Origin of the sequence: Kribbella lupini, assembly GCF_039529595.1 — a bacterium.
GTDB classification, from domain to species: Bacteria; Actinomycetota; Actinomycetes; order Propionibacteriales; family Kribbellaceae; genus Kribbella; species Kribbella lupini.
On the sequence record NZ_BAAANC010000001.1, the window covers coordinates 1635705 to 1693246 of the forward strand.

General features: G+C 70.6%; 50 protein-coding genes (1 of these 50 only partly in view). 31 read left to right on the plus strand and 19 right to left on the minus strand.

The window, feature by feature from the left end; genetic code table 11:
* The 3 genes from ABD235_RS07500 to ABD235_RS07510 all read left to right on the plus strand — a co-directional run.
* Positions 1-3306 (plus strand): toxin glutamine deamidase domain-containing protein (locus tag ABD235_RS07500; protein WP_344171350.1); only part of this gene is annotated, 3306 nt, incomplete at its 5' end.
* On the plus strand, positions 3306-3779 hold the full coding sequence (locus tag ABD235_RS07505; RefSeq protein ID WP_344171352.1) for a hypothetical protein: 474 nt from the start codon (positions 3306-3308) through the stop codon (positions 3777-3779). The genes ABD235_RS07500 and ABD235_RS07505, both read left to right, overlap by 1 nt.
* Before the next feature lie 25 nt (positions 3780-3804).
* The gene (locus ABD235_RS07510; protein ID WP_344171354.1) at positions 3805-4155 is read left to right on the plus strand and encodes a hypothetical protein; all 351 of its coding nucleotides are present in this window, start codon (positions 3805-3807) and stop codon (positions 4153-4155) included.
* A 78-nt stretch (positions 4156-4233) separates the two neighbouring features.
* On the opposite strand, the gene ABD235_RS07515 is transcribed toward ABD235_RS07510, so the two are convergent.
* Positions 4234-5124, minus strand: coding sequence for a hypothetical protein (locus ABD235_RS07515; protein ID WP_344171356.1), 891 nt, complete (start codon positions 5122-5124; stop codon positions 4234-4236).
* A 101-nt stretch (positions 5125-5225) separates the two neighbouring features.
* Between ABD235_RS07515 and eccCa the strand changes: the two genes are divergently transcribed.
* From eccCa to ABD235_RS07545, 6 genes are all read left to right on the plus strand, one after another.
* Positions 5226-9245, plus strand: a complete 4020-nt coding sequence (eccCa, locus tag ABD235_RS07520) for a type VII secretion protein EccCa (RefSeq protein ID WP_344171358.1) — start codon at positions 5226-5228, stop codon at positions 9243-9245.
* Position 9246: 1 nt separating this feature from the next.
* Entirely contained in the window at positions 9247-9663 is a 417-nt protein-coding gene (locus ABD235_RS07525) for a hypothetical protein (RefSeq protein ID WP_344171360.1), read from the plus strand.
* Complete coding sequence (locus ABD235_RS07530) at positions 9656-10702, plus strand: DUF6177 family protein (RefSeq protein ID WP_344171362.1); 1047 nt, start codon at positions 9656-9658, stop codon at positions 10700-10702. Before ABD235_RS07525 ends, ABD235_RS07530 begins: the two co-directional genes overlap by 8 nt.
* 52 nt (positions 10703-10754) lie before the next feature.
* Entirely contained in the window at positions 10755-12080 is a 1326-nt protein-coding gene (gene eccD / locus ABD235_RS07535) for a type VII secretion integral membrane protein EccD (protein ID WP_344171364.1), read from the plus strand.
* Positions 12081-12089: 9 nt separating this feature from the next.
* Positions 12090-13571 (plus strand): MinD/ParA family ATP-binding protein, encoded by a 1482-nt coding sequence (locus tag ABD235_RS07540; protein WP_344171366.1) that lies wholly within the window; start codon positions 12090-12092, stop codon positions 13569-13571.
* Positions 13572-13778: 207 nt separating this feature from the next.
* Positions 13779-14300 (plus strand): Rieske (2Fe-2S) protein, encoded by a 522-nt coding sequence (locus ABD235_RS07545; RefSeq protein ID WP_344171368.1) that lies wholly within the window; start codon positions 13779-13781, stop codon positions 14298-14300.
* A 180-nt stretch (positions 14301-14480) separates the two neighbouring features.
* On the opposite strand, the gene ABD235_RS07550 is transcribed toward ABD235_RS07545, so the two are convergent.
* From ABD235_RS07550 to ABD235_RS07560, 3 genes are all read right to left on the minus strand, one after another.
* Positions 14481-15710 (minus strand): S8 family peptidase, encoded by a 1230-nt coding sequence (locus ABD235_RS07550; RefSeq protein WP_344171370.1) that lies wholly within the window; start codon positions 15708-15710, stop codon positions 14481-14483.
* Positions 15711-15815: 105 nt separating this feature from the next.
* Positions 15816-17204 carry a S8 family peptidase gene (locus ABD235_RS07555; protein WP_344171372.1) on the minus strand — a complete coding sequence of 463 codons (1389 nt, stop codon included), beginning with the start codon at positions 17202-17204 and terminating at the stop codon, positions 15816-15818.
* A 138-nt stretch (positions 17205-17342) separates the two neighbouring features.
* Positions 17343-17753 carry a DUF6194 family protein gene (locus ABD235_RS07560; RefSeq protein ID WP_344171374.1) on the minus strand — a complete coding sequence of 137 codons (411 nt, stop codon included), beginning with the start codon at positions 17751-17753 and terminating at the stop codon, positions 17343-17345.
* 95 nt (positions 17754-17848) lie between these two features.
* Here ABD235_RS07560 and uvrC point away from each other — a divergent pair, with 95 nt between their 5' ends.
* From uvrC to ABD235_RS07575, 3 genes are read left to right on the plus strand one after another with little or no spacing between them, the layout of a single operon-like run.
* A complete protein-coding gene (gene uvrC, locus ABD235_RS07565) occupies positions 17849-19939 on the plus strand; it encodes an excinuclease ABC subunit UvrC (protein WP_344171376.1) in 2091 nt (696 codons plus the stop codon).
* 5 nt (positions 19940-19944) lie between these two features.
* Positions 19945-20811, plus strand: a complete 867-nt coding sequence (gene rapZ / locus ABD235_RS07570) for an RNase adapter RapZ (protein ID WP_344171378.1) — start codon at positions 19945-19947, stop codon at positions 20809-20811.
* Positions 20808-21749, plus strand: a complete 942-nt coding sequence (locus tag ABD235_RS07575; RefSeq protein WP_344171380.1) for a gluconeogenesis factor YvcK family protein — start codon at positions 20808-20810, stop codon at positions 21747-21749. Before rapZ ends, ABD235_RS07575 begins: the two co-directional genes overlap by 4 nt.
* 63 nt (positions 21750-21812) lie before the next feature.
* Here the strand turns inward: ABD235_RS07575 and ABD235_RS07580 are convergent, their stop codons facing one another.
* On the minus strand, positions 21813-22643 hold the full coding sequence (locus ABD235_RS07580) for a hypothetical protein (protein WP_344171382.1): 831 nt from the start codon (positions 22641-22643) through the stop codon (positions 21813-21815).
* Entirely contained in the window at positions 22640-23197 is a 558-nt protein-coding gene (locus tag ABD235_RS07585; RefSeq protein ID WP_344171383.1) for a SigE family RNA polymerase sigma factor, read from the minus strand. The genes ABD235_RS07580 and ABD235_RS07585 overlap by 4 nt, the downstream gene beginning before the upstream one ends.
* A 180-nt stretch (positions 23198-23377) precedes the next feature.
* Between ABD235_RS07585 and whiA the strand changes: the two genes are divergently transcribed.
* The 6 genes from whiA to ABD235_RS07615 all read left to right on the plus strand — a co-directional run bounded on the left by whiA (position 23378) and on the right by ABD235_RS07615 (position 28371).
* The gene (gene whiA, locus ABD235_RS07590; RefSeq protein ID WP_344171385.1) at positions 23378-24361 is read left to right on the plus strand and encodes a DNA-binding protein WhiA; all 984 of its coding nucleotides are present in this window, start codon (positions 23378-23380) and stop codon (positions 24359-24361) included.
* A gap of 301 nt (positions 24362-24662) precedes the next feature.
* On the plus strand, positions 24663-25667 hold the full coding sequence (gap, locus tag ABD235_RS07595) for a type I glyceraldehyde-3-phosphate dehydrogenase (protein ID WP_344171387.1): 1005 nt from the start codon (positions 24663-24665) through the stop codon (positions 25665-25667).
* Between the two features lie 83 nt (positions 25668-25750).
* Positions 25751-26953, plus strand: a complete 1203-nt coding sequence (locus ABD235_RS07600) for a phosphoglycerate kinase (RefSeq protein ID WP_344171389.1) — start codon at positions 25751-25753, stop codon at positions 26951-26953.
* 7 nt (positions 26954-26960) lie between these two features.
* A complete protein-coding gene (tpiA, locus tag ABD235_RS07605) occupies positions 26961-27770 on the plus strand; it encodes a triose-phosphate isomerase (RefSeq protein WP_344171391.1) in 810 nt (269 codons plus the stop codon).
* A complete protein-coding gene (gene secG / locus ABD235_RS07610) occupies positions 27767-28000 on the plus strand; it encodes a preprotein translocase subunit SecG (protein WP_077013974.1) in 234 nt (77 codons plus the stop codon). Before tpiA ends, secG begins: the two co-directional genes overlap by 4 nt.
* 11 nt (positions 28001-28011) lie before the next feature.
* Complete coding sequence (locus ABD235_RS07615) at positions 28012-28371, plus strand: RNA polymerase-binding protein RbpA (protein WP_344171396.1); 360 nt, start codon at positions 28012-28014, stop codon at positions 28369-28371.
* An 85-nt stretch (positions 28372-28456) separates the two neighbouring features.
* Here ABD235_RS07615 and ABD235_RS07620 read toward each other — a convergent pair whose 3' ends face one another.
* Positions 28457-29272 carry an isocitrate lyase/PEP mutase family protein gene (locus ABD235_RS07620; RefSeq protein ID WP_344171398.1) on the minus strand — a complete coding sequence of 272 codons (816 nt, stop codon included), beginning with the start codon at positions 29270-29272 and terminating at the stop codon, positions 28457-28459.
* A 134-nt stretch (positions 29273-29406) separates the two neighbouring features.
* On the opposite strand from ABD235_RS07620, the gene ABD235_RS07625 reads away from it, so the two are divergent.
* Positions 29407-30615: a CopD family protein gene (locus ABD235_RS07625; RefSeq protein WP_344171400.1), complete on the plus strand. Its 1209-nt coding sequence runs from the start codon at positions 29407-29409 to the stop codon at positions 30613-30615.
* A 55-nt stretch (positions 30616-30670) separates the two neighbouring features.
* On the opposite strand, the gene pgl is transcribed toward ABD235_RS07625, so the two are convergent.
* From pgl to tkt, 6 genes are read right to left on the minus strand one after another with little or no spacing between them, the layout of a single operon-like run.
* Positions 30671-31420: a 6-phosphogluconolactonase gene (gene pgl, locus ABD235_RS07630; RefSeq protein ID WP_344171402.1), complete on the minus strand. Its 750-nt coding sequence runs from the start codon at positions 31418-31420 to the stop codon at positions 30671-30673.
* On the minus strand, positions 31417-32664 hold the full coding sequence (locus ABD235_RS07635; RefSeq protein ID WP_344171404.1) for a glucose-6-phosphate dehydrogenase assembly protein OpcA: 1248 nt from the start codon (positions 32662-32664) through the stop codon (positions 31417-31419). Before ABD235_RS07635 ends, pgl begins: the two co-directional genes overlap by 4 nt.
* Positions 32661-34211, minus strand: coding sequence for a glucose-6-phosphate dehydrogenase (gene zwf / locus ABD235_RS07640; protein WP_344171406.1), 1551 nt, complete (start codon positions 34209-34211; stop codon positions 32661-32663). The genes ABD235_RS07635 and zwf overlap by 4 nt, the downstream gene beginning before the upstream one ends.
* On the minus strand, positions 34208-35839 hold the full coding sequence (locus tag ABD235_RS07645; protein WP_344171408.1) for a glucose-6-phosphate isomerase: 1632 nt from the start codon (positions 35837-35839) through the stop codon (positions 34208-34210). The genes zwf and ABD235_RS07645 overlap by 4 nt, the downstream gene beginning before the upstream one ends.
* Positions 35836-36945 carry a transaldolase gene (gene tal / locus ABD235_RS07650; protein ID WP_344171410.1) on the minus strand — a complete coding sequence of 370 codons (1110 nt, stop codon included), beginning with the start codon at positions 36943-36945 and terminating at the stop codon, positions 35836-35838. Before tal ends, ABD235_RS07645 begins: the two co-directional genes overlap by 4 nt.
* 28 nt (positions 36946-36973) lie before the next feature.
* Positions 36974-39151, minus strand: a complete 2178-nt coding sequence (tkt, locus tag ABD235_RS07655) for a transketolase (protein WP_344171412.1) — start codon at positions 39149-39151, stop codon at positions 36974-36976.
* 285 nt (positions 39152-39436) lie between these two features.
* On the opposite strand from tkt, the gene ABD235_RS07660 reads away from it, so the two are divergent.
* Positions 39437-40411, plus strand: a complete 975-nt coding sequence (locus ABD235_RS07660; protein WP_425553093.1) for a heme o synthase — start codon at positions 39437-39439, stop codon at positions 40409-40411.
* A 253-nt stretch (positions 40412-40664) separates the two neighbouring features.
* Positions 40665-41648 (plus strand): ScyD/ScyE family protein, encoded by a 984-nt coding sequence (locus ABD235_RS07665; protein ID WP_344171416.1) that lies wholly within the window; start codon positions 40665-40667, stop codon positions 41646-41648.
* A 68-nt stretch (positions 41649-41716) separates the two neighbouring features.
* Here ABD235_RS07665 and ABD235_RS07670 read toward each other — a convergent pair whose 3' ends face one another.
* From ABD235_RS07670 to ABD235_RS07680, 3 genes are read right to left on the minus strand one after another with little or no spacing between them, the layout of a single operon-like run.
* Positions 41717-42646 (minus strand): COX15/CtaA family protein, encoded by a 930-nt coding sequence (locus tag ABD235_RS07670; RefSeq protein ID WP_344173685.1) that lies wholly within the window; start codon positions 42644-42646, stop codon positions 41717-41719.
* Between the two features lie 27 nt (positions 42647-42673).
* Positions 42674-43474 carry an ABC transporter permease gene (locus ABD235_RS07675; RefSeq protein ID WP_344171418.1) on the minus strand — a complete coding sequence of 267 codons (801 nt, stop codon included), beginning with the start codon at positions 43472-43474 and terminating at the stop codon, positions 42674-42676.
* Complete coding sequence (locus tag ABD235_RS07680; protein WP_344171420.1) at positions 43471-44196, minus strand: ABC transporter ATP-binding protein; 726 nt, start codon at positions 44194-44196, stop codon at positions 43471-43473. Before ABD235_RS07680 ends, ABD235_RS07675 begins: the two co-directional genes overlap by 4 nt.
* Before the next feature lie 127 nt (positions 44197-44323).
* On the opposite strand from ABD235_RS07680, the gene ABD235_RS07685 reads away from it, so the two are divergent.
* The 10 genes from ABD235_RS07685 (at position 44324) to ABD235_RS07730 (ending at position 51953) form a co-directional block, all read left to right on the plus strand.
* The gene (locus ABD235_RS07685) at positions 44324-45049 is read left to right on the plus strand and encodes a helix-turn-helix transcriptional regulator (RefSeq protein ID WP_425553094.1); all 726 of its coding nucleotides are present in this window, start codon (positions 44324-44326) and stop codon (positions 45047-45049) included.
* On the plus strand, positions 45046-46458 hold the full coding sequence (gene sufB / locus ABD235_RS07690; protein ID WP_344171422.1) for a Fe-S cluster assembly protein SufB: 1413 nt from the start codon (positions 45046-45048) through the stop codon (positions 46456-46458). The genes ABD235_RS07685 and sufB overlap by 4 nt, the downstream gene beginning before the upstream one ends.
* Positions 46458-47648 (plus strand): Fe-S cluster assembly protein SufD, encoded by a 1191-nt coding sequence (gene sufD / locus ABD235_RS07695; RefSeq protein WP_344171424.1) that lies wholly within the window; start codon positions 46458-46460, stop codon positions 47646-47648. Before sufB ends, sufD begins: the two co-directional genes overlap by 1 nt.
* A 2-nt stretch (positions 47649-47650) precedes the next feature.
* The gene (locus tag ABD235_RS07700; RefSeq protein WP_344171426.1) at positions 47651-47986 is read left to right on the plus strand and encodes a non-heme iron oxygenase ferredoxin subunit; all 336 of its coding nucleotides are present in this window, start codon (positions 47651-47653) and stop codon (positions 47984-47986) included.
* 24 nt (positions 47987-48010) lie between these two features.
* On the plus strand, positions 48011-48775 hold the full coding sequence (gene sufC, locus ABD235_RS07705) for a Fe-S cluster assembly ATPase SufC (RefSeq protein ID WP_344171428.1): 765 nt from the start codon (positions 48011-48013) through the stop codon (positions 48773-48775).
* A complete protein-coding gene (locus ABD235_RS07710; RefSeq protein ID WP_344171430.1) occupies positions 48772-50028 on the plus strand; it encodes a cysteine desulfurase in 1257 nt (418 codons plus the stop codon). Before sufC ends, ABD235_RS07710 begins: the two co-directional genes overlap by 4 nt.
* 3 nt (positions 50029-50031) lie before the next feature.
* Entirely contained in the window at positions 50032-50490 is a 459-nt protein-coding gene (sufU, locus tag ABD235_RS07715) for a Fe-S cluster assembly sulfur transfer protein SufU (RefSeq protein WP_344171432.1), read from the plus strand.
* Entirely contained in the window at positions 50483-50869 is a 387-nt protein-coding gene (locus tag ABD235_RS07720; RefSeq protein WP_344171434.1) for a metal-sulfur cluster assembly factor, read from the plus strand. The genes sufU and ABD235_RS07720 overlap by 8 nt, the downstream gene beginning before the upstream one ends.
* A gap of 83 nt (positions 50870-50952) precedes the next feature.
* On the plus strand, positions 50953-51324 hold the full coding sequence (locus tag ABD235_RS07725; protein ID WP_184794762.1) for a cupin domain-containing protein: 372 nt from the start codon (positions 50953-50955) through the stop codon (positions 51322-51324).
* The gene (locus tag ABD235_RS07730; RefSeq protein ID WP_344171437.1) at positions 51321-51953 is read left to right on the plus strand and encodes an acVLRF1 family peptidyl-tRNA hydrolase; all 633 of its coding nucleotides are present in this window, start codon (positions 51321-51323) and stop codon (positions 51951-51953) included. Before ABD235_RS07725 ends, ABD235_RS07730 begins: the two co-directional genes overlap by 4 nt.
* On the opposite strand, the gene ABD235_RS07735 is transcribed toward ABD235_RS07730, so the two are convergent.
* The 3 genes in view from ABD235_RS07735 to ABD235_RS07745 are tightly spaced (at most 28 nt apart) and all read right to left on the minus strand, a layout consistent with a single transcriptional unit that may run on beyond the window.
* Positions 51938-52483, minus strand: a complete 546-nt coding sequence (locus tag ABD235_RS07735) for a hypothetical protein (protein WP_344171439.1) — start codon at positions 52481-52483, stop codon at positions 51938-51940. The two genes, ABD235_RS07730 and ABD235_RS07735, sit on opposite strands and share 16 nt — an antisense overlap.
* A complete protein-coding gene (locus ABD235_RS07740; RefSeq protein WP_344171441.1) occupies positions 52483-53025 on the minus strand; it encodes a hypothetical protein in 543 nt (180 codons plus the stop codon). The genes ABD235_RS07735 and ABD235_RS07740 overlap by 1 nt, the downstream gene beginning before the upstream one ends.
* A 28-nt stretch (positions 53026-53053) precedes the next feature.
* Positions 53054-57542 carry the 3' portion of a hypothetical protein gene (locus tag ABD235_RS07745; RefSeq protein ID WP_344171443.1) on the minus strand. 2732 nt of this gene lie beyond the right edge of the window, so only the last 4489 of its 7221 coding nucleotides appear in the window; the start codon falls outside the window, past its right edge — the gene reads right to left on this strand; the stop codon is at positions 53054-53056.

Consider the following 57542-nt stretch of genomic DNA (forward strand, 5'->3'; position numbering starts at 1 on the left):
AACGCGCCGCATCAGCCGAACGCGCCGCATCAGCCGAACGCGCCGCATCAGCCGAACGCGCCGCATCAGCCGAACGCGCCGCATCAGCCGAACGCGCCGCATCAGCCGAACGCGCCCCACCAGCCGAACGCGCCGCAGGCGCCGAACCAGCCGCCGCCGTTGCGGGTGGAGCCGCACGCACACGGCCGGCCCGGGCAGCAGCGGCACGACGTGGAGCCACGCCGGTACAGCCCGAAGGACCCGTTCGGCCGCGGGCTGCGCAAGCTGAAGGCCAAGATCGGCGACAACCCGCTGAAGAACGTCGGCGAGTGGATCAAGGAAGGCAACCCGCGGTTCCGCGACGGCCGTGGTCCACGCAGTGCCACCAACAACTGTGGTGACAACTCGCGGGCGTTCGCCGACAACCTGCAGGGTGGCGAGCCGCGCCTGGCGAACAACGACCTGCGCACCGGGACCACGCCGAACGGCAAGAAGGTCCCGGTCCCCGGTGAGCGTTCGGAGATGTACGAGTACACCGGGGTCCGGCCGGAGTCCATCCAGGTCCGGGACGCGCACGGCAACCCGGTCAACCCGAAGCAGGACCCCAAGGCCTACACCATGGGTGCCTACAAGCGGATCTACGACGACCTGCGCAACCAGCCGCCCGGCACCGTCGCCATCGTCGGCGGTACGTGGGCCCGGCGCGGCCCGGCCGGCGAGGTCAGCGGTCACTGGTTCAACGCGTTCGTCGACGACGCCGGCAAGGTGAAGTGGGCGGACATGCAGTCCGGCAAGATCACCGACGGCCCGCCGTACGCCGATCTGTTCGACGAGCTCGAGGTGATGACCCGTCGCCCGGGTGGCGACTGGCAGTCCCCGCTCGCCCCGAGCCTGAAGGTCGACGGCCCGCACTTCCAGCCGAACCCCTGGCCCGCCAACCACCCGCACCAGCCTCACTGGGTCCAGCCGGCCCAGCCGCACGTCCCGCCGATGCCGCAGCACCCGCCCATGCCGCAGCACCCACCGGCGCCGCACAACCCACAACAGCCACACCCGCAGCAGCCGATGCAGCCGCATCCGCAGCAGCCGGTCCAGCCACACCCGCAGCAGCCGCATGCGCCGCAGCAGCCGACGCATCCGCAGCAGCCGGTGCAGCCACACCCGCAGCAGCCCACGCATCCGCAGCAGCCGGTACAACCGCACCCGCAGCAGCCGCATGCACCGCAGCAGCCGACCCAGCCGCACCCGCAGCAGCAGCCGACGCATCCGCAGCAGTACCCGGCTCAGCAGCACCCGCAGCAACCGGTCCAGCCGCACGCGCCGCAGCAGCAGCATGCTCCGCAACAACACCCGGCTCAGCCGCAGCAACCAGTGCAGCCGCACGCGCCGCAGCAGCCGACGCATCCGCAGCAGCCGCATGCGCCGCAGCAGCCCACGCATCCGCAGCAGCCCACGCATCCGCAGCAGCCGGTACAACCGCACCCGCAGCAGCCGACCCAGCCGCACCCGCAGCAGCCGCATGCACCGCAGCAGCCGACGCAGCCGCACGCGCCGCAGCAGCCGCATGCTCCGCAACAACACCCAGCTCAGCCGCAGCAACCAGTGCAGCCGCACGCGCCGCAGCAGCACCCGGCTCAGCAGCACCCGCAGCACCCGCAGCAGCCGGTCCAGCCGCATGCGCCGCAGCACCCGGCTCAGCCGCAGCATGCGCCGGAGCCGCCTCAGGCTCGGCAGCCGGAGCAGCCGGCGAGCAGGCCGGATGGGCACCAGGAGCCGGCTCCGGCCAGGCAGCCTGAGCAGCCTGAGCGGCCCGCGACGCCGGAGCATCCGGGGGACCGGGTGCCAGGAGCGCACGACCGCACGCCTGGGGGCGACCGGCCGCGCGACCCGCGCGAAGACTTCATGGATCGGCGGGATCCGGCGACGCATGACCGTGCGCCGGAGCAGCCGCGCGATCCGCGGGAGGACTTCATGGATCGGCGGGATCCGGCGACGCATGACCGTGCGCCCGAGCGGCCGCGCGATCCGCGGGAAGACTTCATGCAGCGGCCAGGAGAGGGTCGGTCGATTCCGGAACGGTTGAACCCGGATGGTCCGCCGGCGCCGCGTGATCCGAACCGGATCGCCGACCGGCTGAACCCGGACGGTCCTCACACGCGGCCTGCTGATGCGCCGCCGCACGACCCGAATCGGATTGCCGACCGGCTGAATCCGGACGGTCCTCACACGCGGCCTGCTGATGCGCCGCCGCACGACCCGAACCGGATCGCCGACCGGCTGAACCCGGATGGTCCGCCGGCGCCGCGTGATCCGAACCGGATCGACAACACGTTGCACCCGGACGGTCCGCCTGCGCCGCGTGATCCGAACCGGATCGCCGACCGGCTGAATCCGGACGGTCCTCGTACGCGGCCTGCTGATGCGCCGCCGCATGATCCGAACCGGATCGCCGACCGGCTGAATCCGGATGGTCCGCCCGCGCCGCGTGATCCGAACCGGATCGACAACGCGCTACACCCGGACGGTCCGCCGGCGCCGCGTGATCCGAACCGGATCGCCGACCGGCTCAATCCCGAGCGGCCGGCTTCCGGGCGGGACCCGCGTGAGGACTTCGTGCAGCGCCCGGAGACTCCTCCGCACCACGGGGGACCGGATCGCCCGCCGCACGGCGATCAGCCGGGTACGCCTCACCACGGCGACCAGCCCGGCACGCCCACGCACGACTCTCCGCAGGTTCAGCCTCCGCGGGACGACGCGTGGGGAAGCAGTTCGCCGGGCGGTTCGTCGGCGGAGCCGGACTGGACGCCTACCGACCCGAAGTACGGGGTGAGTAAGAAGGAGGGCTTCGACCCGGCCTTCCACCACAAGGCGCTCGGCGACGACTTCGCGCCGGTGGTCAACGACGTGGACGGGTCGTTCGTGCCGAAGGAGCGGGCGATCGCCGACACGGTGGTGGAGCAGCGTGGCTGGCGCGTCGACGCGCGGACGGCGGACCACACCGTCGAGAACCAGAAGAACCCCGAGGCGATGACCCGCAAGGGGCCGGACGACGAGGGGGTCGTGACGGAGTACAAGACGCTGGAGGCCAAGGACGCCGAGGAGCCCAGCATCGCGGTGAAGTCGAACATCATGCGGGCCACCAAGCAGGTGCCCGAAGGCGGTGAGGTCGTGATCGACGGACGGAACATCGGCCTCAGTGAGGACGACGCGCTGCGCGGGTTCAAGCGGGCCGCCGGGCAGGCGAGGGCCGGCCGCGGGAAGATGGTCGACACCGTCCACATCATCGTGGCCGACGGCCGGATGATCACCTACGTGAAGGAGGCCTGATGCAGGACCGGGAGTACCTCTTCCTGCACACCAGCGAGTCGGTGCAGGCAGTCGCCGAGTGGATCCAGAAGCAGTTCGCGCTGGAGCCGATCCCGAACGGGAGCGACGACGAGGACGAGATCGGTCTGCGCGGGCCGGCCCGTACGGCGGACGCCACGGTCGGGTACGAGGTGCAGTACAACATCTACCCCGTCCACGAGCCGGAGCCGGACGAGGTGCAGGCGTTCGACGCCTACCCGGTCGAGATCGACCTCTGGCTCGGCCAGGACGGGGGCACCCAGGCGCAGGAGGCGCGGCTGCTGTTCGACCAGCTCGTCCAGGCGCGCCCCGACGTGCCGATGCTGCTCTGCCATGATCTGAGTGACCTGGTGGCGGCGTACCTGCCGGGTCAGGGCGTGCACGAGTTCCCGGACCACGTGACCGTCTACGCGCGCCATGCCGATGCCTGGCGCGGTTGGGTGGTGTCCGGATGACCCCGGCCCGAGGAGAGGACTGAGGATGGCGGAAGAGATCGACCCGGCGGTCCTGGCTCGCGCGCGGCAGGCGCTGGCCGAGTGGATGAACGCGCAGGAGGACGAGGAGGACGTCGACCAGCTGATCGACGCCGAGTCGCTGGAGGGGTGGCAGGTCTACCCGGTGGAGGAGTTCCTGGCCTTCAGCTCGCCGGGCGGCTTCACGAACCAGCTGTACCTGGTCGGCGAGGGCGTGGTGCGCCCGTTCTCGTACTCCAGCGAGACCCAGGAGTACGCCGTGGAGGCCACGCGCGCCGAGCGGGACGGGCTGGAGCCGCCGGAGCCGCCGGGTCCGGCGATCACGCTGGACGAGTGGAACGACTTCATCGGCCGGTGAGTCCGGTACGACGTCGGTGACGGGCTGGCGGCCGCGGAGCAGCTGGCCGACCGGCCGAGGAGGACGCGCTGACCGCCTTCAGCGGTTGAGGAACCGCCGCCAGGCCGGGGTCTTCAGCGCCTTCGGGAGCGTGACGGCGGGGGAGCGGTCCAGGTCGACCGGCAGCTCGGCGAGCAGTTCGCCGACCAGCCAGTAGACGCCGGGGGAGCAGGGGTCCGCCGCATCGGCGTGCTCCTTCGCGACCCAGCGGGCGAACTCGTCGACGCGGGCCTGCATGTCCTGCGTGCGGTCCACCGGGCAGACGACGAGCTGGTCGGTCGAGGGCAGCGCCAGCACGGATCCACGGCCTTTGCCGCCGTCGGGCAGGAGCTTCTCGTGGTCGACCAGCGCGAGGCCGATGGTCTGGTCGCCGGGGCGCGTGAAGCGCTGGTACGGCGTACCGGGCACCGCCTGCAGCACCAGGCCATCCAGCCAGTTCAGGGTGAGCTCGAGACCGGACGGACTGCCCGGCAGGTGCAGTCCGTGCATGACGCGGCGAACTTGCGTCAGCCGGTGCCAGTCCGGTCCGCTCTGGATGCCGAAGACGATCTCGAAGTACCGGCCGAACGGGACGCTCATGCCCGCCAGGACGCTGTCGTACGACGCCGTCCAGCCCTGCGGCCGCAGCGTGACCCGCTGGCGGTCGGCGACCGCGCCGTACAGGTGCTCGTCGGTGGCGACGCCGATCTCGGCGACGACGGCGCGCAGCCAGTCGTCGACGGTCCGCGGCCACAGGTGGTTCGGTTGCTGACGGCATCGATCGAAGAGCTCGGTCAGTCCGACCTCCGCACTGGAGACCAGACCCCCGCGACTCCAGCGCAGCTTGACGATCGGCCCGGCCGGGTCGAGCTCGGCGTCCGGCAGGAGTACCGGCAGCAGGTCGGCAACGAGGTCCAGCACCTGCCGCGGGTCGAACGGTGTCTCGGTCATCGGTGTGAGCCGCCCCTCCACTAGAGTCCGGTGCAGCATGCCATCTGAGGCGTTCATGTCGTGCAGTCGAGGGGCCGGTCGGGCCCAGCTGAGGAGAGACAGTGTCGACACGACTCGTGCACCGCCCGGCGCGGAGCACCCGGAGTATCGACACCGGGCAGCCGCGGGTGATCGAGACCCCGCCGCCCGGCGCGCGAGGCAAGGCCGGCGGGAACGCGATGCAGGCCCTGATGCCGGCCGTCGGTGTCCTCGGCTCGGTCGGGATGATGAGCACGATGCGGACCGGGACGTCCGCGGTGATCGGCGTCGGCGTTCTGGCGCTGACCGTGGTCGGCACGTTCGGGATGATGTTCTCCCAGCGCGGCCGGTCCGGCAAGGAGAGCCGGGACCAGCGCAACCGGTACCTGGACTACCTCGAGCGGCTGCGCGAGGAGTTCGGCAAGATGGAGCGGCAGAACCGCAAGACCGCGCTCGCGCTGAACCCGCCGGCCGACGCCCTGGTGGACTGCGTCCGCGACCCGGCCCGGTTGTGGGAACGCCGCCGTAGCGACCCCGACTTCCTGCTGGTCCGCTGCGCGACCGGGCGGATGCCTGTGGTCCCGGCGACGCTCGCGCAGAGCGGCTCGATGATGGACCCGCCGGACCCGTTCATGATGGCCGAGGCCGAGGCACTGGCCCGCAGGTTCGCGCTGATGCCGGACATGCCGCTGACGATCCCGCTGGACCTCGCGGGCAACGTCAGCATCGTCGGCGACCGCGACGGCGTCGTACGGATCGCGCGGGCCCTGATGCTGCAGGCGGCCGTGTTCCACGCGCCCGAGGATCTCGAGGTCGCCGCGAGCTTCCCGGCCAGCGCGCTCGACCAGTGGCAGTGGGTCGGCTGGCTCCCGCACACCGTCGACCCGGAGCGTCGCGAAGGCCCGCACCCGTTCCGCCGAGTGGCGGCGAAGCCGGGTGACCTGGCCGAGCTGATCCGCGAGGACATCGCCTCCCGCGTCACCCTGGCCAGCGAGGCCCGCCGCGGCTCGCTCGGCAGCGACCAGCGCCGGATGATCCAGCGGATGCTCGTCCTGCACGACACGTACGGCGACGTGGCGACCGAGGTCACCCCGGCGGACCCGACGCTTGGCATCGGCGAGCTGGGCGTGACCGTGCTCCACCTGGTCCAGGACCGGATGCAGGAGCCGAGCAACGTCGCCATCCGGATCACCGTCCAGGAAGGGCGCGTCCTGGTCGAGGACCTGCGCGGCGGTGGCTACCTGACCGCCGAGGGTCAGCTCGACGACACCCCACTGGCGACGGCGGAGGGCCTGGCGCGCTCGCTGGCCCCGCTGCGGCTGTCGGAGGAGTCGCTGGAGGAGGACGCGTCGCTGAAGACCGTCGACTTCATGGGGCTGCTGCAGATCCAGGACCCCGGTGACCTCGACCTGGAGCGGATGTGGGTCCCGCGGCACGAGCGGGCCTTCCTGCGCGTGCCGCTGGGCGTGGACAGCCACGGCCAGCCTGTCGTACTGGACCTGAAGGAGTCGGCCCAGCTGGGCATGGGGCCGCACGGCCTGTGCATCGGTGCGACCGGTTCCGGCAAGTCCGAGGTACTGCGGACGCTCGTGATGGGCCTGCTCGCGACGCACTCGCCGGAGGACCTGGCGATGGTGCTGATCGACTACAAGGGTGGTGCGACCTTCGCGCCGTTCGACGGCGTCCCGCACGTGGCCGGCATCATCACCAACCTGGTCGACGACCCGAGCCTCACCGAGCGGGCGTACGCCAGCCTTGCCGGTGAGGTGCAGCGCCGGCAGCAGATGCTCAAGGACGCCGGCAACGTCGCCAACATCACCGACTACCGCCTGCTGCGCCAGCAGCGGCCGGAGCTGCCGCCGTACCCGCACCTGTTCGTGCTGATCGACGAGTTCGGCGAGCTGCTCACCGCGCGGCCGGACTTCATCGACCTGTTCCTGTCGATCGGCCGGATCGGCCGGTCGATCGGTGTGCACCTGCTGCTGGCCAGCCAGCGGGTCGAGGGCGGCAAGCTGCGCGGCCTGGAGACCTACTTGTCCTACCGGCTCGGTCTGCGGACGTTCTCCGAGGAGGAGAGCCGCACGGTGCTCGACACCGAGGACGCGTTCCACCTGCCGCCGCTGCCTGGCTTCGGGTACCTGAAGGTCGACACCAGCGTGTACCAGCGGTTCCGCGCGGCGTACGTGTCCGGGCCGTACAAGGGCCGCGTGGTGCCCGAGGCGGAGAAGGCCAAGGACGGTCCCGCCGTCCGGCCGTACCTGGTCACGCCGTACCAGCAGCCCGACCTGGCCAAGCTCGCGGCCGAGGACGAGAAGAAGGACGACAAGGACGACTCGACCGAACGCACCACCGGACCGACGGTGCTCGGCGTGTTCGTCGACCAGGTGAAGCCGGCCGCGACGCCGGTGCCGCAGGTGTGGCTGCCGCCGCTGCCGAAGGTCTGCACGCTGGACCAGGTCGGCGGCCCGGTCGACATGACCGCGGCGCGTGGTCTCCAGTACGCCGTACCGGCGCCGCCGATGGCACCGGCGATCGGTGTGCTCGACGACCCGCGCAAGCAGAGCCAGAGCGTGTTCCGGCTCGACCTGACCCACACCGGTGGGCACTGCGCGCTGGTCGGCGGCCCGTCGTCGGGCAAGACGACGTTCCTGCGCACGCTGGTCACGTCGCTGGCGCACAGCTACACGCCGCAGGAGGTCGCGATCTACGCGATCGACCTGGCCGGTGGTGGTCTGCAGCCGCTGGCCGACCTGCCGCACGTGGGCGGCGTCGCGATCCGGACCGACCGGGAGAAGATCCGCCGGACGCTGGAAGAGGTCCGCGGCATGCTCGACCAGCGCGAGATCGTCTTCCGCGACCGGGGCATCGACACGATGGAACGGCTGCGCGCGATGCACGCCGCGGGCGAGGTGCCGGAGCTGCCGGTCGCCGACGTCGTGCTGGTGCTGGACAACTACGGCGCGATCAAGACCACGTTCGACGAGCTGGAGGAGCCGATCGCGGACCTCGTCCAGCGCGGCAGCAGCTACGGGATCCACATGGTCACCGCGATGCTGCGCTGGAGCGACGTCCGGATGGCGACCCAGACCTTGTTCGGCACGGTGCTGGAGCTGCGCCTGAACGACCCGTCGGACTCCAACATCGACCGCCGGCTGCAGGAGACGATGCGCAACGCCGGTCCGGGCCGGGTGCTCACCCCGCGCGGCAAGCTGTTCGGTCAGCTGGCGCTGCCGCGGACGGACAGCCTGCTGCAGGACGACGACCTCAGCGAGGCGATCCAGGGCCAGGCGCTGGCGCTGAGCTCGGCCTGGCAGGGTCCGGTCGCGCCGCGGGTCCGGGTGCTGCCGCACAAGCTGGAGCGGTCGACGATGCCCGGTCCGCAGCAGGAGCCGGTCCGGGTGCCGATCGGTCTGGACGAGACGGCGATGGCCCCGGTCCTGCTCGACCTGTTCGAGCGCGACGGCAACCTGGTGATCTTCGGCGACACCGCGTCCGGCAAGACCAACCTGCTCAAGCTGATCATGGAGCAGCTCACCGACCGGTACAGCTCGGACGAGGTCGTGTTCGCGGTGATGGACCCGCGGCGTGGTCTGCGCGGCTTCCTGCCGGACGCGTACCTGGGCGGCTACGCGACCAGCGGCCGGGTCGGCGCCGGTCTGGCCGCCGGTGTCGCCGGCGAGCTGGAGAAGCGGCTGCCGGACGACCTGAGCGACGCGGCGCCGCCGCCGGTCGACGGCCCGAAGGTGATCGTCGTCGCCGACGACTACGACCTGCTGACCAGCGGTGGGCAGGCGCCGATGGACCCGTTCCTGCCGTACATCGCCTCCGGCCGCGACATCAGCCTGCACTTCGTGATCGCCCGCCGGGCCGCCGGTGCGGGCCGCGCGCTGTACGAGCCGTTCCTGACCACGGTCATGGAGTCCGGCACCGCGGGCCTGGTGCTGTCGGGCGACAAGGCCGAGGGCGCGCTGTTCACCGGTGCCGCCCCGGGCAACTACCCGCCGGGCCGCGGGCTGTTCGTCCGGCGCGGTGAGCGGCCCTCTCTGATCCAGACCGCACTGGCGGACGGTACGACGTCCGCTGCCGACCAGAAGGCGGAGTGAAGTGAGCTACGACGTGGTGGCGCTGATCGACGGCAGGCCGTCGTACCAGGACGTGCTCGCCGGCATGATGGCCGCGGGACCGGACTGGCTGGTGCGTGAGGTCTCCGACGGCGCCGTACTGCAGCTGTGCACGCCGGACGGGACCCCGCTGGCCTCGTTGGAGGCGCCGATCCTGATCCAGGTGCCCGGTGAGGTCGAGCGGCTGCTCGGCGCCGAGCTGGCCGGTATCGAAACGCCGGTGTGGTGGATGGAGGTCCGGGCCAACCCGCAGGAGGGCGGTCCCGCGCTCGCCGACCGGTACGCCGAGAAGCTCGTCGAGCGCCTCGGCGGACGGGTGTGGAAGCCCGTGCCGCCGCCCTTCAACCCGCCCACCTCTGCCGTAACCGCGCAGAACGCTGCTGGAGGCCAGCATGCCTAACCCGGTCGAGCTCAGCCCGGCGATCGACGTCCGGACCGACAAGGTCGTCGTGATCATGCAGGACCGCCCGGTCGTCGGCATGTCCGCGTGGATGGTCGACGCGCTCGCCGCCGCGGAGGCGGACGGCCTCGGGCTGCAGCTGGTCACCCCGGCGACCACGCAGCTCACCTTCAACGCCCGGACCACGCTGTTCAGGGGCCGCGAGTCGCGCTGGGTGGTGACCGAGCCGAACGGCGAGGGCGCGTACGACGGGCAGGGCGGCTCGAAGCTGCAGTGGGACGGCCAGATGTTCTCGGCCGTCGCAGCCGGTGAGCAGGACAAGGTCGACATGAGCCCGACCTTCGCGGCGGTCGAGCTGGAGCTGCCCTGGCAGCTGATGATCACCGCCCGGTTCCGGTACCAGGCGCTGGAGACGACGGTGGTCGGCAAGGCCGCCGAGCAGCTGTTCAAGGACCTGACCGGCGCCGCGCCGGCGGGCTGGGGGACGGCCGAGCCGGTCACCCAGCCCTGGAACGTCAACCAGCTCACGGCGTACTGCCGCCGCCGGGCGCCGAAGCCGACCTGGCTGTCGCTCAGCGGCGGCAAGGACGGACTGAGCGCGGCCGGTGCCGTCGAGATCCACCGCCGCCCGGCCGGGCTGGAGGAGGTCATCACGATGGCCGTCTCCACGCCGGACGGCCTGCCGTCGCAGGACGCCGTGCGCAAGGTCGCGGAACGGCTGGCGAACTCGTTCACCCTGGTCTCGTTCTTCGCCCAGGGCGCGCGCGGCAACGGCAAGGACACCAACGCGATCCCGCACTGGACCGGCGTACCGGCTCCGATGGCGATGGCGGTCGGCAACGAGGCCCTGCAGGGCACCGGCGCGGAGAAGGCGCTCGACCTGACCGGCGTCGCCGACATCACCCCGGTGAAGATCGGCCCGTCCGGTACGCCGGCGGTCTGGTACCCGATCGGCGACGGCAAGAACCAGCTGGACTGGAACGTCTACAGCGCGCTGCTCGGCCGGCTGGTCCCGCCGGGTGCGCCGGTCGGCGCCTGAACCGTTCAGCAGTAGTAGCTCAGTAGTTGTGACGATCAGAGAGGTGTGACGGGTGGCTGCGGTCTACAGCCGGGTGACCATCATCGGCAGGCAGCGTCAGATGGACGCCGTACTGCCGGTCGACGAGCCGTTGGGCCGGTTGATGCCGGACCTGCTCCGGATGCTCGGCGAACCGGTCGATCCGTCGCCGCGGCGCCGGTACCTGACCACCCCGACCGGCCAGACGGTCTCGCTGGAGCTGACGCTGGGCTCGGCCCAGATCGGTGACGGCGCGGTGCTCCGGCTGGCCGCCGAGGGCGAGGTCCCGCCACCGCCGACCGTGTACGACGTGGCCGAGGAGGCGGTGGACGACCTCGAACGACGGGGGACCACCTTCCAGCGCAAGCACCGCCAGTGGGCCGCGGGCGCCGCGCTGATCTTCGCCCTGCTGGCCGGGGCGATCGCCCTGGTCCGGGCCACCGAGCCGGACGTCGCCGCCTTCGTGCTGCTGGTCGTCGCGATCATCACCGGTCTCGGCGGCGTCGTGCTGGGCCGGGCCGACCAGCGGGCGACCGCGATCACGCTGCTGGTGGTCACGCCGGTCCTGCTCGCCATCGTCGCCTGGTCGCTCGGGATGTCCGAGGACTGGTCGGTGCCGATGCGCGGCGGCATCGTCGCTCTCGCCCTGGGCGTCGGACCGCTGCTGTTCGCGATGGCCGGTCTGGCCGGTGGCGGTCTGGTCGGCGGCGGTACGGCGATGATCTTCGCGGTGATCTGGATCATCGGTGTCGGCGCCGGCGTCTCCGCGGACAAGCTGAGCGCACTGATCGCGGTGGTCGCGGTCCTGCTGCTCGGCGTACTGCCCCGGCTGGCGCTGTCACTGTCCGGGCTGACCGCGCTGGACGACGTACGGGCCCGTGGCAACGAGATCGCCCGCCCGGACGTCGAGGCGGCGCTGAACGCGGCGCACGTCGGCCTGGCGCTGTCCGCCACGGCGATCGCGCTCTGGTCGGCCGCCGCGGGGCTGGTGCTCGCGCTGCACGGTTCGGCCTGGACCGTGAGCATCGCGGCCCTGCTGGCGCTGCTGCTGTGCTCCCGGTCGCGGCTGTACCCGCTGGCCGCGGAGGTGCTCGGGCTGTTCGCCGCGGCCGGAGTGGTGATCGCCGCGCTGGTCCAGGATCTGTCCCAGCAGTCGGTGGGTGGCACACTGGTAGCAGTCGGACTACTCGTGGTGGTGGCCATGGTCGGAGGCTTCGGTCTCTCCTGGACGCCGCAGGACCACGTGCAGGTCCGGCTCGGTCAGGTCCTGGACCAGATCCAGGTGCTGGCTGTGGTGGCGCTGGTCCCGTTGGTGCTCGGAGCCTTCGGGGTGTTCAGCGATCTGCTCGATGTCTTCTGATCGGATGGTATGACCGGGCCGAACTGGCAGGCGGACATGATGGACCGCCTCGACAACAAGCCGGCGGCGGCCGGTCCACCGGCCGCGCCGCAGCAGCAGCCCACCCCTCACCAGGCGCAGGCGCCGGTGGAGCAGACGATGACGCCTCCGCCCGCGCCGACCGGCGGTGGGTGGGGTGCACCTGTGCCTCCGCAGCAGCAGGTCCCGCAGTACGAGCAGCAGCAGTACCCGCCGCAGCACCCTCAGCAGCAGCCTGGTCCGCCGCCTCAGCAGCAGTATCCGAACCCCCAGTACCAGCAGCAGTGGCAGCAACCGCCTCCTCCTCCGCAGCAGCAGCCGTACCAGCAGCAGGCGCCGTACTACCCGCCGCCACCGCAGCAGCAGTACGCACCGCCGCCCCCTCAGCAGCAATACGCGCCGCCGCCTCAACAGCAGCAGTACCAGCAGCCGCCGTACCCGCAGTACCAGCAGCCGCCGGTGCAGCAGTACGAGCAGCCGCCGTACCAGCCACAGCAGCAGCAGTACCCACCGCAGCAGCCCCAGGGCGACGGCAGCTGGAACACGCCGCAGCCGCAGGGGTCGAGCGGCTGGGACAACCCGATGCCCGACGGTGGTCCCGGACGCCAGGCGTACACGCCGCAGTACCAGGACCCGCTCGGCGGTGCGTTGCCGATGGCAACGAACACGGTCGGCCTGCAGCACGAGGAGAAGCCGGGCGGGTTCCTGCGCAAGGTCGGCCGGTTCGCGGCCGAGGCGGCCTTCATCGCCGGCGCTTCCGGCCGGATGCAGCGCGACGTCGAGAACATCGCGGTGATCCGCCGCCCGATCGGCATCGGCCGGATGATCGGCGTGCTCGGCCCGGTTCCGCAGAGCGGGACGTCGACGGTGACCGCGCTGCTGGCCGACACGATCGCCTCGCAGCGCAGCGACATCGTGCTGGCGGTCGACGCGTTCCCGCTCGAGGGCAAGCTGACCCACCGGCTCGACCAGGGCATCGCGAACACGCCGAACTCGCGGGTCCAGCTGGCCCGCGCCGAGTCGACCGCGGACGCGATCAGCGACGTGCTGGCGTCGCGGAACGTCGGCGGCGCGAACCAGATCCCGATCTCGCTGGTCGACTGCCCGGCCGGCCTGTTCGACGAGGCCACGGCGTACGTCGCCGGCTCGTCGCACGCGGTCGCCGTGGTGATCCCGTCGGCGCGGGAGGACGCGCCGGCCAGCATCGCCCAGCTCGACCAGCTCACCCCGGAGGGCCAGCAGATGCTGGTCCAGAAGGGCCTGGTGATCATCGCGGAGAACCGGCCGGACGACCCGGAACCGGTCCGCTGGCTGCAGTCGGCCGTCTCCGACCGCGGTCTCGGGTACGTCGTGCTCCCGTACGACGCGCACTTCCAGCACGCCTGGCCGCTGCGCCCGGAGATGCTCGAGCCGGCCACCCGGCGCGCGGCGCTGGAGATGGCCGCCCGGCTGGTCGAGCGCGCGACCCGTTGACAGCGCGCCGCACGGGTGGAAGGCGCGCCGGCCATCGAGCGCACGGCCTGCTGAAGGGTGCGCCCGCCGTTGAACAAGTTTTCCGCCGGACTTGAACCGATCCGCTGGTCCGGCCGTTCCTCCTGGTACGACCAGGTTTGGCCGGGTCGGGTAGAACAGCAGGTAGCAGAGCGTTCAACTACATCCAGCTCACGGAGGTCCAGATTCATGAGCGACGACAGAACGGCCAAGCTCGACCGGGTGATCGCAGACGTGCGGGACCGCCGATCGGTGCTGCGCGGTGCCGCCGTGGTGGGGCTGGCGGGCGTGAGCGTGCCGTTGCTCGCGGCGTGCGGTGACGACGGCGACGCCGGCGGTACGCCGAGCAGTACCCAGACCAGCTCCGCCCCCTCGGACGCGCCCTCCTCGGCACCGTCGTCGGCGCCGTCCGGCGCGGGCGGCCCGGTGCTCGGCCCGGTCTCGGACGTCCCGGTCGGCGGCGGCGCGGTGTTCAAGGACGCGAAGGTGGTCGTCACCCAGCCGACCGCCGGGCAGTACAAGGGCTTCACCGCGGTCTGCACCCACATGGGCTGCATCGTGGCGAAGGTCGAGAACGGCGAGATCGACTGCAACTGCCACGGCAGCAAGTTCAGCGCGACCGACGGCAGCGTGAAGAGCGGCCCGGCCACGGAGCCGCTCGCCGCGGTCACCGTCTCGGTGCAGGGCGGGAACATCGTCGGCTCGGCCTGACCTCCCGCCCACGCACCTTCGACTTTGTGCACCGGTCAGCCACGAATCACGCGTTCGGACGGCTGGCCGGTGCACAAAGTCGGAAGGGGTTGGCGCCGACGATCGACTTTGTGCACCGGTCGGCCGAGAACGCGGGGTTCGGCTGGTTGGCGGGTGCACAAAGTCGATCGGGCGACGCGGCTACTTCTGGGCTGCCGGGTCGACGGCGCCGACGTACAGCAGCTTGTTCGGCGAACCGGCGCCGGGCTCACCGACCTTGTCCGGCGTCGAGGCCCCGAGCAGCGCGGTCGCGACGTCGGCCGGCGTGGCGTCCGGGTGGTCGGCCAGGTACAGCGCGACCCCGCCGGCGACGTGCGGCGTGGCCATCGACGTACCGCTCATCGTGTCGGTCGCGTCCGGCCCCGTGATCCCGACCGACTCGACGTCCACGCCCGGCGCGAACAGGTCGACGCACTGGCCGAAGTTCGAGAACGACGCCTTCGCGTCGGCGTCGTCGGTCGCGCCGACGGTGATCGCCGACGGCTCCTTGGCCGGCGAGGTGCCGCAGGCGTCCGCGGTGTCGTTGCCGGCAGCAACGGCGTAGGTCACCCCGGAGTCGACCGACGCCTTCACCGCGGCGTCGAGCGCCGCGTCGGCGCCGCCGCCCAGGCTCATGTTGGCCACGGCCGGCTTCTTCGCGTTGGCGGTCACCCACTCGATCCCGGCCACCACGGACTCGGTCGAGCCGGAGCCCGCGCAGTCGAGCACGCGGACGCCGAACACCTTCGCGCCCTTGGCCAGACCGTAGGTCTCCCCGGCGATCGTGCCCGCGACGTGGCTGCCGTGCCCGGCGCAGTCGATGCCTTCCTTGCCGTCGCCGACGGTGTCGGTGCCGACCGAGGCGCGGCCGCCGAAGTCCTTGTGGTCGGGATAGATCCCGGTGTCGATCACGTAGACGTTCACGTTCTCCGCGGTCGACGAGCCGGTGTACTTCTTGTCCAGCGGCAGGTCGCGCTGGTCGGACCGGTCCAGGCCCCACGGCGGGTTGTCCTGGCTGGACTTCATCCGCTGGTTCTGCTGCACGAACGCGACCCGCTCGTCGCCGGCCAGCTTCTGCGCCTGGTCCTCACTCATCGCGGCGGAGAAGCCCTGGATCGACGCGCTGAACTGCTTGCGCACGGTCGCGTCGTACGACGCCGCCAGGCTCTGCGTGGTGGCCTTGGTCGCCGCGACCGACCGCTCGCCCTTGAGGACGACCAGGTAGCTCCCGGGAATCGCGGTGGCGCTGCCGGCGCCGCGGACGGTCGCGGCGCTCGGCTCGTCGGCGTTGCTCGCGACGCCGGTGGCGACCAGCCCCGACACGGCCAGCGCGGAAGCGGCGGCCGCACCGAGCACTGCTCTGGTACGACGGGATGGGGTGACTGGGGACATGGGCGGTATCTCCCTCTGCAAGTGCGTGTGGCCCGATGCCTCACGCTCGGTCCTGCCGTACACCCTGGGTGACAGACCGTGCTCGCCGCTCATCCCAACCGGTGATCAGTTCCGAGGTATGGGGCCATCCGCAACAGAACCGTCGGGGGACCGCAACGTGTGGCTCGGCGTGCCGACCGGGGTGGTGCTCGGGGTGACCACGGGCGTCTCGCTCGGCGTGGGCGTCGGTGTCGGGGTGGGGGTCGGTGTGGGAGTCGGCGTGACCGGGGGAGTGACGGGCGGGGTCACCGGGGTCGGCGGCACCAGGTAAAGCAGCTTGTTCGGCGAACCGGTCCCGGCGTCCTTCACCGCGTCCGAGGTCGCCGCGTCCAGCAGGGCCTTCGTCACCTGCTCGGGCGTCGCGGTCGGGTTGTCGGCCAGGTAGAGCGCGATCGCCCCCGCGACGTGCGGCGTGGCCATCGAGGTGCCGCTCTTGAGCTCGGTGGCCTCCGGCCCGGCGATGCCGACCGACTCGATGTCGACGCCGGGACCGAACAGGTCGACGCAGGCGCCGTAGTTGGAGAAGTTCGCCCGGGTGTCGCTGCGGTCCGTCGCGCCGACCGTGACCGCCGACGGCTCGCGGGACGGCGACACCCCGCAGGCGTCCGCGCTTTCGTTGCCAGCGGCAACGGCGTAGCTGATGCCGGAGGCCACCGACGCCTTGACCGCCGCGTCCAGGGCCGGGTCGCTGCCGCCGCCGAGGCTCATGTTCGCGACGGCGGGCTTGACCGCGTTCGCGGTGACCCAGTCGACGCCGGCCACCACGGACTCGGTCGTCCCGTTGCCCGAGCAGTCGAGGACCCGGACGCCGACGACCTTCGCCGCCTTCGCGACGCCGTACTTGGTCCCGGCGATGGTGCCCGCGACGTGGCTGCCGTGCCCGATGCAGTCGACGCCGTTCTGGCCGTCGCCGAGGGTGTCGGTGCCGACCGAGGCGCGGTCGCCGAAGTCCTTGTGCTCGGCGTAGATGCCGGTGTCGATCACGTACGCGTGCACCGTGCCGGCCGTCGTGTCGGACACGAACTTCTCGTCCAGCGGCAGCGTGCGCTGGTCGCTGCGGTCCAGACCCCACGGCGGATCGTCCTGGGTCGCCTTCAGCACCTGGTTCTGCTGGACGAAGCCGACGCGGGGATCGGCGGCGACCTGCTGGGCCTTCTCCTCGCTCATCGCCGCCGAGAAGCCACGGACCGACGCGTGGAACTCGCGGCGTACCGTCACGTCGTACGTCGAGGCGAGGCTGCGGTTCGTGGCCCGGGTCATGTCGGCCGACGGCGTCCCGCTGAGGACGACGATGTAGCTGCCGGGCACCGCTGTCGGTGAGTTCGCCTCCAGGATCAGCGGCGCGAAGCGGTCGGTCTCCGGGGCAACCCGTGCGGCCGCGGGCAGGGCCGAGGCGCAGACCAGGACTGCGGTGAGCGCGCCGGTCAGCGCGCGCGAGGTGGTGAACGGCTTCATCGGTGACTCCCTGACTCGGCACACAGCGGGTCACCGTCGACGCTAGATCCGCCCACCCGGACGGCGGCGCCACCGACCGGGAGCAGAGCGGAAGCCGTAACACGATCTCAGCCCGGCCGAGATTTCAGCTCTCGAGGATCAACGCCGCCGGAAGTTCTCGTACTTGCGGACGGCGAACCGGTAGGCCAGGTCGGTCAGCGGCTCGAGCTCCTTCAGCGTCGCCTCCGACGGCGAGACCACGCAGATCCAGTACTGCGGGGCGTAGACCGGGTGCGGCATCACGACGTCGAGCGCCGTGTGGTCGACGTCGTCCGGGACGGCCGGGAAGAGCTCGAGGTAGTCGGCCTTCGGCAGGCCGAGGTTGAGCCGCTCGACCCCTGGGCGGTCGAGGTTCGAGGCGGAGTCGTAGGCGTCGGAGGTGACGAGCGTGGCCCATGGCATCTGCCGTTCCGGCGGGAGATCGCCGGCCGGGTCGTAGATCCAGAAGGTGTCGCCGTTCGCGGTCAGGGTCCGGACGCCGGGCCGGTCGAGGTACTGGTCGAAGTTCATGCCTTCAAGCGTCTCATTGAAGCTGCAGTAGAGACTTTTGCGCGGTACCGGCAGGACCGGCGAGCGTTGTCGGCGGGGCGAACTAGGGTGGTGCGGTGGCTGATCCATCGTCCTACCGCCCCGCTCCGGGCTCCATCCCCGACTCGCCCGGGGTGTACCGCTTCAGCGACGCCGCCGGCCGGGTGATCTACGTCGGCAAGGCGAAGAACCTGCGCGCCCGGCTGTCGTCGTACTTCCAGGATCTGGCGAACCTGCACCCGCGGACCCAGTCGATGGTGACGACCGCGGCGAAGGTCGACTGGACGGTGGTCTCGACCGAGGTCGAGTCGCTGCAGCTGGAGTACTCCTGGATCAAGGAGTACGACCCGAGGTTCAACGTGAAGTACCGGGACGACAAGTCCTACCCGTGGCTGGCGATCACCCTCAACGAGGAGTACCCGCGGGTGATGGTCGGCCGGGGCCCGAAGAAGAAGGGCGTGCGGTACTTCGGCCCGTACAGCCACGCCTGGGCGATCCGGGAGACCGTCGACCTGCTGCTGCGGGTCTTCCCGATGCGCTCGTGCAGCAAGGGCGTCTTCAACCGGCACCGCCAGATCGGCCGGCCCTGCCTGCTCGGCTACATCGGCAAGTGCGCGGCGCCGTGCACCGGCCAGGTCAGCCAGGAGGAGCACCTCAAGATCGTCGAGGACTTCTCCGCGTTCCTGTCCGGGCAGACCGCGACGTACGTGCGGCGCTTGGAGAAGGAGATGAAGGCGGCCGCGGCCGAGCTGGAGTACGAGCGGGCCGCGAAGATCCGCGACGACCTGTCCGCGCTGGACAAGGCCCTGGCCAAGAACGCGGTGGTGCTCGGCGACGGCACCGACACCGACGTGGTCGCGCTCAGCGAGGACCCGCTCGAGGTCGCGGTCCAGATCTTCTACGTCCGCGGCGGCCGGATCCGCGGTCAGCGCGGGTTCATCGCCGACAAGGCCGACGGTACGGCCACCACCGGCGACCTGGTCTCGCGGTTCATCCAGCAGATGTACGCCACCGAGAGCGCCGACGCGATCCCGCGGGAGATCCTGGTGCCCGTCGTACCGGACGACGAGACGGCGCTGACCGACTGGCTGTCCGAGCGGCGCGGGTCCCGGGTCGCGATCCGGGTGCCGCAGCGCGGCGACAAGAAGGACCTGATGGAGACCGTCGCGCGCAACGCGCTGCAGACGCTCACCATGCACAAGACCAAGCGGGCCAGCGACCTGACCACCCGCAACCAGGCGCTCGAGGAGATCCAGACCGCGCTCGACCTGCCCGAGGCGCCGCTGCGGCTGGAGTGCTACGACGTCTCGAACCTGCAGGGCACCGAGGTGGTCGCCTCGATGGTGGTCTTCGAGGACGGCCTGCCGCGCAAGAGCGAGTACCGGCGGTTCGTGATCAAGGGCGTCGAGGGGCAGAACGACGTCGCCTCGATCGCCGAGGTGCTGACCCGGCGGTTCAAGCGGCTGCTGGACGAGCGGGCCACGCTCGGCGGGACCGCCGCGGGGGACGACTCGGGAGGCGACGCCGGTGATGGTTCGGCAGATGCGCCGCGCGCGTTCGGCGACGACGAGCGGGACGCGGCCGCAGCGCTGATCGACCCCGAGACCGGACGGGCGAAGAAGTTCTCGTACGCGCCGGGCCTGGTCGTCGTCGACGGTGGTCCACCACAGGTGGCGGCCGCGCGGCAGGCGATGGACGAGCTCGGCCTCGGCGACATCCCGGTCTGCGGCCTGGCCAAGCGGCTGGAGGAGGTCTGGCTGCCCGACGAGGAGGACCCGGTGATCTTCTCCCGGACCTCCGAGGGGCTCTACCTGCTCCAGCGGCTGCGCGACGAGGCGCACCGGTTCGCCATCACCCACCACCGCAACCGGCGGTCCAAGTCGATGGTGGAAAGCGTGCTGGACGACGTACCGGGTCTTGGCGAGGTCCGCCGCAAGACGCTGCTGCGGCACTTCGGTTCACTGCGCAAGCTCCGCGGCGCGACGATCGACGAGGTCGCCGAGCTGCCCGGGTTCGGCCGCCGTACGGCGGAGTCGGTGGTCCTTGCGGTGAACGCCGCGGCAACGAAGGCTGACTCCGGCCGGGCGCCATCGGTGAACACCGCCACAGGCGAGATACTGGACGACGACGGACCGGGGCCCGCCGGTCCGCCGAACGGGGAGAACTGAATCTGATGGACGAGTCCAACGGCAACCTGATCATCGTGTCCGGGATGTCCGGCGCCGGCCGGAGCTCGGTCGCGGACGTGCTGGAGGACCTCGGCTGGTTCGTCGTCGACAACCTGCCGCCGATGTTCCTGACCACGATCGTCGAGCAGGTGGTCGGCACCGGGGCGTCGCCGCGGCTGGCCGTCGTGGTCGACGTCCGGACCGGGATGTTCTTCGACGAGCTCGGCTCGGCGCTGGAGGACCTGCGGACCAAGGGGTACCGCCCGCAGGTGCTGTTCCTGGAGGCCTCCGACGACGTGATCGTGCGCCGCCAGGAGAGCGTCCGGCGCCCGCACCCGCTGCAGGGCGAGGGCCGGCTGCTGACCGGGATCCAGCGCGAGCGCGCGCTGCTCGGCGACATCCGGGCCGGCGCCGACCTGGTCATCGACACCTCCAACCTGAACATCCACCAGCTCGCCGCGAAGGTCGTGAACGCCTTCGGCGACGAGGAGAACGCCGAGCTGCGGGCCACCGTGGTCTCGTTCGGATTCAAGTACGGCATCCCGGTCGACGCCGACGTGGTGGCCGACATGCGGTTCGTCCCGAACCCGTACTGGCAGCCCGACCTGCGGCCGATGACCGGGCAGGACAAACCTGTGTCAGACTTCGTCCTCGGTCATCCGCTGGCCCAGCAGTTCCTGCAGAACTACGTGGACGTGCTGGACACCCTGCGGACCGGTTATCTGAACGAGGGCAAACGGTTCGTCACGGTCGCGATCGGCTGCACCGGTGGGAAGCACCGGAGCGTCGCGATGGCCGAGGAGATCGGGCGCCGGCTGCGGGAGAAGGGGTCACCGACGTTGGTGGTGCACAGAGATCTGGGGCGGGAGTGACGAGGACTCCCCGAGTCGTCGCACTGGGTGGCGGGCACGGCCTCGCCGCATCTCTGTCTGCCCTCCGGCAGGTCACCGACCAGCTGACCGCCGTCGTCACGGTCGCTGACAACGGCGGGTCGTCGGGGCGGTTGCGCAAGGAGCTCGGCGTGCTGCCGCCCGGCGATCTGCGGATGGCGTTGGCCGCGCTGTGCCGCGACGACGAGTGGGGCCGGACGTGGGCCGACGTGCTGCAACACCGGTTCCGCAGCGACGGCGCCCTGCACGACCACGCGGTCGGGAACCTGCTGATCGTCGCGCTGTGGGAACTGCTGGGCGAAGCCGTCGACGGACTCGACTGGGTCGGTCGGTTGCTCGGAGCCCAGGGGCGGGTGCTGCCGATGTCCGCCGTACCGCTGGACATCACGGCCCGGGTGATCGGGCTGGATCCGCTGCATCCCGAGGCGGTTACCGAGATCCGCGGGCAGACCGAGGTCGCGACGACCGAGGGGCACGTCGTCGACGTCGCGCTCGACCCTGCTGACCCGCCGGCCTGCCCGGAGGCGCTGGTCGCCGTCGCCGAGGCGGACTGGGTCGTCGTCGGGCCGGGGTCGTGGTTCACCTCGGTGATCCCGAACCTGCTGGTGCCGGCGCTGTGTCGCGGGCTGGAGCAGACGAGCGCGCGACGCCTGGTCACGCTGAACCTGGGGGAGCAGAAAGGTGAGACCGACGGGTTCTCGCCCGAGACCCATCTCGAGGTGCTCGCCGCACACGCTCCCGAGCTGCGGATCGACGTGGTGCTGGCCGACGAGGAGCATGTCCCCGATCCGGCGTCCTTACGTCGTACGGCGGCCTCCCTCGGCGCCGAACTGGTGATCGCCGACATCGCCGACGACCACCAGTTGCTGCACCACGACCCGGCCAAGCTGGCCAAGGTCTACCGCGAGCTGTTCGCCTGACCCGGTCGGCCCCGACCCCCTCAGATCGGGGCCGACCGGGGTCAGCCGTTGGGAGAGACCAGTTCAGCGCTTGGCGAAGATCGGCGTGCGCTCGACCTGCTTGCTGCCGGGCACGCCGACCTGGTCGTTCTGGAACGGGTTGGCGTTGAAGCGGGCGATCTCGCGGCCCTGGGCGTCGGAGAAGATCGCCCAGACCGGTGCCATCGGGTTGCCGGCGGTGGCCTTGGGGGAGGACCAGACGAAGAAGCCGTCCTTCACCACGGCCGGCGTCACCGCGCCGTCGTCGGTCTTGAAGTCGACCTTCGCGACGCCCGCCGGGACGACGCCCTTGGACCCGTTGGCGTCCGCCCAGACGACGTACGGCTTGTCGGCGGTCACCGACTGACGCAGGTAGTCGTCCTTGGGACCGCTGGTGCCGGCGTTGTCGAGGCAGTAGGCGTACCGCTGGCGGTCCGGCGAGACCAGGACGGCCTGGAACCAGGTGCCGGAGCCCTGGGCGACCGCGACCTTCCAGCTGCTGATCGCCTCGGAGCCGCCGCCGTTCTTCGCCGCGCTCTGCCGGTACTGGGCGTCGCCGGGCGCGCAGCGGGCCAGGACCTCGGCATCGGTCAGCGCGACCTTGCCCGTGTTCACCTCGCCGGTCTTCGCGTCCACGGCGACCGTGGTGCCCGGCAGGCCGAGTCCGGCCACCGGGGCGTCGTCGCCCTGGCTCGGCCAGACCGAGATCGCGGTGGCGACCCCGGCGACGGCCAGGGCGCTGCCGGCCACGGCGCCGAGCCGACGCAGTCGCTGGCTCCGGCGGCCCCGCCGTACGACGTCGTCGACGGTGTGCCGCATCGGCTCGGCCGAGTCGTCGGCCGCGTCGACCAGCAGGTCCTCGATGTCGCTGCTCATGACAGAACCCCTTCGTTGGTGGTGACCGGGACAGCCGTGGCGTCGGCCTGGTCGGCCTGATCGGGCGCCGGTCGGTTGAGCTGCTCGCGCAGAGCGGAGAGACCACGGGAGGTCTGGCTCTTGACCGCGCCGGTGCTGATCCCCAGCGCCTGTGCGGTCTCCTCGATGCTGAGATCGGCGTAGTGCCGCAGGACCACGCAGGCCCGCTGCCGGGCCGGCAGCCCGGTCAGCGCCTGGACCACCGCGAGCCGCTCGTCGACGGCGCCGGAGTGGTCGGCCAGCAACTGGTCCGGCACCGCGTCGTCGGAGAACTCGCGGCGCCAGGGCCGCTTGGCCTGGTCGAGCACCACCGACACCACCGCGCGGTGGGCGTAGGTGGTCAACCCGGCCTCGTGGTCCAACCGGTCCCACGCGCGGTAGATCCGGACCAGGGCGTCCTGGGCCGCATCCTCGGCGCGGTGCCAGTCACCGCACATCAGGTACGCCGTACGGCGCAGGCGGCGCAGGGCCGCTTCGGCGAACTCCGTGAAGTCCGCCTCACTGCGTCGTCGCATCGTGCTCCTCCCGTGGCTGTCGGAAGAGGAACGACAGCCGGACCCCAAAAGGTTGCCACGAAGGTTGGGAAGACGCGTAACACTGGCTGCGTTGGGGGAGTTGGACCCTGGGACCGCAGGCGGCGGGGCTGGTCCGGATATCGGGCGAGGGTCTTTGACAGCAGTGGGAGGATTTCGTTCATGGCGATGACAGCACAGGTGAAGTCCGAGCTGACCAGCATCCAGGTCACCAAACCCTGCTGCCGCAAGGCCGAGGTCTCCTCGGTCCTGCGCTTCGCGGGTGGGCTGCACCTCGTGTCCGGCCGGATCGTCGTGGAGGCCGAGCTGGACAGCGCCCGGGCCGCCCGCCGGCTGCGCAAGGACATCGCCGAGATCTTCGGCCACCCGTCCGAGGTGGTGGTGATCTCCCCGTCCGGGATCCGCAAGCAGACCAAGTACGTCGTGCGCGTGGTTCGCGACGGCGACGCGCTGGCCCGGCAGACCGGCCTGGTGGACAACCGCGGCCGTCCCGTCCGGGGCCTGCCGCCCGCCGTTGTCTCCGGGGCGTCCTGCGACGCCGTGGCGGCCTGGCGCGGCGCGTTCCTGGCGCACGGCTCGCTGACCGAGCCCGGGCGCTCCTCGTCGCTCGAGGTGACCTGCCCGGGGCCCGAGGCGGCGCTCGCGCTGGTCGGTGCGGCGCGGCGGCTCGGGATCGGCTCGAAGGCACGTGAGGTGCGCAACGTCGACCGCGTGGTGATCCGCGACGGCGACGCGATCGGCGCGCTGCTGACCCGACTCGGTGCGCACGAGTCGGTCCTGGCCTGGGAGGAACGCCGGATGCGCCGCGAGGTCCGCGCGACGGCGAACCGGCTGGCCAACTTCGACGACGCGAACCTGCGCCGCTCGGCCCGCGCGGCCGTCGCGGCCGGAGCGCGGGTGGAGCGGGCGCTGGAGATCCTCGGCAACGACGTACCGGATCACCTGCAGATCGCGGGCAAGCTGCGGCTGGAGCACAAGCAGGCGAGCCTGGAGGAGCTGGGCCAGCTGCACGAGCCGGCGCTCACCAAGGACGCGGTGGCCGGCCGGATCCGCCGACTGCTGGCGATGGCCGACAAGCGCGCCTCCGACCTCGGCATCCCCAACACCGAGGCCAACCTGACCCCGGAGATGCTCGACCCGGCCTGATCGTTCCTGTTCTGCGGCCGCCGGTGACGGCGCCCCGCGCACGAACCTCCCGGGCGTTGACCCGCCCGTCGACGCCCGCTGTCGAGCGCTGAGCGGATTCACCAGCAGGACCAGTGGTATTCACGTGGCGGCCCCCGGGGAGAACCCCGGGGCCGTCGTGCGTGGGGTGGTCTGGTCCGGTGGTCCATCCCGTGCCGGGGTGGTCTCATGTGGACGCTACCAGTGGATCAAGTGGGCTGTTGGGCTAGTGTTTCGGCTGTAGCGGCAGTGCTCGACAGCTAGTTCAAGGAGACGTAGTCCCGTGACCGTACGCGTAGGTATCAACGGCTTCGGCCGCATCGGCCGTAACTTCTTCCGCGCCGTGCAGGCGTCCGGTGCCGACATCGAGGTCGTCGCCGTCAACGACTTGACCGACAACCAGACCCTGGCCCACCTGCTGAAGTACGACTCGATCCTGGGCCGCTTCCCGGGCGACGTCACCGCGACCGACGACGACATCACCGCCGCCGGCCACACCTTCAAGGCGTTCGCCGAGCGCGACCCCGCCAACCTGAAGTGGTCCGACGTCGGCGCCGACATCGTGATCGAGTCGACCGGCTTCTTCACCGACGCCACCAAGGCCAAGACCCACGCCGACAACGGCGCCAAGAAGGTCATCATCTCCGCCCCGGCGAAGAACGAGGACCTGACCGTGGTGATGGGCGTCAACCACGAGCTGTACGACGCCGACAAGCACACCGTCATCTCCAACGCCTCCTGCACCACGAACTGCCTCGCCCCGATGGCCAAGGCCATCCACGACGCGTTCGAGATCCAGCAGGGCCTGATGACCACGATCCACGCCTACACCCAGGACCAGAACCTGCAGGACGGTCCGCACAAGGACCTGCGTCGCGCCCGCGCCGCCGCGCTGAACGTCGTCCCGACGTCGACCGGTGCCGCCAAGGCGATCGGCCTGGTCATGCCGGAGCTCAAGGGCAAGCTGGACGGCTACGCGCTGCGCGTCCCGGTCCCGACCGGCTCGGCCACCGACCTGACCGTGAACGTCGGCCGGGAGACCACCGCCGAAGAGGTCAACGCCGCCGTCAAGGCCGCCGCCGAGGGCCCGCTCAAGGGCTACCTGCGCTACACCGAGGACGAGATCGTCTCCACCGACATCGTCACCGACCCGGCCTCCTGCATCTTCGACGCCGGCCTCACCAAGGTGCTCGGCAACCAGGTCAAGGTCGTCGGCTGGTACGACAACGAGTGGGGCTACTCCAACCGCCTCGTCGACCTGGTCAACTACGTCGGCGCCTCGCTCTGACGTTCCACCACCCACAGCTTGCGTCCGGAGAAGCCCTGGTGCTTCCTCCCGGGCGCAAGCCTGCTTCAGAGGACAGCTGAACTGTGAAGACCATCGATGACCTCGGGGACGTGGCCGGCCTGCGGGTGCTGGTCCGCTCCGACCTGAACGTGCCGATCAAGGGCGACCAGATCGGCGACGACGGCCGCATCCGCGCCTCGGTGCCGACGCTGCTGAAGCTGGCCAAGGCCGGCGCCAAGGTGATCGTCACCGCGCACCTGGGCCGCCCGAAGGGCACGCCGAACCCCGAGTTCACCCTCGCCCCGGTGGCCAAGCGGCTCGGTGAGCTGCTGCAGCCCGAGGGCGTGAAGGTGCACTTCGCCACCGACGTGACCGGCGAGAGCGCCCAGGAAGCCGTCCAGGAGCTGGACGAGGGCGAGGTCCTGCTGCTCGAGAACGTGCGGTACGACCCGCGCGAGGAGAGCAAGGACGAGGCCGAGCGTGGCGCGCTCGCCGACGAGCTGGCCGGTCTGGCCGACGTGTTCGTCAGCGACGGCTTCGGTGTCGTGCACCGCAAGCAGGCCAGCGTGTACGACGTGGCCCGCAAGCTGCCGCACGCGGCCGGCGGTCTGGTGCTGGCCGAGGTCGAGGTGCTGAAGAAGCTCACCGAGGACCCGGCCCGCCCGTACGTCGTCGTCCTCGGCGGCGCGAAGGTGTCGGACAAGCTCGCGGTGATCGACAACCTGCTGGGCAAGGCCGACAAGCTGCTGATCGGTGGCGGCATGGTGTTCACCTTCCTCAAGGCCCAGGGCCACGAGGTCGGCAAGAGCCTGCTCGAGGAGGACCAGCTCGACACGGTCAAGGGCTACCTGGAGACCGCGAAGAGCAAGGGCGTCGAGATCGTGCTGCCGACCGACATCGTGGTCGCGCCCGAGTTCAAGGCCGACGCGCCCGCGACCGTGGTCGCCGCCGACGCGATCCCGGCCGACCAGCTCGGCCTGGACATCGGCCCGGACTCCGGCAAGGCGTTCGCCGCCGAGGTCGCCGGGGCGAAGACGGTGTTCTGGAACGGCCCGATGGGTGTCTTCGAGATGGAGGCGTTCGCCGGTGGAACCAAGGCCGTGGCGAGCGCGTTGACCGAGGTGGACGGACTCAGTGTCGTCGGAGGTGGCGACTCGGCCGCCGCCGTACGGCAGCTGGGCTTCGCCGACGACCAGTTCGGGCACATCTCCACCGGAGGTGGCGCGTCACTGGAATACCTGGAGGGCAAGGAGCTCCCGGGTCTGGCCGTACTGGAAGAGGACTGACACCGATATGGCTGACAACGCTGCCCGTACGCCGTTGATGGCGGGCAACTGGAAGATGAACGTCAACCACGTCGAGGCCGTGCACCTGCTGCAGAAGCTGAGCTGGACGCTGCAGGACAAGAAGCACGACTTCGAGCGGGTCGAGGTGGCGGTGCTGCCGCCGTTCACCGACATCCGCAGCGTGCAGACGCTCGTCGACGGTGACCGGATGAAGATCGTGTACGGCGCGCAGGACGTGTCGCAGCACGACGAGGGCGCCTACACCGGCGAGATCTCGGCCGCGATGCTGACCAAGCTGGGCTGCACCTACGTGCTGGCCGGGCACTCCGAGCGCCGCCAGTACCACGGCGAGGACGACGCGCTCGTCAACGCCAAGACGCGCAAGGCGCTGGCCGCCGGGCTGACCCCGATCGTCTGCGTCGGCGAGGGGTTGGAGATCCGCAAGGCCGACGGTCACGTCGCGCACTGCGTCGAGCAGATCGACGGCGCGCTCGACGGGCTGAAGGCCGACGAGGTGCGCAAGCTCGTCATCGCCTACGAGCCGGTCTGGGCGATCGGCACCGGCGAGGTGGCCACCCCCGAAGACGCGCAGGAGGTCTGCGGGGAGATCCGGTCGCGGCTGGAGAGCGCCTTCTCACCCGCCGTGGCCGACTCGGTGCGGATTCTGTACGGGGGGTCGGTGAAGATGAGCAGCGCAGGTGGCATCATGGCCCAGCCGGACATCGACGGCTGCCTGGTCGGGGGTGCGAGCCTCAAGGTGGACGAGTTCGCCGGTATCTGCCGTTACCTGGACCTTCAGTTAGGCTACTCCTCGTGATTCTCGCTTTTCAGATCGTTGTCGTCATCTGCAGCCTGATCCTGACGCTGCTCGTGCTGCTGCACAAAGGCCGCGGTGGTGGCCTTTCCGACCTGTTCGGTGGTGGGGTGTCGTCCAGCCTGGGCGGCTCGTCGGTCGCCGAGCGGAACCTCGACCGGATCACGATCGGTGTCGGTCTGATCTGGTTCGCGGCCATCGTCGCTCTCGGCCTGCTGTACAAGCTCGGCTGAGAGGCGTAGCCGTGGCTGGCAGTGGTGGTGCGATTCGTGGCAGCAGGGTCGGAGCGGGCCCGATGGGCGAGGCGGAGCGCGGCGAGTCCGCGCCCCGGCAGCGCATCGTGTTCTTCTGCGCCAACGGTCACGAGACCGCGACGGTGTTCGCGGTCGAGGCGGCCATCCCGGAGGCGTGGGACTGTCCGCGGTGCGGTCTGCCGACCAGCACCGACGTGAACAACCCGCCCCCGCCCCCGAAGATCGAGCCGTACAAGACGCACCTGGCGTACGTGAAGGAACGGCGCAGCGAGCAGGAGGCCGCCCAGATCCTCGAAGAGGCCCTGGAGCGTCTGCGCGCCCGCCGGTCCAAGGGCGAGATCATCTTCTAGCCGGTCCGTCGAACACCCGGGCAGTCCTCACCGGACCGCCCGGGTGTTCGCGTTGCCGCCGGAATCCACCGGTCCGCACGCCTGCTCAGCGCCGTGCGGCGTACCTGGCGAAGAGCTGGTTCAGTTCTCCCTGCGGGATCTGGTCCTCGGCGAAGCTCATCGTGCCGTGGGTCCGCAGTTCCTCGGCGGCTCGGCGTACGAAGCCCAGCGCCGCCCGCGCGATGCTCCCGCCGAGACTGATCCGGGTCACTCCTGCGGCGGTCACGTCGGCCACCGTCAGTGCCGAGCTGCCCAGTCCCATCACCACGTTCAGCGGCCCGTCGATCTCCCGCACCAGCGTGCGGAGCTGATCCAGGTCGTTGACGCCTGGCACGTACAGGCAGTCCGCGCCCGCCTCGCGGAAGAGGTTCGCCCGGCGGATCGAGTCCGCCAGGGGAGTGGGCTCCTCGAGCAGTTGGCCGTCCGTGCGAGCCGTCAGCACGAAGTCCGGCCCGGCCGCCTCCCGCGCGGCGACGATGCGCTCGACCGACAGCTCCTCGGCGTACAGCGCGCGGCCGTCGTAGTCCTCGATGTTGCCGCCGGCCAGACCGGCGTCCCGGGCCTGCCGGATCGTCTTGGCGACGGCCTCCGGCGGTGCGCCGTACCCGTCCTCCAGATCGCCGTTCACCGGGACGCCGACCGCGTCGGTGATCTGCTGGATCCGCTCGAACATCACGTCGACCGGCACCGACGGCGCGCCGTCGGGCAGCGTGTGGTCGCCCGCGCCGAGCGAGAACGCGATGCCCGCGCTCGTGGTCGCCAGGGCCGCGAAGCCGGCCTCGGCCAGCACGATCGCGCTCCCGGCGTCCCATGCGTTCGGCATCACGAAGGACGCCTTGTGCAGTTCAGCGAACTCAGTCATTCCACGATCTTCCCGCACCATCGGTTCGGCCTCTGCCGAAGCAGGTGTCCACAGTATGGATGTAATAGTGGCTACAAGACGGCTCTGCTTGTAACTTTCGGTACCTCACCTGTGCAGTACCGAAGGAGGCCCTCGTGGCGATCGTGGTCGAGGCGGCGTACGCCTACCCCCAGCTTTGGCGGATCCTGACCAAGTCCTGTTACTTCCTCAGTACCGGTCTGGCCGGCGGCAGCGTCCTGTTCCACAGCTTCGTCCTGCGGCCGGTGCTCGACCGGACCGACAGCGAGTCCGACCGGCGCGTGCTGAGAAACCGGTCGGCCGTGCTGCTGGCCGTCGCCGGGACCGCGCTGCTGCTCGCGACGTACCCGCAGTTCGCCGGCAAGGTCACCCGGGCGACCAAGGGCATGGACTTCTCCGAGGGCCTGCAGCCCGCGGCGATCTGGGAGTACCTGCAGACCGCGGCCCCCAAGAACGCGTGGTGGTTCTCCGGCGTCACAGCCGGTCTGCAGGCGCTGATCTACAGCCTCGGCGCACTGCTGCTGATGAGCCTGTTCCTGCGGCCGGTACGACGGCACGTCGACAAGATCGCCGGGATCGGCGTGGTCGTGCTCATGGTCGCCGCGGTGTTCCTGATGGTTCCGAGCCGTCCCGCCGACCTCGAGGCGGCGTACTTCGCCACGCATCTGGTCACCACGATCCACCCGTACGCCGGAGGCTTCTGGATCGGCTCGCTGCTGGTGCTGTCGGGACTGGCGCTCAGCCGCAAGCAGCTGGGTCGGGACAGCGGCGGCCTGATCTGGGCGTCGGTGTGGCAGCGGTTCAGCATCATGGCGCAGGTCTGCGTGACGCTGCTGCTGGTGTCGGGCCTGCTCGAGGCGTGGATGGCGGTCGGGTCGGTGTCGGTCGGCGACATCCTGTCCACGACGTACGGCAAGTACCTGCTGCTGAAGGTGCTGCTGGTGTTCTCGATCCTCGGGCTCGGCGCGTTCAACGAGACCGTCCTGCTGCCGAAGATCGCCCGGGTGCGGGCGGCCGGTGATCGGCGCGGCCTGTTCCACCTGGTGCTCGGGCACTTCCCCAAGGTGGTGCTGATCGAGTCGGTGCTCGGCCTCGGCGTACTGGCGGTGATGCCGTTCCTGAACGGCTCGTCGCGTGAGGAGGTCGGACTCGAGGCGGACCCGCCGCCGACCGGCGGCGTCGCGCTGGCGATGGTGCTGCTGTTCGTCGCGCTGGTGGTCTCGTTCGTGGCTCGCTACCAGATCCAGAAGGCGATCGAGGCCCGCGCCGAAGGCCGGGCTGTTCCCCGCGAAACCGACGCCGAGCCGGCCGAGGTCGGCAGCTAGACAGCAGACGACGCCGACCAGAGTCTCCTGGTCGGCGTCGCTGTCGGTCGGTGCTTCAGTGGATCTTCGAGGCAGCAGCGTTGTCGAGCAGCCACAAGGTCCGCTCGGTGCCCTTCGGGGTCGAGGCCGGGACGTCGCCGCCCGCCAGCGCGGTCTGTACGGCGTCCGCCTTGTCCTCGCCGGCCACCACGAACCAGACCTCCGCCGCCTTGGCCAGCGCCGGGAACGTCAATGAGACGCGCGTCGGCGGGGGCTTGGGGGAGTCGTGCACGGCCACGGCCGACGTGTCGTCGACCGCCAGCTGCGGGAAGCCGGGGAACAGCGAAGCCACGTGCCCGTCCGGTCCGACGCCGAGCATCAGGAGATCGAACGCCGGAACGGCCTTCAGCTCCTCCGCGTACGCCGCAGCAGCCGCTTCCGCGCCCTGGCCGGTGTCCGCGGCCATCTCGTGGACCTTGGCGCGGTCCACGTCGACCTTGGACAGCAACGCGTCCCAGGCCTGAGTGGCGTTGCGCTCGGCGTCGCCCTCGGGCAGGAAGCGCTCGTCGCCCCACCAGAACTCGACACGACCCCAGTCGATCGCCGTCCGGGCGGGGGACTCGGCCACCGCCCGGTAGACCGCGGACGCCACCCGACCACCGGTCAGTACGACGTGCGCCACCCGGCCGCCGCTCTGCGCGTCGATCAGCCGCGTGACGAACCGAGCGGCCACCGCGGCCGCCAGCGCGTCAGCATCCGGCGCGACCAGCACGTTCGACCCCTGCTCGCGGGAGGCCGTTCCTCCCGCGTTGCCGTCTGCACTCATGAGCGACCGGCCACCCGCTTGCCGGTGGACTTCTTGGCCGCGGCCTTCTTGGTGGTCGCCTGCTTGGCCGCGGTCTTCTTCGCGGCCGGTGCGGCGGTCTTCTTCCGCGCCGACTTCGCTGCTGCACTCGTCTTCTTGGCCGCAGCGGTCTTCTTGGCGGCGGCGGTCTTCTTCACCGCTGCCTTCGACGGCGCGTCCTTCTGCGCGTCGGCCGCGTGAGCCTCCAGCGCCGACGAGGCCGCCTTGCCGTCCACGCCGGACGTCCGGACCGCGGCCTTCTCCGCCGCGGACTGTGCCGAACGCCGGTCGATCGCGCTGACCTTCTTCGCCTCGGCCGGCATCTTCTCCCGCTCGACCATGCACGCCAGGGTCTGCGCGTACACGTCGTCGGGGTCGAGCCGTCGCAGCTCCTCGCTCAGCAGCTCGGACGGCGTACGACGCTTCAACGCCACCGGCCGGTCAGGCTGACCGGGAACGCTGAACGTCGCGATCGACCCGTCGGGCCGGCTCAGCTCGATCGGACCAGCCGGCGTGAACATCCGTACGGCGGTCAGGCCCGGCCCGCGCGACGTCTTCTGCTCCACGGCGACACCGAGCTTGCACTGCAGCCACGCGGCCATCAGGTCGGCGCTCGGGTTGCCCTTCGCCGACACGACCTCCGCGCCCGTGACGTGCGCCGGGTACTGGTCCAGGGCGGCCGCCATCAGCGCGCGCCACGGCGTCAGCCGTGCCCACGCGAAGTCGGTGTCGCCCGGCCGGTAGCCCTCGGCGCGGGCGGTGAAGTCCACCGAGGCCCGTCGCGTCGCCGCGGCGTCGGTGACCCGGCGCCGGCCGAGCTTGCCCAGCGGGTCGGTGGCGGGCACCTTCGGCCCACCGCCCGGCCACCAGACGATGACGGGGGAGTCCGGCAGCAGCAGCGGGGTGACGACCGACTCGGGCACCTTCGCGAGCTCGCCGTGCAGCCGCAGCAGCACCGCCTCGCCCGGAACGCCCTCGCCGACGCGGACCTCCGCGTCCAGCCCGCCCTCGCCGCGGCCCGGGCGCAGGATCGCCACCAGGACCCGGGACGGGTGCTCGCGGCCGGCCTCGTTCGCGGCCTTCATCGCGTCGTGGTGGGACGCCTCGTCGACGACCACCACGATGGTGCCAACCATGCCCATGGCCGGCGAGCCCGCGTTGCGGCGAGCCCGCAGCAGCGCCGACGCGATCTCGCTCGACGTCGTACCGGTCAGGTCGATGATCATGGCCGCCTCCAGGCGCGTCCGTCGCGGGCGAGCATCTCGTGGGCGGAGTCGGGGCCCCAGCCACCGGAGTCGTACTGCTCCGGCTGACCGTGCTCGGCCCAGAAGTTGATCACCGGGTCGAGGATCTTCCAGCCCAGCTCGACCTCGGTGTGCTGCGGGAACAGCGGCGGGTCACCGAGCAGCACGTCGAGGATCAGCCGCTCGTAGGCCTCCGGGGAGGACTCGGTGAACGACCCGCCGTAGGCGAAGTCCATGTTCACGTCGCGGATCTCCATCATCGTGCCCGGCACCTTCGCGCCGAAGCGCATCGTGATGCCCTCGTCCGGCTGGATCCGCATCACCAGGGCGTTCTGCCCCAGCTCCTCGGTCTCGGTCGCCGTGAACGGCAGGTGCGGGGCGCGCTTGAACATCACCGCGACCTCGGTCACCCGGCGGCCCAGCCGCTTGCCGGTGCGCAGGTAGAACGGGACGCCGGCCCAGCGGCGAGTGTCCACGTCGACGCGCATCGCCGCGAAGGTCTCGGTCGCGGAGGACTTCGGGATACCGTCCTCCTGCAGGTAGCCCTTGACCTTGGTGCCACCAGCCCAGCCGGCGGCGTACTGGCCTCGGGCGGTGTGCAGGTCGAGGCGTTCGGGCAGCTTGACCGCCGCGAGCACCTTCTTCTTCTCCTGCCGCAGCGACCAGGCGTCGAAGCTGACCGGCTCCTCCATCGCGACCAGCGCGAGCAGCTGGAGCAGGTGGTTTTGGATCACGTCGCGGGCCGCGCCGATGCCGTCGTAGTACCCGGCCCGGCCGCCGATGCCGATGTCCTCGGCCATCGTGATCTGCACGTGGTCGACGTAGTGGCTGTTCCAGACCGGCTCGAACATGGCGTTGGCGAACCGCAGCGCCAGCATGTTCTGGACGGTCTCCTTGCCCAGGTAGTGGTCGATCCGGAAGACCGCCTCGGGCGGGAAGACCGACTCGACCACGTGGTTGAGCTCACGGGCGCTCTGCAGGTCGTGGCCGAACGGCTTCTCGATCACGACCCGCCGCCAGGACCCGGGGGTCTCGTCGGCGAGGCCGTGCTGCTTGAGCTTCTCCACCACCTGCGGGAACAGGCCCGGCGGGATCGACAGGTAGAACGCGTGGTTGCCGCCGGTACCGCGGTTGACGTCCAGCTCGTCCACGGTCTCCCGCAGCCGCTTGAACGCCTCGTCGTCGGTGAGGTCGCCCGGGACGAACCGGAACCCCTCGGCCAGCTGCTGCCAGACCTCCTCGCGGAACGGCGTCCGCGCGTGCTCCTTGACGGAGTCGTGCACGATCTGCGCGAAGTCCTGGTTGGTGAAGTCACGCCGCGCGAACCCGACCAGGGCGAAGCCCGGGGGCAGCAGCCCGCGGTTGGCCAGGTCGTAGATGGCCGGCATCAGCTTCTTGCGGGCCAGGTCGCCCGTGACACCGAAGATCACCAGGCTGGAAGGCCCGGCGATCCGGGGGAGCCGCCGGTCCTGGGGATCCCGCAGGGGGTTCACCGGGCCGGTCGGCTCTTCTTCGAGTTCAGCGGTCATTTGCCGCTTGCCTCCGACTTGTCGTGTGCGTCGAGTAGGGAGATGAGCTGCTGTACGCCGGCCTGCGGGTCGGTCAGGTGCAGCCGCAGCACCGGCCGGCCGCGCTCGGCCAGGACGCCGGCGTCACCCGCGGCCTGCGCCGAGATCAGCGTGCCGAAGCTGAACGGCCGGTCCGGGATCTCCACGTCGGTGGACTCCGAGGTGGTGATCTGCAGGAACACGCCCTGCGGGTGGCCGCCCTTGTGGTACTGGCCGGTCGAGTGCAGGAACCGCGGGCCCCAGCCGAAGGTCACCGGGCGGCCGGTCTTCTCCGCGAGCGCGGGCCGGATCGCCATCAGGTTCTCGTCGCGCTCGGAGTCGAGGTAGGCCATGACGGCCAGGTACCCGTCGTCGGCGAGCTGGCCGAGCAGCGCGTCGAGCGCGCCCTTGGCGGTGTCGACACCGTCGAGCAGACCGTCGGTCCCGCGAACCTCCACGGCACCGTCGGTGAACGCGGCCGGCTCCGGCTCGGGCTGCGCGTCGAGCAGACCGCGTGCGGCCTTCTTGGCGCTCTCCACGTCCGGCTGGTCGAACGGGTTGATCCCCAGCAGGTACCCGGCCGCGGCGGTCGCGGTCTCCCAGAGCAGCATCTGCGCGCCGAGGGAGCCGGTCGTGACGACGGTCGGCGTACCGGACGCGACCGAGGCCGAGCTGGTGTCCGCCGCGAGCAGCGCGTGCACCAGGTCGCCCGCGCCGCTGTGCAGCTCGGGCGCCTTCAGGCTCTGGACGGCGACCGGCAGGACGCCGGTGCCGTTCTTCCCGGTGCTCTCGGCGATCAGCTGCTCGGCCCAGTCCGGGAAGCCGACGATCGACGAGCCACCGGCGGCGATGATCGCCTTGTCCCGGCCCGGGCTGCCGGCCAGTACGGCGGCCAGCACGAGTGCGGGGTTGTCCGGGCTGTCGGCCTGCAGGGCCGGGGCCGCCTCGGCGGCCTGGTCCAGCAGTTCCGCGACGTCGGCGCCGGCCAGGGCCGACGGCACCAGGCCGAAGGCGGTCAGCGCGCTGTAGCGGCCGCCGACGTGCGGGTCGGCCAGGAAGGTCTTGCGGTAACCCTCGTCGGCCGCGAGCTTCTCGAACGGCGAGCCCGGGTCGGTGACGACGACGATCCGCGAGGCGGCGTCGATGCCGGCGTCGGTGAACGCCTTGACGAAGGCCCGGCGCTGGCTGTCGGTCTCGACCGTGCCGCCGGACTTGCTGGAGACGACCAGCACCGTGCGCTGCAGGTCGCCGGCCAGGGCCCGGGCGATCACGCTCGGGTTGGTCGAGTCGAGCACGACCAGGTCGACGCCGGCCGTCCGGGTGATCACCTCGGGCGCGAGCGACGAGCCGCCCATGCCGGCCAGGACGATCCGGTCCAGGCCCTCGGCCCGCAGGTCGGCCTGCAGCGCCTCGATCTCGGCCAGCAACGGCCGGGACGAGTCGTACAGGTCGACCCAGCTGAGCCGGATCGCGGACTCGGACTCGGCCTCCGGACCCCAGACCGTGGAGTCCTTCGCGGCGATCCGGGAAGCGATCTTCTCGCTGACCAGCCGGTCGACGACGGCCTGCCAGCCCTCGCCGTACGCGGTCGCGGTGGTCTTCTCGCTCACTTGGCCGCCGCCTTCAGCGCCGCGGTGACGGTGTCCTGCAGCTCCGACCAGGAGGCGTCGAACTTGCTGACGCCCTCGTCCTCGAGCACCTGGACGACCTCGTCGTAGGAGATGCCGAGCTTCTCCAGGTCCGCGATCACCTGGCGGGACGCGTCGTAGGTGCCGTGCACCGTGTCGCCGGTGATCTCGCCCTCGGCGGCCACCGCGTCGATCGTTGCCTGAGGCATCGTGTTGACCACGCCCTGGACGACCAGCTCCTCGACGTACATGGTGCTCTTGTACGCCGGGTCCTTGACGCCGGTCGAGGCCCACAGCGGACGCTGCGGCTTGGCGCCGGCGGTCTCGATCTCGCGCCAGCGGTCCGAGGCGAAGATCTCCTCGTACGCCTCGAAGGCGAGCCGCGCGTTGGCGATCGCGGCCTTGCCCTTCAGGGCCTTCGCCTCGTCGGTGCCGATGGCGTCGAGGCGCTTGTCCACCTCGGTGTCGACCCGGCTGACGAAGAACGAGGCGACGCTGGCCAGCTTGGTCACGTCGTGCCCGTTGTCGAGCGCCTTCTCCAGGCCGGTCAGGAACGCGTCGGCGACGGCCTTGTACCGCTCCAGGGAGAAGATCAGCGTCACGTTCACGCTGATCCCGGCGGCCAGCGTCTCGGCGATCGCCGGGATGCCTTCCTTGGTGGCCGGGATCTTCACGAAGACGTTCTCGCGGCCGACGGTCTCCCACAGCTCCTTGGCCTGGGCGATCGTCTTGGCGGTGTCGCGGGCCAGCCCGGGCTCGACCTCGATCGAGACCCGGCCGTCGACACCGTCGGTGTCGTCGTACACGGGCTTGAAGAGGTCGGCCGCGTTCCGGACGTCGTCGGTGGTGATCACCCGGATCGCCTGGTCGGTCGACACGCCCTCGGCGGCCAGCCGCTCGACCTGCTCGGCGTAGGCGTTCTTGTCCGAGATCGCCTTGGCGAAGATCGTCGGGTTGGTGGTCACCCCGCTGACGTGCTGGTCGTGGATCAGGGTGGCCAGGCTGCCGCTGGTCAGTCGCTGACGGGAGAGATCGTCGAGCCAGATCGAGACGCCGGCGTCGGCGAGGTCTTTCAAACGGTCGTTCATTGTCCGAAGCCTCCGATGTTCTTGGTTGTCAGTTGGCGGCGTAGGTGTCCGCCGGACCGACCGGTCCGGCCGCGGCACGTCCTGCCGGTACACCGCTGCCACCGAGCTCGGCTGCCGCGGCAATGCTGTCCTTCGCGGCCTGTACGACGGCGTCGGCGGTGATGCCGAACTCCGAGTACAGCCGCTTGTAGTCGGCCGAAGCGCCGTAGTGCTCCAGGCTGACGCTGCGCCCGGCGTCGCCGACGATGTCGCGCCAGCCGAGCTTGATGCCGGCCTCGACCGAGACCCGCGCCTTGACCGCGGGCGGGATGACCGAGTCGCGGTAGGCGTCGTCCTGCTCGTCGAACCACTCGCGGGAGACCAGCGAGACGACCCGGGCCTTGATGCCCTCGGCGGCCAGCGTCTCGCGGGCCTCGACGGCCAGCTGCAGCTCGGAGCCGGTGCCGATCAGGACCACGTCGGGCGTGCCGTCGGTGTCGAGCAGCGTGTACCCGCCCTTGTGCACGTTCTCGGTGGTGGCGTAGCCGTCGGTCCCGCGCGGGAAGGTCGGCACGTTCTGCCGGGTCAGCACCAGGCCGGCCGGGCGGTCGGTGTGCTCGAGGATCGTCGCCCACGCGGCGGCGGTCTCGTTCGCGTCGGCCGGGCGAACCACATCGAGGCCCGGGATCGCGCGCAGCGCGGCCAGGTGCTCGACCGGCTGGTGGGTCGGGCCGTCCTCGCCGAGGCCGATCGAGTCGTGCGTCCACACGTAGGTGACCGGCAGCTTCATCAGCGCGGCCAGCCGGACGGCCGGGCGCATGTAGTCGCTGAAGACCAGGAACGTGCCGCCGTACGGGCGGGTCCCGCCGTGCAGGGCGATGCCGTTCAGCACCGAGCCCATGCCGTGCTCGCGGATGCCGAAGTGCAGCACCCGGCCGTACTCGTTGCCCGGGAACGCCTTGGTGGCGTGCTCGGACGGGACGAACGACGGCTGGTTCTTGGGGGTGGTGTTGTTCGAGCCGGCCAGGTCGGCCGATCCGCCCCAGAGCTCGGGCAGGACCGCCGTGAGCTTGGTCAGCACCTCACCGGACGCGGCCCGGGTGGCGACACCCTTGGCGTCGGCGTCCCAGGTCGGCAGCTCGTCCTTCCAGCCCGGCGTCAGCTCGTGCTTGTCGAGCCGGTCCAGCAGCTCGGCCCGCTCGGGGGACGCTTCGCGCCACGCCTCGAACTTCCCGGTCCACTCCTCCTGCAGCGCCTTGCCGCGCTCGACCGCCTGGCGCGTGTGCGCGATCACGTCGTCGGCGACCTGGAACGACTGCTCCGGGTCGAAGCCCAGGATCTCCTTGGTCGCGGCGACCTCCGCGGCACCGGCGGCCGAGCCGTGGATCTTGCCGGTGTTCTGCGCGTTCGGAGCCGGCCAGCCGATGATGGTGTGCAGGCGGATGAAGGTCGGCTTGTCGGTGACGGCGCGACCGGCCTCGATCGCGTCGTACAGGGCCTGGACGTTCTCCTCGTACCCGGTGCCGCCCTGGGTCCAGTCGACGTCGTGCACGTCCCAGCCGTACGCCGCGTAGCGGGCGGCGACGTCCTCGGAGAACGCGATGTTGGTGTCGTCCTCGATGGAGATCTTGTTCGCGTCGTAGATCACCGTCAGGTTGCCGAGCTTCTGGTGCCCGGCCAGCGACGAGGCCTCGGAGGAAACGCCCTCCTCCAGGTCGCCGTCCGAGGCGATCACGTAGATCTGGTGGTCGAACAGGCTCTCGCCCTTGGCCGTGTCGGGGTCGAGCAGGCCGCGCTCGCGGCGGGCCGCCATCGCCATGCCGACCGCGTTGCCGACGCCCTGGCCCAGCGGGCCGGTGGTCGTCTCGACGCCGGGGGTGTGGCTGTACTCCGGGTGGCCGGGAGTCGCGCTGCCCCAGGTCCGCAGCGACTTCAGGTCGTCCAGCTCGAGGCCGAAACCGGCCAGGTACAGCTGGATGTAGAGGGTCAGGCTGGAGTGCCCGGCCGACAGGACGAAACGGTCCCGGCCGGCCCAGTGCGGGTCGGTGGGGTTGTGCCGCATCACCTTCTGGAACAGCAGGTACGCGGCCGGTGCGAGGCTCATCGCCGTTCCGGGGTGGCCGTTGCCGACCTTCTCCACGGCGTCCAGCGCGAGGACCCGCACGGTGTCGACCGCGCGTCGGTCGACATCGGTCCATTCAAGCTTGCTGCTGGTCTTCTCCGTCACGCCGGCGGCGCTCCTCTCGATGGCACGTTTTCTGGGGCACAGTTCTGGGGCACAGATGGTCGCTGCGAGCCTACTCGCCAGCCTCCTGATCACCCTTCATCCCTGGCAACCCGGATGTCGTAACTGTTGTTCCCAAGTCTGTAACCAGTGTCGGTGTCTGTTAACTCACCAGCACCCGCCAGTTGACTGCGGCAGGGGGTGGTTCGGTACCTCCTACGGGCCGTCGTAGACTCTGTGAACGTCAGCGCTGGTCCCCAGCGTCAACCCCAATAGTTCGAGGTGTTCGTGACGGCCGTCGACCCGCGTCCAGCCGCGACGACGTCGTACCCGGCGCCGCGACCGACCGAACCGGCTCCCCACGAGGTGGCCGGCCCGTCGGTACGCGACGTGATCAAGGCGTACGTCGGTCTGACCAAGCCGCGCATCATCGAGCTCCTGCTGGTCACGACGATCCCGGTGATGTTCCTGGCCGCCGGGGGAGTCCCCGGGCTCGGTGTCGTGGCCGCCACCCTGGTCGGCGGCATCCTGGCCTCCGGCAGCGCGAACACGATCAACTGCGTGCTCGACCGCGACATCGACGAGCAGATGCGCCGGACGCGCCGCCGCCCGCTGCCGAGGCACGCGGTCAGCCCGCGCTCGGCGATGGTGTTCGGGATCGCGCTCGGCGTGCTGGCCACGCTGGAGCTCGGCTTCTTCGTCAACTGGCTGTCGTCGGTGCTGGCACTGGTGGCGAACCTGTTCTACGTGTTCGTCTACACGATGGTGCTCAAGCGCCGGACCGTGCAGAACATCGTCTGGGGCGGGATCGCCGGCTGCTTCCCGACCCTGATCGGCTGGACCGCGGTCACCAACGACCTGGCCTGGACGCCGCTGGTGCTGTTCGGCGTGGTGTTCCTCTGGACGCCGCCGCACACCTGGGCGCTGGCGATGCGGTACCGCGAGGACTACGCCTCGGTCGACGTCCCGATGCTGCCGGTGGTCGCGACCCCGGTCGCCACCGCGCGGCAGATCCTCGTCTACAGCATCCTGATGGTGATCACCTCGCTGGCGCTGTGGCCGGTCGCGGACACCGGTTTCGTCTACCCGCTGGCGGCGGTCGTGCTCGGCGTGGTCTTCCTGCGGGAGGCGTTCGCGCTGCTGGCGCGGGCCCACACCGGCGCCGACGGCGCCGCGCTGCGGCCGATGCGGCTGTTCCACTTCTCCAACATCTACCTGGCGCTGCTGTTCATCGCGGCCGCGATCGACCCCCTGCTGCACTGATCCACTGGTTGCTGTCGGCACCCGTTCGGAAGCGCAGAGTCCTCCCGTTGACCTGCCCGCTCCGCAGTGCTGCCATGGGGTGGTCTGTGGAGCCGAACTCCACCCTGGGGAGGCAGGACACTAGGGGGAACTAGTGGGGGTTACCAAGGCACGTCTGGCCGCTGTTTCAGCGGCCGTGCTGGTCGGATCGGTTCTGGTGGCCGCTCCGGCCGAAGCACACGGAGGGGGCAGTCTCAAGCCGGTCGTCACCGGCGTGAACTCGCCGCGCGGCGTGGCGACGTTCTGGTCGAAGATCATCTACTCGACCGGCGACGGCTCGGTCTGGGAGGCCTGGTCCAGCGGCAAGAAGATCCGCAAGCTCGGTACGGTGCCCGGCGGTTTCGCACCCGCCATCGACACCGACGTCTGGGGCAGGACGTACGCGCTGACCGGGGCCGGAGGTGAGCCGGGAGCGCCGCTCACGCCCGGGGCCGCGACGCTGTACAGGATGCGGCCGGGGCACGCGCCGCTGAAGATCGCGGACATCGGCAAGTACCAGATGAAGGACCCGGACCCGTACAACCAGGCCGACAGCCCGACCGAGTCGAACCCGTTCGGCGTGGCCGCGCTGCGGGACGGCACGGTGCTGGTCAGCGACGCCGCGAACAACGACCTGCTCCGGGTCTGGCCGAACGGGCACATCAAGACCGTGGCCCGGCTGAAGCCACGGATGGTCAAGGTCCCGACGGGCTATCCGCCGCCGCCGGCCTTCCCACCCGCCGGTACGCCGATCAACAGCGAGGCCGTCGCCACGTCGGTCACGGTCGGCTCGGACGGTTACTGGTACGTCGGCGAGCTGCGCGGGTTCCCGGCCACGCCGGGCACGTCGCAGATCTGGCGGATCAAGCCGGGCTCGGTGGGCGCGGTCTGTGATCCGTACAAGCCGCACAAGGGCAACTGCCAGCGCTGGGCCGACGGCTACACGTCGATCGTCGACCTGGCCGGTGGTCCGCGCGGTGCGATCGCCGTCGTCCAGCTGGCCCGCGACAGCTGGCTCAGGTGGGAGGTCAGTGGCCAGCCGACCGCTGTCGGATCACTGATCGTCCAGTGGCCCAACAGGTGGCACAAGGGTGGTCCGCGCAAGGAGGTGGCCCGCGGTCAGTTGCAGCTGCCCGGTGGCGCCGCGTGGAGCAGATGGGGGCACCTGTACGTCTCGGCGCCCGTCTTCGGTCCAGGAGCGATCTACCGCGTGAGGTAGCACTCCCCGAAACAGCCCGGGGCGTCCGGTCGTCTCACCCGATCGGACGCCCCGGGTGCTGTTCCGTCCTACGTGGCCGGCGTACCGCGTTCGGCGTACACGGCGGTGACGAGCGCGATCAGTACGGCGGCGAAGAACATGTGGATCAGCACGAGCACCCAGGGCAGGCCGGTGAAGTACTGCGTGAAGCCGACGGCGCCCTGCAGCAGCTCCATCGCCAGCAGCCAGGCGGCCAGCTTGCGCAGCGTCCGCGAGGTCGCGGTGACCCGGGTCGCGATCACCAGCGCGATCGAGACGCCGAGCAGCGCGAACACCACGTCGGCGTGCAGCTGGCTGATCAGCTCCTCGTCGAAACCGTTGCGCCCGGTCTCGGGATCACCCGAGTGCGGGCCGGCGCCGGTGACAAGGGTGCCGAGGGCAACGGCCAGCCAGACCGCCACCACCGAGGCGGTCGCGAGCGCGCGGACCACCGGGGGAGTGTGCGGGTAGGGACTCGTCCGCGACCGGCGCATCATGGACACGGTCAGCGTGATGATGATCGGCGAGACCAGGAAGTGCGCCGACACGATCCACGGGTTCAGCCCGGTGAGCACGCTGATGCCGCCGATCACCGCCTGCAGCGGGACGCCCAGCGCGGCGGCGGTCGCGAGCCGGCGCAGGTCCTTGCGCTTCGGGCGGTACCGCATCACCGCCAGCCAGGTGCCGATCGCGACGATCGCGACCACGAACCCGAGCAGCCGGTTGCCGAACTCGATCGCGCCGTGGATGCCCAGGGCGCTGTGCGGCACGTACGACGAGTCGGTGCACTGCGGCCAGGTCGGGCAGCCCAGACCGGAGCCGGTCAGCCGGACCAGTCCGCCGGTCACCACGATGCCGATGTTGACGATCACGGACGCCCAGCCCCAGCGGCGTACGACGTCCAGGCTCGGTTCGGGCACCAGGCGCCAGAGTCCGGTGACGGGCGGCTCGGTGGCGGGGGCCGGGGTCTCGGTGCTCATCACCGGCACAGCCTAATGTGCGGCGTTTCAGTCCCAGCGGAAGGTACGGGAGACCAGGTATCCGAGGATCGCCGCCCACAGCGTCAGCGAGAGTACGGCGGCCCAGGGAATCACGCCCTGGACGGTGGAGTGGGCGAAGCCGTTGGCCAGTGCGGCACTGGGCAGCAGCCGGACCACGCCCTGCATGCTCTCGGGGTACTCGTCGACCGGCGTCATGATCGCGCCGCCGACCAGGAGCAGCAGGTAGAGCAGGTTGGCGGCGGCCAGCGTCGCCTCGGCGCGCAGGATGCCGGCCATCAGCAGTCCGAGCGACGCGAACGCCGCCGTACCGCACAGGACCATCAGCACGACACCGATCACCGCGTCGGCTCCGCCGACCGGCTTCCACCCCAGGGCGAGGCCCGCGCCGATCAGGACGACCAGCTGGATCAGCTGGACAGCCAGCACCGAGCCGATCTTGCCGGCCAGCAGCCCGGTCCGCGACAGCGGTGAGGCGCCGAGTCGCTTGATCACGCCGTACCGGCGCTCGAAGCCAGTGGCGATCGCCAGTGACGTGAACGACGTGGACAGTACGGCGAGCGCGAGCACGCGGGGGACCGCCTGGTCGATCGCCGGACCGTCACCCAGGGGGAGTCGGTCCCCGAGCCCGGTCCCGCCGAGCAGGAGGAGCAGCCCGAGGGGAATCACCAGAGCCAGCAGCAGTTGCTCGCCGTTCCGCAGCAGCAGCCGGAACTCCATCCGCGCGTGGGACAGCACCTTCCGCGGCCAGGGCGCCGAGCCGGGCCGCGGGGTGTACGTGCTCACCGGGGTGTCCACAGTCCTGCTCACTTCGTCTCCCGCGCGGGTGGTGCAGTCAACGCCAAGTAGACGTCCTCGAGCGTTTTGGTGCCGTGGTCGGTCAGGGCGTCCGGGCTGCCGGAGGCGATCACCTTGCCTGCCGAGAGCACGTGCACCTGGTCGGACAGCTGCTCGGCCTCGTCCATCGCATGCGTGGTCAGTACGACGGTAACGCCGTCCTCGCGCAGGTCGCGGATCAGCTGCCAGATCTCCCGGCGCCCGTGCGGGTCCAGCCCCGTGGTCGGCTCGTCCAGGAACGCGATCTCCGGCCGCCCGACGATCGCCAGGGCCAGCGACAGCCGCTGCTTCTGCCCACCCGACAGCCGCCGGTACGGCGTCTTGCCGCACGTCCCGAGGTCGAGCCGCTCGACCAGCGCCGGCAGATCGAGCGGGTGGGCGTGCAGCGAGGCGACGTAACGGAGCATCTCGAGCGCCCGGACGCCGGACCACGCGCCGCCCTCCTGCAGCATCACGCCGATCCGCGGCATCAGCTCGTCGTGGTCGGCGATCGGGTCGAGCCCGAGCACCCGGACCGCGCCGGAGTCCGGCCGGCGGAAGCCCTCCAGGGTCTCCACCGTGGTCGTCTTGCCCGCCCCGTTGGGGCCGAGCACGGACGTGACTGTTCCGCCGGTTACGGTGAGAGTGAGGCCGTCGACAGCGGTCTTCTCGCCGTACCGGACGACTAGGTTGTCGATCTCCACCGCGACTGGCACGTGTGCAGTGTAGGAAACCCGTCGACGTGACGCTGCTCACGGTCCTGGTTGGGCTGAGGCGGAACGGCGTGAACCGGTTAGGGCAGCCTTATTTGAAGGGCCCCGGCAATTACGCGACACTGATGTTGTGAAAACTCGCGACGTTCCTTCTGACCTGCCCCAGGGCAGTGCTCGGGCGCGCGACGAGTCCACCCGGGACCGGGTCGCCCGCTCGATCCTGACCAACGGGCCGTCCAGCGCCGCGGTGCTGGCCGAACGGCTCGAGCTGACCCCGGCCGCGGTCCGCCGGCACCTCGACCACCTGCTGGGCGAGGGGCTCGTCGAGTCCCGCGAGGAGCGGGTCTACGGACCGCGCGGACGGGGTCGTCCGGCCAAGGTGTTCGTGCTGACCGACTCCGGCCGGCACGCGTTCCACCAGGCCTACGACGACCTGGCCGCGACTGCGCTGCGGTTCATCGCCGAGGCCGGCGGTGACCAGGCCGTGGCGGAGTTCGCCCGGCAGCGGGTCGCCGAGGTCGAGGACCGGTACCGCGAACTGCTGGACGCGGCTCCCGAGGGCGAGAAGGCGGAGGTGCTGGCCCAGGCGCTGAGCAGCGACGGGTACGCCGCCTCCACCCAGCAGGCTGGTGTCGGCGAGCAGCTGTGCCAACACCACTGCCCGGTCGCGCACGTGGCCGAGCAGTTCCCCCAGTTGTGCGAGGCCGAGACCGAGGTCTTCTCCCGGTTGCTCGGCAAGCACGTCCAGAGACTGGCCACCATCGCCCACGGCGACGGTGTCTGCACGACGCACATCCCCGGCTCCCAGCCGGTTTCTCCTGTATCCGACGGCGAATCTGCGAGGACTGCACGATGACGCAAACCGCTCACCCCGAACTGGAAGGCCTCGGGAACTACCAGTACGGCTGGTCCGACTCCGACGCCGCCGGCGCGGTCGCCCAGCGCGGCATCAGTGCCGACGTGGTGCGTGGGATCTCGGCGCTGAAGAACGAGCCCGAGTGGATGCTCGACCTGCGCCTCAAGGGCCTGAAGCTGTTCGACCGCAAGCCGATGCCGTCGTGGGGTGCCGACCTGTCCGGCATCGACTTCGACAACATCAAGTACTTCGTCCGGTCGACCGAGAAGCAGGCGACCAGCTGGGAAGAGCTTCCCGAGGACATCAAGAACACCTACGACAAGCTCGGCATCCCGGAGGCGGAGAAGCAGCGCCTGGTCGCCGGCGTCGCCGCGCAGTACGAGTCCGAGGTCGTCTACCACCAGATCCGCGAGGACCTGGAGGAGCAGGGTGTCATCTTCCTCGACACCGACACCGGCCTGAAGGAGTACCCGGAGCTGTTCCAGGAGTACTTCGGCTCGGTCATCCCGGTCGGCGACAACAAGTTCGCCTCGCTGAACACCGCGGTCTGGTCCGGCGGCTCGTTCATCTACGTGCCCAAGGGCGTCAAGGTGGACATCCCGCTGCAGGCCTACTTCCGGATCAACACCGAGAACATGGGCCAGTTCGAGCGGACGCTGATCATCGTCGACGAGGACGCCTACGTCCACTACGTCGAGGGCTGCACCGCGCCGATCTACAAGTCGGACTCGCTGCACTCGGCCGTCGTCGAGATCATCGTGAAGAAGGGCGCCCGCTGCCGCTACACGACGATCCAGAACTGGTCGAACAACGTCTACAACCTGGTCACCAAGCGCGCCACCTGCGAAGAGGGCGCGACGATGGAGTGGATCGACGGCAACATCGGCTCCAAGGTGACGATGAAGTACCCGGCCGTGTACCTGATGGGCGAGCACGCCAAGGGCGAGACCCTGTCGGTCGCGTTCGCGGGCGAGGGCCAGCACCAGGACGCCGGCTCCAAGATGGTGCACAACGCGCCGTACACCTCCAGCTCGATCGTCTCGAAGTCCGTCGCCCGCGGTGGCGGCCGGACGTCGTACCGCGGTCTGGTCGAGGTGGCGCCGGGCGCGCACCACAGCAAGTCCACGGTGCGCTGCGACGCGCTGCTGGTCGACACGATCAGCCGCTCCGACACCTACCCGTACGTCGACGTCCGCGAGGACGACGTCGCGATGGGGCACGAGGCGACCGTGTCCAAGGTCAGTGACGACCAGCTCTTCTACCTGATGAGCCGGGGCATGGCCGAGGACGAGGCGATGGCGATGATCGTCCGCGGCTTCATCGAGCCGATCGCCCGCGAGCTCCCGATGGAGTACGCGCTGGAACTGAACCGACTGATCGAGCTGCAGATGGAAGGGGCCGTCGGCTGATGACCGCCACCGAAACCCTGGTTGCCACCGGTAACCAGGGCCACTCCCACGGACCGGGCTCCCCGGTGCCGTTGCAGGCCCGGAGCGAGCGGACCACGTCGTACGACGTGGCCGACTTCCCGGTGCCGAACGGCCGCGAGGAGGAGTGGCGTTTCACCCCGGTCAAGGCGCTCAAGGGCCTGTACGCCGACGAGGCCGGCACCGAGTCGCCGAAGCTCGAGGCCCGCGGCCCCGAGGGCGTCGTGGTCGAGACCGTCGCGATCGACGCGGTCAAGGCGCTCACCCCGCAGGACCGGATCGCCGCCGTCGCGTGGAACCACGCCGCCGACGCGCTCGCGGTCCGCATTCCGGTCGAGGCCGAGCTGACCGAGCCGGTGCACGTGAACGTCGCGAGCCTGGGCGGTCGTGGCTACGGCCACCTGGTGATCGAGGCCGGGCGGCACAGCCGCGCGACCGTGATCATCGACCACACCGGCTCCGGCGAGTACGCCGCCAACGTGGAGATCGTCGTCGGTGACGGCGCCGAGCTGCGGGTCGTCAGCATCCAGCAGGGCGACCACGAGTCGATCCACGTCGGCCAGCACGACGCCGTCGTCGGCCGCGACGCCAAGCTCAACCACGTCGCGGTGACCCTCGGCGGCAAGATCGTCCGCCTGTCCACCAACGTCCGGTACGCCGGTCCGGGGGGCGACGCCGAGCTGCTGGGCGTCTACTTCGCCGAGTCCGGTCAGCACCACGAGAACCGGCTCTTCGTCGACCACGAAGCGGTCAACTGCAAGTCCAACGTGCTGTACAAGGGCGCGCTGGCCGGTGACCACGCCCGCTCGGTGTGGATCGGCGACGTGCTGATCCGGGCCGCGGCCGAGGGCACCAACACCTTCGAGCTGAACCGGAACCTGGTGCTCACCGACGGCGCCCGCGCCGACTCGGTGCCGAACCTGGAGATCGAGACCGGCGAGATCGAGGGCGCCGGGCACGCCTCGGCGACCGGCCGGTTCGACGACGAGCAGCTGTTCTACCTGCAGGCCCGCGGCATCCCCGAGGACGTGGCGCGCCGGCTGGTGGTGTCGGGCTTCTTCAACGACATCATCGGGCGGATCGGCGTACCGGAGGTCGTCGAGCACCTGCACGAGGTGATCGAGCAGAAGCTGGCCCGCACGGCCGAGCTGAGCGCGGCGGTCAAGGCCTGAGCATGAGCGACTCGTTCGAACGCGCCTGCGCGCTGGCCGACCTCCCCGACGAGGGAGTGCTGGCCACCGAGGTCGGTGGCGTGGAGGTGGCCGTCGTGAAGAGCGAGGGCCAGGTCTTCGCCGTCCGCGACGAGTGCTCGCACGCGCAGATCCAGCTGTCCGAGGGTGACGTCGGCAACTGCGAGATCGAGTGCTGGCTGCACGGCTCCCGGTTCGACCTGCGCACCGGTGAGCCGACCAGCCTGCCGGCCTACGACCCGGTCCCGGTCTACCCGGTCCGGCTCGACGGAGACGACGTGCTGGTCGACGTCAAGAACCCCCTGAACCAAGCATCCTGAGCAGACGGAGATAGAAGAAAACCCATGGCGACACTCGAGATCCGCGACCTGCACGTGTCGGTCGACACCGAGAACGGCCCGAAGGAGATCCTGCGCGGCGTCGACCTGACCATTGCCGGTGGTCAGACGCACGCGATCATGGGCCCGAACGGTTCCGGCAAGTCCACGCTGGCGTACTCGATCGCCGGCCACCCGAAGTACAACGTCACCGGCGGCACCGTGACGCTGGACGGCGAGGACGTGCTGGACATGGCCGTCGACGAGCGCGCCCGGGCCGGCCTGTTCCTGGCCATGCAGTACCCGGTCGAGGTCCCCGGCGTGTCGGTGTCGAACTTCCTGCGCACCGCCAAGACCGCGATCGACGGCGAGGCGCCGAAGCTGCGCACCTGGGTCAAGGACGTCAACAAGGCGCTCGCCGACCTGGACATGGACGCCGACTTCGGTCAGCGCAACGTCAACGAGGGCTTCTCCGGTGGTGAGAAGAAGCGCCACGAGATCGTCCAGCTGGAGCTGCTGAACCCGAAGATCGCGATCCTCGACGAGACCGACTCCGGCCTCGACATCGACGCGCTGAAGATCGTCTCCACCGGCGTCAACCGGTTCGCCGAGGCCGGCGACAAGGGCGTGCTGCTGATCACCCACTACACGCGGATCCTGCGCTACATCAAGCCGGACTTCGTGCACGTGTTCGTCGACGGCCGCGTCGCCGAGGAGGGCGGCCCGGAGCTGGCCGACGAGCTCGAGGCCAACGGCTACGAGCGCTTCCTGAAGACCGGCGCCAAGGCATGACCGACGCCCGGACCTTCAGCAGTCCGCTGGACCTGCAGTCGGTCCGGGCGGACTTCCCGATCCTGTCCCGCGAGCTCGCGGGCGGGTTCCCGCTGGTCTACCTGGACTCGGCCAACTCCTCGCAGAAGCCCCGGCAGGTCGTCGCCGCGCTCGAGGAGCACTACCTCCAGCACAACGCGAACGTCGCGCGCGCCATGCACCAGCTGGGCGCCGAGGCGACCGCGGCGTACGAAGGCGGCCGCGACAAGGTGGCCGCGTTCATCGGCGCGGCCAACCGCGACGAGATCGTCTTCACCAAGAACGCCTCCGAGGCGCTCAACCTGGCGGCGTACACGCTCGGTGCCTCGCTGAAGCCGGGCGACGAGGTGGTGATCTCCGAGATGGAGCACCACAGCAACATCGTCCCGTGGCAGCTCGCCTGCGAGCGGACCGGCGCGACGCTGAAGTGGTTCGGCGTCACCGACGAGGGCCGCCTCGACCTGAGTACCGCCGACGAGCTGATCAACGAGCGCACCAAGGTGGTCTCGCTGACCTGGGTGTCGAACGCGCTCGGCACGATCAACCCGATCCGCGAGATCGCCGCCAAGGCGCACGCGGTCGGCGCGGTGATGGTCGTCGACGCGTCGCAGGCCGTGCCGCAGTTCCCGGTCGACGTCTCGACGCTCGGCGCCGATCTGCTGGCCTTCACCGGTCACAAGGTGGTCGGCCCGACCGGCATCGGCGTGCTCTGGGGCCGGTACGACCTGCTCGCCTCGCTGCCGCCGTTCCTCGGGGGTGGCGAGATGATCGAGGTCGTCCGGATGACCGGTTCGACGTACGCGCCGCCGCCGGCCCGCTTCGAGGCCGGTACGCCGCCGATCGCGCAGGCGGTCGGGCTCGGCGCCGCGCTGGACTACCTGTCCGGGATCGGGATGGACAAGGTCGCCGCCCACGAGCAGGCCATCACGGCGTACGCGCTGGAGGGCCTGCAGACCGTGCCGGGGCTGAAGATCCTCGGGCCGACCGACCCGGTCGACCGCGGGGGAGCGATCAGCTTCGAGCTGGACGGCGTCCACCCGCACGACGTGTCGACCGTGCTGGACACCCGGGGGATCGCGGTCCGCGCCGGGCACCACTGCGCGCGGCCGGTGCACGAGCGGTTCGGAATGCAATCGTCGACCAGAGCGTCTTTCTACCTGTACACGACACCCGAGGAGATCGACGCGCTCGTCGACGGACTCGGATTCGTCCGATCGTTCTTCAAGGTGGACTGAGATATGCAGCTGGACAGCCTGTACCAGGAGATCATCCTGGACCACTACCGCAGCCCGCACCACGCGGGTCTCGCGGAGCCGTACGACGTGGAGGTGCACCACGTGAACCCGTCCTGCGGGGACGAGGTCACCCTCCGGGTCGAGCTCGACGGCGAGACCGTGACCGGCGTGACGCACCAGTCGGTCGGCTGCTCGATCAGCCAGGCGGCCACCTCGGTGATGAGCGACCTGGTGATCGGCAAGCCGGTCGCCGAGGGCATGGCGACGTACGAGAAGTTCCTGGAGCTCATGCAGGGCCGCGGGAACGTCGAACCGGACGAGGACGTCCTCGAGGACGGTGTCGCCTTCGCGGGCGTCGCGCAGTTCCCGGCCCGGGTGAAGTGTGCGCTGCTGGGCTGGTCGGCCTGGCGCGATGCCACCGCTCAGGCGCTGGCCAAGACTGAGGGAGTGAGCAATGCCTGACCAGACCGAAGAGAAGATCGAGCTGCCCGAGGTGGACCTCGAAGCAGCCGCCGCGGCCCCGGCCGGCGGCAGTGTCGCCGTCGAGGACGTGACGGAGGCGCTGAAGGACGTCGTCGACCCCGAGCTCGGCATCAACGTCGTCGACCTCGGCCTGATCTACGGCGTCACCGTCGACGACACCACCACGGCGATCATCGACATGACCCTGACCTCGGCGGCCTGCCCGCTGACCGACGTCATCGAGGACCAGACCCGGATGGCGCTCGACGGCCTGGTCAACGACTTCCGGATCAACTGGGTCTGGATGCCGCCGTGGGGCCCGGAGAAGATCACCGACGACGGCCGCGAGCAGCTCCGCGCGCTGGGCTTCAACGTCTGAGCCGCACGTCCAGTACTGCGCTAGCCCGGGTCAGGTGGCCCGGGCTTTCGCATGCCCGGCTCCGGGTCCACGACAATGGACGGATGAGCGAACCGGTGCGCGTGATCCGCGAGGTCGACCTGATCGAGTCCGACCCGACCAGCGGCATGCTCCGGAAGAAGGCCTTCGAACTGCCGATCCTGTGGGCCGGCCGGGTCGAGACCGCGCCCGGCGCGATCTCCGGCTGGCACCACCACGACCGCAACGAGACCAGCCTGTACGTCGTCTCCGGGATCCTGCGGCTGGAGTTCGACGGCGGAGAGGGTTACCTCGACGCGGAGGCCGGCGACTTCATCCACGTCCCCGCCTTCACCATCCACCGCGAGTCCAATCCGACCGACGAGCCGTCCGTCGCGATCATCGCCCGCGCCGGCGGCGGCATCCCCACCGTCAACATCGAGGACTTCCGCAGGTGACGCGTGTCGTCTCGGTCGCACCCGAGCGCCTCGACCGCTGGCTGACCGGTTTCGAGGAGCGGCACGGCAGTCCGTCGTACGACGTGGGGCCGGAGCGGGTGACGGTGTCGTCCGAGGACGGCTCGGTGGCGGAGATCGTGGTGCCCTTCGGGCCGCTGGTCGAGCTGACCCGCGAAGGCCTCGTCGCGCATGTACTTGCCGACCATCGGCTGGGGCTGTTGCTGGTACGGCGGGGTGGCTACGGCGCGGGTGTGTTCGTCGGCGGCAAGTTGACCGACTCGAAGGTCGGGTCGCGGCACGTGCAGGGGACGACGAAGGCCGGCGGCTGGTCGCAGCAGCGGTTCGCCCGGCGGCGGGACAACCAGGCGCGGGAGGCGTTCAACGCGGCGACGGAGGTCGCCGTACGGATCCTGGCGCCGGCGAAGCTGGACGCGCTGGTGACCGGGGGAGACCGGAAGGCGATCGAGACCGTGCTGGAGGATCCGCGGCTCAAGGAGCTGAGGGGCCTGGTCCGGCCACCCTTTCTGGGGGTGGCCGATCCCAAGCAGAAGGTGCTCGAGCAGGCCGGCGCCGACGCCCGGGCGATCCGGATCGAACTGACGGACCCCGAGAGTCAGGCTTCGCCGTAGAGCTTCCGGAAGTCGATCAGCGTGTCCCGGTAGAACTCGTAGTCCTCGGTCAGCTTGGCGCGCGTGAACAGCTCACGGTCCAGCTCGTGCGTCCGCAGCCCGAGCTCGGACCAGAACCCCTCGTCAGGCACCTCGTCAGCGCCCTCGGGCAGGAACTTCAGCGCCTCGGCCATCGCGTCGCGCGCGAACTCCCAGTTCAGCTCGACAGCAGCCCGGTCCTGACCAGGCTGCCCGGTGTACTCCAGGTCGGCGTCCTGCGCCCGCTGCGCCCACACCGACGCCAGCTGCACCCAGTCGCCCGCGTCGAGGAGCAGCGAGTTGCCCAGCCCGAACCGGGCCTCGCTCAGTCGTGCGGCCTCCTCGGTCCGGTACAGCACCTGCACCTCTCCGGCCGGCGAGCTGACCGTCCAGCCCTCCTCGCCCTCGGTCCGCGTCACCTCGGGCGTCGCGGTCACCCGCGGCGCTTCGACGGCGGTGGCCAGCACGCTCAGGTAGACCTCTGCCTCGGCCAAGGTCCTCGCGGTCAGCATCAAACAACTCCCGGATCGCTGTAGCTGTCACGGACGACGAGCAGTCGTTCCACCCGGAACCTACCCGGTTCGGCGTCGCGGAGCGCACGCCCCTGGTCGGTCCAGAAGGCGTCGTCCGGTACGGCGTCGGCGTCCGGCGGGACGAACTTGATCACTTCCTCCACCGCCGCCCGCGCGACCGCCATCACGGTCGCGGCCTGCTCGTCGTCGGCCGGGGCGTCCGACGGCACGGAAGCGGCGGCGTTGTCGGCGACCGACATCCACTGCCCGGCGTCCAGCAGCTCCGACGGCTCGGGCCCGCCGAAGGTCGGGAACGGCCCGGTCGCCTCGCTCTCCGGCAGCCCGAACAGGTACTCGCGCGCAGCGCCGCACCCGGAGCAGACGCCGAAGTACTTGATCACCAACTCGCCGTCCTCGTCGGCCAGCCCGTGCTCCCACGGCGTCTCGATCGAGCCGCAGTCGGGGCACGGGTTCAGCTCCAGGTACAGCAGCGTCTCGTCGCCGGTCCTGGCGATCGCGTACGTCGGGTCGTGGTCGCTCATCGGACTCCCCTCTCACCGCGGTGCCGGCTCACTGGACTCCCATCCCGCTGCCACGCTTGCCGCGGGCCATCTCCACGTGCTTGGCGGCGTGCGCCTTCGCGCCCTGCGCCTCTTCCGGTGCGTTGTGCGGACTCGACCGGGTGTGGTCGAGCCCGGTCAGGGCCGAGGCCGGCACTCCCTTCGCCTCCAGCGCCTGGACGACCGTCCCGCTGAACCGCTCGCCGGCGCCCTTGGCGTCGTACAGGGCCCGCAGGTCGACCTTGTTGCCCTCGGCCAGCATCGCCAGCGACGGGTGCAGTGCGCCGAACGCCGCGCCGTACCCGTTGTCGTCCTTCCCGACGCCGATCATCGTCCCGTTCGGCAGCGCGCGGTAGACCTGCTTGCCGCCGTCCTGCTGCTTCATCGTGACGACGACCTCGACCTGCTCCTTGCGGGCCTGCGCGAGCGCCTCGACCAGCGGCTTGTACGGCGTGACGGTCTTCGACCCGTCCGGCCCGGTGACGACCTCGCTCGCGTTCACCCGGCGTACCGGAACGCGCTTGGCCAGCTTGGCGAGCTCGTCGGGGTTCCAGTGCTGCATCGGCGCCTGGCCGGCCTCCATCCGGGCCTGCATCGCCTCGAACTCGTGCCGGAACATGCTCAGCGTGACCACGCCGGTCGCGGCGTTCTCGAACGTCGCCTCGTGGGTGACCTTCGTCTGGTGGTCGCGGGTCGTGCGCTGCCGCCGGGCGTCGACGTGGAACGTGACCAGGAGCTGCACGGTGACCAGCTCACCGGACTCGTTGGAGTTGGTCTCGTCGCGGTTGCCGGAGGTGTCGGAGCTCTTCTCCTTCGCCTGCTCGCCGAACGACGCACCGACCTTCAACCCGGTGGTCGGGTCGGAGGTCCCGACGTTCTGGCTGGTGGGAGCCAGCCGGGTGCTCTCCTGGCTGGTGTTGACGGCGACCTGGTGACGATGCGCCTCACCGAGCTGCGCGTGCTCCGAGCTGTCGGAGACGAGCTGCAGGCCGGACAGGTCGGCACGCAGCCGCAGCCGGACCTGGCGCGAGCCGTGCCCAGGCACCGGCAGGCCTGGCGTCCACGGACTGCCCGTCCCGTCGGAGCGCTCGAACGCGATCCGCCGGGCGCTGCCGTTGAGCTCCGCGCGAATGATGCCCTTGTGCAGCTGGACGCCGGCCCGCGTCAGCCAGCGCCGGCTGCCGAGCTCGCTCGTCACCCGCGTCACGAGCGCGTCGTCGAAGTCCGGGTCGTCGATCGTCTCCTGCTCGTTCGGCAGCTCGCCGTTCCGGTCGTGCAGCTGGATGCCGCGCAGAAACTTCTGCGTGGACAGTACGACGGGCCGGTGATCGGTGTACGCCGGTGGCGGCAGCGGCACCTGGTTGACGTCCGAAGCCGGTACGAGCAGCGTCAGGCGACCGCTCGCCTCACGCCGGTGCGGCGCCGGCCGCTTCTCGTCGTTGCGCAGCCGGTCGGCGGTCTGGCGCAGCTTGCCCTTGGTCTCGGCACCCGCGCCCGGCGTCTCCTCGACCTCGACGACGAGCCGGAAGTCGTGCTCGACCCGCTTGGTCTTGGACCACAGCGCGCGGCTCAGGTGCGTGTTCTGGTCGACGACCTGCACGGACTCGGACGTGGTCAGCTCGGTGCTGAGCCCGGCCGATCCCGCGTCGCCGTCGGTGAGGCCGCCGCCTAGGTCGGCGCCGTACCCGACACTGCGGGTGACGCCGCGGCCGGCCTCGGTGTAGTCGTAGCCCTGCACGATGATCAGCGCGTTCTCACTCTGCTCGGCCTCGGCGCCCGCGCCCGAGCCGGCGGGCGTCGAGCCCTCGCCCGAGCCGGCGGGCGCCGCGCCCGCGGCCGGCTGCGGGGGAGTTCCCTCGCCCGGCGCCTCGTCGATCGTGATCGGCCCGGTGCGCACCATCCGAATGCGGATCCGCAGGTTGCGCGCCGCCGTCGTCCCGGGTTCCGCGCCGCCGAACGGCAGCTCCAGGTTGAAGCCGGTCGGGTCCTTGACCTTCTCCGCGTGCCCGCGCCAGCGGATTCCGGCCAGCTGGCTGCGGATCGCCGCGCCGACCGCGGGGTCGTCCAGCGCGTCCGGCACCGCCTCGGCGACCGCGGCGGTCACCTCGCGCTCCATCATGGTGACGTTGCCTTCGCCGTCGCGGAACTGCTCGCGGTCGATCAGCCCGGCCCCCATCGTGGTGCGGTAGTGGTCCGGCAGCTGCGCCTCGGCCCGCGTCGCGGCGACCTTCTCGGCGTCGGCCGCGACCTGCTCGAAGGTCTCCGGCTGGGATCGCGGCTTGGTGACCTTCGCCGTACGGCGCAGCAGGACCTTCAGCTGCTCGTCGGTGTGCGTGCCCGCCAGCCCGGTCGTGACGCCCTGCTTGTCGAGCTGGTAGCGCCGGATCATCGCCGTGGCGGTCCGCCGGTCGAGGCTGAGGTTGCCGTCCTGCAGCCGCTCGACCGCGTCCGCGACCTTCTCCAGCGGCAGGTCGACGTCCTTGTTGCCGTACATCCGCAGCGCGTCGCGCTCGGGGATCGTGAGCATCACCGTGCCGGTGTCCAGCTCGACCTTCTGCGGCGCGGCCAGCCCGGCCGCCTTGATCGTCGCCTCGAGCTTGAGGTCACCGACGAACTGGTAGTGCTGGCCGTCCTTGATGTTCAGCCGCTCGACGCCGCGGATCGCCAGCTCGTTGCTGGAGCTGGAGATGTTGCCCGACCGGTTCACCCCGACCGAGCCGTTCCAGCCGTCGCCGACGGCGTCCGTCGCCCCGGTGCCGGCGCCGACGCCGGCGGTGTTCCCGGTCGAGCTGCCGGTGGTGAAGCCGGCGCTGTCCAGCGTCAGGTTGATGTCGCCGATGATCGGGTGCCCGCTGCCGACGTACCGGAGGTTCTCGATCGTCGTTTTCAGCGCGATGCTGCCGCGGCGCGGGGTGAGACCGCGCTGGGCGAGCGCCTGCACCGCGTCCGAGGGCGCCGGGCTGACGGCGAAGTCGGTCCGGTACTCCGTCGTGAGCATCTCGGGGTGCGCGTTGAGGTTGCGCACGCTCACGAAGGCCGCCAGGTGGTGCAGGGCCGCGGAGTCCGTCCGCGCGACCGCCGGCAGCGCGGCCGACAGCCGGGCCGCGACGTCGCCGGCGTCCAGGTGCTGCCAGGTCGCGGTCTGCAGCAGCTGTGGGTCGACCTCGCCGTCGATCGCGAGGCACTGCGGCTCACCGCGGTCGCAGAACTCGCTGTCGATCGAGATCTTCGCGCTGCCGTTGACCTCGACGATCGGGTCGGAGTCGCCGTCGGGCAGGACCTCGGTGACGGTCAACTTGTGCTCGATCCGGAAGTCGGCCAACGGGCCCGAGCTCTCGGTCAGCGTCACGCCGTTGACCGTCGTACCGGTCACCCAGGAGAAGAAGCGGCCCATCGCCGACCGCCCGTACGACGGACCGCCGTTCGGCGTACTGCCTGCCTGGCCTTCGGCCGGCCGGTCGCTGAAGCCGAGCTTGGCCAGCCAGGGGAGTCCCTTCGACCGGCTGCGGGAGCGGCTGGTCGTGTTGGAACCGATGTGCAGGTTGGCGGCGGTCTGCGAGCGGTTCAGTCCGAGCCAGCGAGGCTTCGGGTTCTTGAAGCTCTGGGCGATCGCGACCCGGTAGGTCCGCTCCTGCGGCGTGTCCCTGACCCGGTGCTGGGTCAGCGCGAAGACGAACCCGCCCTGGCAGGCCTGGTCGTACCCGGTCTCCAGCCGGTGCCGCGACAGCTGCTGCCCGACGCGCTCGAGGTTGGCCAGCTGACTGACCACCACCGGATCCTGGAGGTCCAGGCCCTTGAGGATCGGCTGGAACTTGTGGTCGAGCTTCGGCACCATCCCCTCGTCGCTGAGGTGCCGGACGAAAGCCTTGTACGCCGGATCAGCACCGCGCAGCTTCTGCACCAGCGCCGCCCCCGCGCCGCGGAGCTGGCCCGGCTCGTCGCCCATCCAGACCGGGACCTTCAGCTCCTCACCGGGCTGGGCGCAGCCGCGGGTCAGGACGCCGCCGTCCGCGCTGAGCTGCGCCTTCCCGTTCTCGTCGAGGACGAGCGCGGCCTTCGGGAACGGCAGGTCGTAGTCGGCCGCCTCCTTCTCCGGCAGCCGCAGGACCGCGTCGCCGGCGTTCTCGACGTCGAACGCCTCCTCGCGGTCGAGCCGGTGGAAGGTGAGCTTGTGCTCCAGCCGCACCTTGACCCCGACGGTCTCCTCGGTGCGCTGGACGCTCGGATGGATGGCGACGTCGCTGACGCTGAGGCTGTCGCCGCGGGAGACGTTGCGGGCGCCGCGCACGGTCGGGCCGAAGTCGGTCGTGCCGCTGCCGAGATCGGACAGCGCCTTGCCGCCGTACTCGAGGGTGGCCGCGGTCGAGGACGACGTCCCGAAGGACTGGCTGCCGCTCGCGCCGGAGAAGCCGACCCGGATCCGCTCGATCTTGTGCTCGGGTGAACTGTCGCTGAGCAGCTCCGCGGACTCACGGACGACGGTCGTCTCCAGTTGCGCG

What these genes read in the sequence shown, in the direction of transcription:
- tal (WP_344171410.1), bottom strand. Translation starts at nt 36,945, where the DNA reads ATGAACGACCGTTTGAAAGACCTCGCCGACGCCGGCGTCTCGATCTGG.
- ABD235_RS07515 (WP_344171356.1), bottom strand. Translation starts at nt 5,124, where the DNA reads ATGACCGAGACACCGTTCGACCCGCGGCAGGTGCTGGACCTCGTTGCC.
- ABD235_RS07710 (WP_344171430.1), top strand. Translation starts at nt 48,772, where the DNA reads ATGACCGACGCCCGGACCTTCAGCAGTCCGCTGGACCTGCAGTCGGTC.
- ABD235_RS07545 (WP_344171368.1), top strand. Translation starts at nt 13,779, where the DNA reads ATGAGCGACGACAGAACGGCCAAGCTCGACCGGGTGATCGCAGACGTG.
- ABD235_RS07585 (WP_344171383.1), bottom strand. Translation starts at nt 23,197, where the DNA reads ATGCGACGACGCAGTGAGGCGGACTTCACGGAGTTCGCCGAAGCGGCC.
- sufD (WP_344171424.1), top strand. Translation starts at nt 46,458, where the DNA reads ATGACCGCCACCGAAACCCTGGTTGCCACCGGTAACCAGGGCCACTCC.
- whiA (WP_344171385.1), top strand. Translation starts at nt 23,378, where the DNA reads ATGGCGATGACAGCACAGGTGAAGTCCGAGCTGACCAGCATCCAGGTC.
- ABD235_RS07505 (WP_344171352.1), top strand. Translation starts at nt 3,306, where the DNA reads ATGCAGGACCGGGAGTACCTCTTCCTGCACACCAGCGAGTCGGTGCAG.
- ABD235_RS07635 (WP_344171404.1), bottom strand. Translation starts at nt 32,664, where the DNA reads ATGATCATCGACCTGACCGGTACGACGTCGAGCGAGATCGCGTCGGCG.
- ABD235_RS07550 (WP_344171370.1), bottom strand. Translation starts at nt 15,710, where the DNA reads ATGTCCCCAGTCACCCCATCCCGTCGTACCAGAGCAGTGCTCGGTGCG.
- ABD235_RS07735 (WP_344171439.1), bottom strand. Translation starts at nt 52,483, where the DNA reads ATGCTGACCGCGAGGACCTTGGCCGAGGCAGAGGTCTACCTGAGCGTG.
- sufC (WP_344171428.1), top strand. Translation starts at nt 48,011, where the DNA reads ATGGCGACACTCGAGATCCGCGACCTGCACGTGTCGGTCGACACCGAG.
- sufU (WP_344171432.1), top strand. Translation starts at nt 50,032, where the DNA reads ATGCAGCTGGACAGCCTGTACCAGGAGATCATCCTGGACCACTACCGC.
- ABD235_RS07700 (WP_344171426.1), top strand. Translation starts at nt 47,651, where the DNA reads ATGAGCGACTCGTTCGAACGCGCCTGCGCGCTGGCCGACCTCCCCGAC.
- ABD235_RS07670 (WP_344173685.1), bottom strand. Translation starts at nt 42,646, where the DNA reads ATGAGCACCGAGACCCCGGCCCCCGCCACCGAGCCGCCCGTCACCGGA.
- ABD235_RS07580 (WP_344171382.1), bottom strand. Translation starts at nt 22,643, where the DNA reads ATGAGCAGCGACATCGAGGACCTGCTGGTCGACGCGGCCGACGACTCG.
- tpiA (WP_344171391.1), top strand. Translation starts at nt 26,961, where the DNA reads ATGGCTGACAACGCTGCCCGTACGCCGTTGATGGCGGGCAACTGGAAG.
- pgl (WP_344171402.1), bottom strand. Translation starts at nt 31,420, where the DNA reads ATGAGTGCAGACGGCAACGCGGGAGGAACGGCCTCCCGCGAGCAGGGG.
- ABD235_RS07740 (WP_344171441.1), bottom strand. Translation starts at nt 53,025, where the DNA reads ATGAGCGACCACGACCCGACGTACGCGATCGCCAGGACCGGCGACGAG.
- ABD235_RS07530 (WP_344171362.1), top strand. Translation starts at nt 9,656, where the DNA reads ATGCCTAACCCGGTCGAGCTCAGCCCGGCGATCGACGTCCGGACCGAC.
- ABD235_RS07540 (WP_344171366.1), top strand. Translation starts at nt 12,090, where the DNA reads ATGACCGGGCCGAACTGGCAGGCGGACATGATGGACCGCCTCGACAAC.
- ABD235_RS07725 (WP_184794762.1), top strand. Translation starts at nt 50,953, where the DNA reads ATGAGCGAACCGGTGCGCGTGATCCGCGAGGTCGACCTGATCGAGTCC.
- rapZ (WP_344171378.1), top strand. Translation starts at nt 19,945, where the DNA reads ATGGACGAGTCCAACGGCAACCTGATCATCGTGTCCGGGATGTCCGGC.
- ABD235_RS07555 (WP_344171372.1), bottom strand. Translation starts at nt 17,204, where the DNA reads ATGAAGCCGTTCACCACCTCGCGCGCGCTGACCGGCGCGCTCACCGCA.
- zwf (WP_344171406.1), bottom strand. Translation starts at nt 34,211, where the DNA reads ATGACCGCTGAACTCGAAGAAGAGCCGACCGGCCCGGTGAACCCCCTG.
- sufB (WP_344171422.1), top strand. Translation starts at nt 45,046, where the DNA reads ATGACGCAAACCGCTCACCCCGAACTGGAAGGCCTCGGGAACTACCAG.
- ABD235_RS07510 (WP_344171354.1), top strand. Translation starts at nt 3,805, where the DNA reads ATGGCGGAAGAGATCGACCCGGCGGTCCTGGCTCGCGCGCGGCAGGCG.
- ABD235_RS07560 (WP_344171374.1), bottom strand. Translation starts at nt 17,753, where the DNA reads ATGAACTTCGACCAGTACCTCGACCGGCCCGGCGTCCGGACCCTGACC.
- ABD235_RS07620 (WP_344171398.1), bottom strand. Translation starts at nt 29,272, where the DNA reads ATGACTGAGTTCGCTGAACTGCACAAGGCGTCCTTCGTGATGCCGAAC.
- ABD235_RS07720 (WP_344171434.1), top strand. Translation starts at nt 50,483, where the DNA reads ATGCCTGACCAGACCGAAGAGAAGATCGAGCTGCCCGAGGTGGACCTC.